55 protein-coding genes are annotated in these 56,316 nt (G+C 71.1%); 18 read left to right on the top strand and 37 right to left on the bottom strand.

What is annotated here, in order from left to right; all coding sequences use genetic code 11:
• Positions 1–102 precede the first annotated feature (102 nt).
• Entirely contained in the window at positions 103–531 is a 429-nt protein-coding gene (locus tag BGO46_RS03775; RefSeq protein ID WP_292673151.1) for a nuclear transport factor 2 family protein, read from the bottom strand.
• Positions 532–934: 403 nt separating this feature from the next.
• On the bottom strand, positions 935–2,836 hold the full coding sequence (gene ilvD, locus BGO46_RS03770) for a dihydroxy-acid dehydratase (protein WP_292673154.1): 1,902 nt from the start codon (positions 2,834–2,836) through the stop codon (positions 935–937).
• 89 nt (positions 2,837–2,925) lie between these two features.
• Here ilvD and BGO46_RS03765 point away from each other — a divergent pair, with 89 nt between their 5' ends.
• A complete protein-coding gene (locus tag BGO46_RS03765; protein ID WP_292673157.1) occupies positions 2,926–3,714 on the top strand; it encodes a helix-turn-helix transcriptional regulator in 789 nt (262 codons plus the stop codon).
• An 88-nt stretch (positions 3,715–3,802) separates the two neighbouring features.
• Positions 3,803–3,934, top strand: a complete 132-nt coding sequence (locus BGO46_RS03760) for a hypothetical protein (RefSeq protein WP_292673160.1) — start codon at positions 3,803–3,805, stop codon at positions 3,932–3,934.
• Positions 3,935–4,199: 265 nt separating this feature from the next.
• Here BGO46_RS03760 and BGO46_RS03755 read toward each other — a convergent pair whose 3' ends face one another.
• From BGO46_RS03755 to BGO46_RS03715, 9 genes are all read right to left on the bottom strand, one after another.
• A complete protein-coding gene (locus BGO46_RS03755) occupies positions 4,200–5,912 on the bottom strand; it encodes a long-chain-fatty-acid--CoA ligase (protein ID WP_292673162.1) in 1,713 nt (570 codons plus the stop codon).
• Positions 5,913–6,030: 118 nt separating this feature from the next.
• Complete coding sequence (locus BGO46_RS03750) at positions 6,031–7,230, bottom strand: MFS transporter (protein WP_292673165.1); 1,200 nt, start codon at positions 7,228–7,230, stop codon at positions 6,031–6,033.
• On the bottom strand, positions 7,223–7,939 hold the full coding sequence (locus BGO46_RS03745) for a substrate-binding domain-containing protein (protein ID WP_292673167.1): 717 nt from the start codon (positions 7,937–7,939) through the stop codon (positions 7,223–7,225). The genes BGO46_RS03750 and BGO46_RS03745 overlap by 8 nt, the downstream gene beginning before the upstream one ends.
• Entirely contained in the window at positions 7,936–8,940 is a 1,005-nt protein-coding gene (locus tag BGO46_RS03740) for an aldo/keto reductase (protein WP_292673169.1), read from the bottom strand. Before BGO46_RS03740 ends, BGO46_RS03745 begins: the two co-directional genes overlap by 4 nt.
• A complete protein-coding gene (locus BGO46_RS03735) occupies positions 8,937–9,890 on the bottom strand; it encodes a Gfo/Idh/MocA family oxidoreductase (protein WP_292673171.1) in 954 nt (317 codons plus the stop codon). Before BGO46_RS03735 ends, BGO46_RS03740 begins: the two co-directional genes overlap by 4 nt.
• A gap of 40 nt (positions 9,891–9,930) precedes the next feature.
• A complete protein-coding gene (locus tag BGO46_RS03730; protein WP_292673173.1) occupies positions 9,931–11,325 on the bottom strand; it encodes a protocatechuate 4,5-dioxygenase subunit alpha/beta in 1,395 nt (464 codons plus the stop codon).
• Positions 11,326–11,327: 2 nt separating this feature from the next.
• Positions 11,328–12,320 (bottom strand): amidohydrolase family protein, encoded by a 993-nt coding sequence (locus tag BGO46_RS03725; protein ID WP_292673176.1) that lies wholly within the window; start codon positions 12,318–12,320, stop codon positions 11,328–11,330.
• 3 nt (positions 12,321–12,323) lie between these two features.
• Complete coding sequence (ligK, locus tag BGO46_RS03720; protein ID WP_292673178.1) at positions 12,324–13,037, bottom strand: 4-carboxy-4-hydroxy-2-oxoadipate aldolase/oxaloacetate decarboxylase; 714 nt, start codon at positions 13,035–13,037, stop codon at positions 12,324–12,326.
• Positions 13,038–13,056: 19 nt separating this feature from the next.
• Complete coding sequence (locus BGO46_RS03715; RefSeq protein WP_292673180.1) at positions 13,057–14,091, bottom strand: amidohydrolase family protein; 1,035 nt, start codon at positions 14,089–14,091, stop codon at positions 13,057–13,059.
• A 104-nt stretch (positions 14,092–14,195) separates the two neighbouring features.
• Here BGO46_RS03715 and BGO46_RS03710 point away from each other — a divergent pair, with 104 nt between their 5' ends.
• Positions 14,196–15,110, top strand: coding sequence for a LysR family transcriptional regulator (locus BGO46_RS03710; RefSeq protein WP_292673182.1), 915 nt, complete (start codon positions 14,196–14,198; stop codon positions 15,108–15,110).
• Positions 15,111–15,169: 59 nt separating this feature from the next.
• On the opposite strand, the gene BGO46_RS03705 is transcribed toward BGO46_RS03710, so the two are convergent.
• The 4 genes from BGO46_RS03705 to BGO46_RS03690 are packed head-to-tail and all read right to left on the bottom strand — an operon-like array spanning position 15,170 to position 18,748.
• Entirely contained in the window at positions 15,170–15,847 is a 678-nt protein-coding gene (locus BGO46_RS03705) for a hypothetical protein (RefSeq protein WP_292673184.1), read from the bottom strand.
• Positions 15,848–15,892: 45 nt separating this feature from the next.
• On the bottom strand, positions 15,893–16,297 hold the full coding sequence (locus tag BGO46_RS03700) for a DUF3054 domain-containing protein (RefSeq protein ID WP_292673186.1): 405 nt from the start codon (positions 16,295–16,297) through the stop codon (positions 15,893–15,895).
• On the bottom strand, positions 16,294–16,749 hold the full coding sequence (locus BGO46_RS03695) for a MarR family winged helix-turn-helix transcriptional regulator (protein WP_292673188.1): 456 nt from the start codon (positions 16,747–16,749) through the stop codon (positions 16,294–16,296). The genes BGO46_RS03700 and BGO46_RS03695 overlap by 4 nt, the downstream gene beginning before the upstream one ends.
• Before the next feature lie 31 nt (positions 16,750–16,780).
• Positions 16,781–18,748 (bottom strand): FAD-dependent monooxygenase, encoded by a 1,968-nt coding sequence (locus BGO46_RS03690; protein ID WP_292673190.1) that lies wholly within the window; start codon positions 18,746–18,748, stop codon positions 16,781–16,783.
• 88 nt (positions 18,749–18,836) lie between these two features.
• Here BGO46_RS03690 and BGO46_RS03685 point away from each other — a divergent pair, with 88 nt between their 5' ends.
• Positions 18,837–19,586, top strand: coding sequence for an IclR family transcriptional regulator (locus BGO46_RS03685; protein WP_292673192.1), 750 nt, complete (start codon positions 18,837–18,839; stop codon positions 19,584–19,586).
• 97 nt (positions 19,587–19,683) lie between these two features.
• Positions 19,684–20,892, top strand: a complete 1,209-nt coding sequence (locus tag BGO46_RS03680) for a 4-hydroxybenzoate 3-monooxygenase (RefSeq protein ID WP_292673196.1) — start codon at positions 19,684–19,686, stop codon at positions 20,890–20,892.
• Between the two features lie 266 nt (positions 20,893–21,158).
• Here BGO46_RS03680 and xylB read toward each other — a convergent pair whose 3' ends face one another.
• Both xylB and xylA read right to left on the bottom strand, forming a co-directional pair.
• Positions 21,159–22,463 carry a xylulokinase gene (gene xylB, locus BGO46_RS03675; protein ID WP_292673199.1) on the bottom strand — a complete coding sequence of 435 codons (1,305 nt, stop codon included), beginning with the start codon at positions 22,461–22,463 and terminating at the stop codon, positions 21,159–21,161.
• A 168-nt stretch (positions 22,464–22,631) separates the two neighbouring features.
• Positions 22,632–23,819 (bottom strand): xylose isomerase, encoded by a 1,188-nt coding sequence (gene xylA, locus BGO46_RS03670; protein WP_292673201.1) that lies wholly within the window; start codon positions 23,817–23,819, stop codon positions 22,632–22,634.
• Between the two features lie 156 nt (positions 23,820–23,975).
• Between xylA and BGO46_RS03665 the strand changes: the two genes are divergently transcribed.
• Positions 23,976–24,980, top strand: a complete 1,005-nt coding sequence (locus BGO46_RS03665; protein ID WP_292673203.1) for a LacI family DNA-binding transcriptional regulator — start codon at positions 23,976–23,978, stop codon at positions 24,978–24,980.
• Positions 24,981–25,046: 66 nt separating this feature from the next.
• Here BGO46_RS03665 and BGO46_RS03660 read toward each other — a convergent pair whose 3' ends face one another.
• From BGO46_RS03660 to BGO46_RS03645, 4 genes are all read right to left on the bottom strand, one after another.
• Positions 25,047–27,467, bottom strand: coding sequence for a glycoside hydrolase family 3 N-terminal domain-containing protein (locus BGO46_RS03660; RefSeq protein ID WP_292673206.1), 2,421 nt, complete (start codon positions 27,465–27,467; stop codon positions 25,047–25,049).
• On the bottom strand, positions 27,464–28,351 hold the full coding sequence (locus BGO46_RS03655) for a carbohydrate ABC transporter permease (RefSeq protein ID WP_292673209.1): 888 nt from the start codon (positions 28,349–28,351) through the stop codon (positions 27,464–27,466). The genes BGO46_RS03660 and BGO46_RS03655 overlap by 4 nt, the downstream gene beginning before the upstream one ends.
• On the bottom strand, positions 28,351–29,310 hold the full coding sequence (locus BGO46_RS03650; protein WP_292673212.1) for a sugar ABC transporter permease: 960 nt from the start codon (positions 29,308–29,310) through the stop codon (positions 28,351–28,353). The genes BGO46_RS03655 and BGO46_RS03650 overlap by 1 nt, the downstream gene beginning before the upstream one ends.
• Positions 29,311–29,388: 78 nt before the next feature.
• Complete coding sequence (locus BGO46_RS03645) at positions 29,389–30,663, bottom strand: extracellular solute-binding protein (RefSeq protein ID WP_292673215.1); 1,275 nt, start codon at positions 30,661–30,663, stop codon at positions 29,389–29,391.
• Between the two features lie 193 nt (positions 30,664–30,856).
• On the opposite strand from BGO46_RS03645, the gene BGO46_RS03640 reads away from it, so the two are divergent.
• The 4 genes from BGO46_RS03640 (at position 30,857) to BGO46_RS03625 (ending at position 34,875) form a co-directional block, all read left to right on the top strand.
• The gene (locus BGO46_RS03640) at positions 30,857–32,026 is read left to right on the top strand and encodes an ROK family transcriptional regulator (protein ID WP_292673218.1); all 1,170 of its coding nucleotides are present in this window, start codon (positions 30,857–30,859) and stop codon (positions 32,024–32,026) included.
• A 1-nt stretch (position 32,027) separates the two neighbouring features.
• Positions 32,028–32,651 carry a sugar O-acetyltransferase gene (locus BGO46_RS03635; protein ID WP_292673220.1) on the top strand — a complete coding sequence of 208 codons (624 nt, stop codon included), beginning with the start codon at positions 32,028–32,030 and terminating at the stop codon, positions 32,649–32,651.
• A gap of 69 nt (positions 32,652–32,720) precedes the next feature.
• A complete protein-coding gene (locus BGO46_RS03630) occupies positions 32,721–33,683 on the top strand; it encodes an acetylxylan esterase (protein WP_292673552.1) in 963 nt (320 codons plus the stop codon).
• A 118-nt stretch (positions 33,684–33,801) separates the two neighbouring features.
• Positions 33,802–34,875, top strand: a complete 1,074-nt coding sequence (locus BGO46_RS03625) for a hypothetical protein (protein ID WP_292673224.1) — start codon at positions 33,802–33,804, stop codon at positions 34,873–34,875.
• A 9-nt stretch (positions 34,876–34,884) separates the two neighbouring features.
• On the opposite strand, the gene BGO46_RS03620 is transcribed toward BGO46_RS03625, so the two are convergent.
• Entirely contained in the window at positions 34,885–35,424 is a 540-nt protein-coding gene (locus tag BGO46_RS03620; RefSeq protein ID WP_292673227.1) for a YaeQ family protein, read from the bottom strand.
• A gap of 126 nt (positions 35,425–35,550) precedes the next feature.
• Here BGO46_RS03620 and BGO46_RS03615 point away from each other — a divergent pair, with 126 nt between their 5' ends.
• On the top strand, positions 35,551–36,159 hold the full coding sequence (locus BGO46_RS03615; protein ID WP_292673230.1) for a TetR/AcrR family transcriptional regulator: 609 nt from the start codon (positions 35,551–35,553) through the stop codon (positions 36,157–36,159).
• Between the two features lie 75 nt (positions 36,160–36,234).
• Here BGO46_RS03615 and BGO46_RS03610 read toward each other — a convergent pair whose 3' ends face one another.
• Together BGO46_RS03610 and BGO46_RS03605 are read right to left on the bottom strand one after the other, a co-directional pair.
• Positions 36,235–37,179: a DnaJ domain-containing protein gene (locus BGO46_RS03610; protein ID WP_292673233.1), complete on the bottom strand. Its 945-nt coding sequence runs from the start codon at positions 37,177–37,179 to the stop codon at positions 36,235–36,237.
• 3 nt (positions 37,180–37,182) lie between these two features.
• Positions 37,183–38,280: an enoyl-CoA hydratase/isomerase family protein gene (locus BGO46_RS03605; RefSeq protein WP_292673236.1), complete on the bottom strand. Its 1,098-nt coding sequence runs from the start codon at positions 38,278–38,280 to the stop codon at positions 37,183–37,185.
• Positions 38,281–38,487: 207 nt separating this feature from the next.
• On the opposite strand from BGO46_RS03605, the gene BGO46_RS03600 reads away from it, so the two are divergent.
• The gene (locus tag BGO46_RS03600; RefSeq protein ID WP_292673241.1) at positions 38,488–39,486 is read left to right on the top strand and encodes an ATP-binding cassette domain-containing protein; all 999 of its coding nucleotides are present in this window, start codon (positions 38,488–38,490) and stop codon (positions 39,484–39,486) included.
• Positions 39,483–40,307, top strand: a complete 825-nt coding sequence (locus tag BGO46_RS03595; protein WP_292673243.1) for an ABC transporter permease — start codon at positions 39,483–39,485, stop codon at positions 40,305–40,307. Before BGO46_RS03600 ends, BGO46_RS03595 begins: the two co-directional genes overlap by 4 nt.
• 76 nt (positions 40,308–40,383) lie before the next feature.
• Here BGO46_RS03595 and BGO46_RS03590 read toward each other — a convergent pair whose 3' ends face one another.
• From BGO46_RS03590 to BGO46_RS03565, 6 genes are all read right to left on the bottom strand, one after another.
• Complete coding sequence (locus tag BGO46_RS03590; protein ID WP_292673246.1) at positions 40,384–40,878, bottom strand: hypothetical protein; 495 nt, start codon at positions 40,876–40,878, stop codon at positions 40,384–40,386.
• 60 nt (positions 40,879–40,938) lie between these two features.
• Entirely contained in the window at positions 40,939–41,742 is an 804-nt protein-coding gene (locus BGO46_RS03585) for a uroporphyrinogen-III synthase (protein ID WP_292673248.1), read from the bottom strand.
• A 220-nt stretch (positions 41,743–41,962) separates the two neighbouring features.
• The gene (locus BGO46_RS03580; protein WP_292673250.1) at positions 41,963–42,235 is read right to left on the bottom strand and encodes a hypothetical protein; all 273 of its coding nucleotides are present in this window, start codon (positions 42,233–42,235) and stop codon (positions 41,963–41,965) included.
• Positions 42,225–42,635, bottom strand: a complete 411-nt coding sequence (locus tag BGO46_RS03575; RefSeq protein WP_292673253.1) for a phage holin family protein — start codon at positions 42,633–42,635, stop codon at positions 42,225–42,227. Before BGO46_RS03575 ends, BGO46_RS03580 begins: the two co-directional genes overlap by 11 nt.
• A 1-nt stretch (position 42,636) precedes the next feature.
• The gene (locus BGO46_RS03570; RefSeq protein WP_292673256.1) at positions 42,637–42,933 is read right to left on the bottom strand and encodes a hypothetical protein; all 297 of its coding nucleotides are present in this window, start codon (positions 42,931–42,933) and stop codon (positions 42,637–42,639) included.
• 108 nt (positions 42,934–43,041) lie between these two features.
• A complete protein-coding gene (locus tag BGO46_RS03565) occupies positions 43,042–44,574 on the bottom strand; it encodes an FAD-dependent oxidoreductase (RefSeq protein WP_292673258.1) in 1,533 nt (510 codons plus the stop codon).
• Positions 44,575–44,750: 176 nt separating this feature from the next.
• Here BGO46_RS03565 and BGO46_RS03560 point away from each other — a divergent pair, with 176 nt between their 5' ends.
• Both BGO46_RS03560 and BGO46_RS03555 read left to right on the top strand, forming a co-directional pair.
• Positions 44,751–45,320, top strand: a complete 570-nt coding sequence (locus BGO46_RS03560; protein WP_292673260.1) for an HhH-GPD-type base excision DNA repair protein — start codon at positions 44,751–44,753, stop codon at positions 45,318–45,320.
• Entirely contained in the window at positions 45,320–45,745 is a 426-nt protein-coding gene (locus BGO46_RS03555; RefSeq protein ID WP_292673262.1) for a DUF1801 domain-containing protein, read from the top strand. Before BGO46_RS03560 ends, BGO46_RS03555 begins: the two co-directional genes overlap by 1 nt.
• Positions 45,746–45,861: 116 nt before the next feature.
• Here the strand turns inward: BGO46_RS03555 and BGO46_RS03550 are convergent, their stop codons facing one another.
• Both BGO46_RS03550 and BGO46_RS03545 read right to left on the bottom strand, forming a co-directional pair.
• Positions 45,862–47,250, bottom strand: a complete 1,389-nt coding sequence (locus tag BGO46_RS03550) for a glycine--tRNA ligase (RefSeq protein WP_292673264.1) — start codon at positions 47,248–47,250, stop codon at positions 45,862–45,864.
• 92 nt (positions 47,251–47,342) lie between these two features.
• Entirely contained in the window at positions 47,343–47,732 is a 390-nt protein-coding gene (locus BGO46_RS03545) for a DUF4870 domain-containing protein (RefSeq protein ID WP_292673266.1), read from the bottom strand.
• Between the two features lie 175 nt (positions 47,733–47,907).
• Between BGO46_RS03545 and BGO46_RS03540 the strand changes: the two genes are divergently transcribed.
• A complete protein-coding gene (locus tag BGO46_RS03540) occupies positions 47,908–49,332 on the top strand; it encodes a flotillin family protein (RefSeq protein WP_292673555.1) in 1,425 nt (474 codons plus the stop codon).
• A gap of 180 nt (positions 49,333–49,512) precedes the next feature.
• On the opposite strand, the gene menC is transcribed toward BGO46_RS03540, so the two are convergent.
• The 5 genes from menC to BGO46_RS03515 form a co-directional block, all read right to left on the bottom strand.
• Entirely contained in the window at positions 49,513–50,646 is a 1,134-nt protein-coding gene (gene menC / locus BGO46_RS03535) for an o-succinylbenzoate synthase (protein WP_292673269.1), read from the bottom strand.
• Between the two features lie 256 nt (positions 50,647–50,902).
• Positions 50,903–51,325 carry an organic hydroperoxide resistance protein gene (locus tag BGO46_RS03530; protein ID WP_292673271.1) on the bottom strand — a complete coding sequence of 141 codons (423 nt, stop codon included), beginning with the start codon at positions 51,323–51,325 and terminating at the stop codon, positions 50,903–50,905.
• 24 nt (positions 51,326–51,349) lie between these two features.
• On the bottom strand, positions 51,350–51,793 hold the full coding sequence (locus tag BGO46_RS03525; protein WP_292673274.1) for a MarR family transcriptional regulator: 444 nt from the start codon (positions 51,791–51,793) through the stop codon (positions 51,350–51,352).
• A gap of 75 nt (positions 51,794–51,868) precedes the next feature.
• Positions 51,869–52,267, bottom strand: coding sequence for a hypothetical protein (locus BGO46_RS03520; protein WP_292673276.1), 399 nt, complete (start codon positions 52,265–52,267; stop codon positions 51,869–51,871).
• A 122-nt stretch (positions 52,268–52,389) separates the two neighbouring features.
• Positions 52,390–53,109, bottom strand: coding sequence for a GNAT family N-acetyltransferase (locus tag BGO46_RS03515; RefSeq protein WP_292673278.1), 720 nt, complete (start codon positions 53,107–53,109; stop codon positions 52,390–52,392).
• Positions 53,110–53,207: 98 nt separating this feature from the next.
• On the opposite strand from BGO46_RS03515, the gene BGO46_RS03510 reads away from it, so the two are divergent.
• A complete protein-coding gene (locus BGO46_RS03510) occupies positions 53,208–54,605 on the top strand; it encodes an MFS transporter (RefSeq protein ID WP_292673557.1) in 1,398 nt (465 codons plus the stop codon).
• A gap of 102 nt (positions 54,606–54,707) precedes the next feature.
• Entirely contained in the window at positions 54,708–56,189 is a 1,482-nt protein-coding gene (locus tag BGO46_RS03505; protein WP_292673280.1) for a peptide MFS transporter, read from the top strand.
• The last annotated feature ends 127 nt before the right edge of the window (positions 56,190–56,316 follow it).

The following is a 56,316-nucleotide window of genomic DNA, read 5'->3' as shown; positions in this document are numbered from 1 at the left end:
TTCGTGCGGGCCTGCGGTTCGGGCGGCGGGTCCGCTAGCGTGCGAGCGGGTGCGCTCGGTCGGGTGCGCTTCGGGCGGGCGGTGCGCTGCGGGCGCTTGCGCTCAGTGCGGGATGCCGAGGTCGCGGCGATTGCCGTCGAGGTCGGTGTGCACGAACGAATTGTAGGCGACCAGGATGTCGCTGAACCGGTCGGTGTCGTCGATCTCGTACATGATGACGCCGTCGAACTCGAACGTCTCGCCCGCGCGTACGGCCCCGAAGAGGGTGTCCGGGGCATCCCGCCTGGCGGTGAACAGCGTATGCATCTGGATCGCCGCGCGCCCATCGTCTGACACGAACCGCGGCACGCTCAGGCGCTCGGTGAAGTGCGGCCAGATGAGGTCGCGGTAGTGGTGCTTCATGCCGTCGACGCCGTCGAACTCGAGCGTGCCATTCTTCATGTGCATGTCGGGTGCGAGGTAGTCATCGAAGGCGGTGTCGTCCTCGGCGTTGAACCGGCGGATGTACTCGCGGAAGCGCGTTTCGAGCATGGAGTCCTCTTCATCGTCGAACGGATGCCTCCACGCTAGGAGCGCCCGCGGGCCGGCAGAAGGCGCCGGCGTCCATGGCTGGCATCGGTGGCGCGGGGTCGCGCGTCGCGCGCGCTGCGAAGTTGGCGCGACACGCGATAACCCAGCCCACATACCCGCGACTTGCGCCAACTTCATGAGCGCAGCCCCACGCGCACCCCAAGAAGTTGGCGCGACGCGCGGGAACCCTGCCCACATACCCGCAGATTGCGCCAACTTCGAGCAGACAGAGGGCAGGATGCCCCAGGGGATGCGCCCAGAATGCCCAGCACGCCCCGGGGCCACACCCTGGGGATACCCCAGAAGATCACCCCAGGTGCTGCCCCCAGGAGCGCCCCAGGTGCTACCCCCAGCCCGCCCACCCTCAGCTGGTGAGCGCAGCCTCCTCGCGCGCGACGCGCGCCATGGCGCGCTCGACGGCGTCGACGTCGCGCACGGCGCCCTTGTCGGCCGACAGCGCCATCGCGGCGTATGCGCGCAGGGCGGGCGAGACGACGCGCTCGCGGTCGCGCGGGCGGTAGCCCCCGGCATCCAGCAGTCGTTCGCGGCGCTCGTCGAGCACCGCGGCATCCACCTCGAGCGAGATCGCGCGGGTCGGGATGTCGATCGAGATGATGTCGCCGTCCTCGACGAGCGCGATGACGCCGCCGGATGCCGCTTCGGGCGACACGTGCCCGATCGACAGGCCCGACGTGCCACCCGAGAAGCGGCCGTCGGTGATGAGCGCGCACTGCTTGCCGAGGCCGCGGCCCTTGAGGAACGACGTCGGGTACAGCATCTCCTGCATGCCCGGGCCGCCCTTCGGGCCCTCGTAGCGGATGACGACGACGTCGCCCGGCTGCACCTTCTTGGCGAGGATCTTCTCGACCGCTTCGTCCTGCGATTCACACACGACGGCGGGGCCGCGGAACGTCCAGATCGACGGGTCGACGCCGGCCGTCTTGACCACCGCGCCGTCGACGGCGATGTTGCCGCGCAGGACGGCAAGACCGCCGTCGGCCGAGTAGGCGTGCTCGGCGTCGCGGATGCAGCCGTCCGTGGCATCCGCATCGAGTTCGAGCCAGCGCTCGGACTGCGAGAACGCCGTCGACGAGCGACGCCCGCCGGGGGCGGCGTGCCACAGGTCCTCAGCCTCGGCGGTCGCCGATCCGCCGCGGATGTCCCAGTCGTCGAGCCACGCGCCCAGTGACGGCGCGTGCACCGAGTGGACACTCTCATCGAGCAGCCCGCCGCGGCGCAGCTCGCCGAGGATCGCGGGGATGCCCCCGGCGCGGTGCACATCCTCCATGTAGTACATGCGGCCGTAGGCCGGGTTGGGTGCGACCTTCGCGAGGCACGGGACGCGGCGCGAGATCGCGTCGATCTCGTCGAGGCCGAACTCGACGCCTGCCTCGTGTGCGGCGGCGAGCAGGTGCAGGATCGTGTTGGTCGAGCCGCCCATCGCGATGTCGAGCGTCATGGCGTTGGCAAAGGCGGACGGCGTCGCGATCGAGCGGGGCAGGACCGACGCGTCGTCCTCGTCGTAGTAGCGGTGCGCGAGCTGCACGGCGAGCGCTCCGGCGTTTTCGTACAGCGCCCGGCGGGCCGTGTGCGTCGCGAGCACCGAGCCGTTGCCGGGCAGCGAGAGTCCGAGGGCCTCCGTGAGGCAGTTCATCGAGTTGGCCGTGAACATGCCCGAGCACGACCCGCACGTGGGGCACGCGTTCTCTTCGATGCGCTGGATATCGGCGTCGGAGATGCCCTCGTTGACGGCATCCGAGATCGCATCCACGAGATCGAGAGTGCGCACCGATCCGTCGGTGAGCACGGCGCGACCGGACTCCATCGGCCCGCCCGAGACGAACACGACGGGGATGTTCAGGCGCAGCGCCGCCATGAGCATACCGGGCGTGATCTTGTCGCAGTTCGAGATGCAGACGAGCGCGTCGGCGCAGTGCGCGTTGACCATGTACTCGACCGAGTCGGCGATGAGGTCTCGGGAGGGCAGCGAGTAGAGCATGCCGCCGTGCCCCATCGCGATGCCGTCGTCGACGGCGATCGTGTTGAACTCGCGGGCGATGCCGCCGGCCGCGTGGATCGCCTCGGAGACGATGCGCCCGACGGGCGCGAGGTGGGTATGGCCGGGGACGAACTCGGTGAAGCTGTTCGCGACGGCGATGAGCGGCTTGCCGAAGTCGGCGGCGTCGACGCCGGCGGCGCGCAGCAGTGCGCGGGCGCCGGCCATGTTGCGGCCGTGGGTGACGGTGCGGGAGCGGAGTGCAGGCATCCTCTCATTTCACGCGCCCGCGCGCGGAAACGGCAGATGGCGTTGATACTGGTATCAGCACTAACACTGAAGCCCGACGAGAGGATGCCGTGGCCACCGACCCCGACCGGCTCCGCCGCGACGAGCTCGCGGCGTTTCTGCGCGCCCGGCGCGCGCGCGTCGATCGTGCGGCGGTCAACATGCCGCCCGCGCCGCGTAGCCGCGTGCCCGGGCTGCGGCGCGAAGAGGTCGCGGCCCTCGCCGGCGTGAGCGTCACGTGGTACACGTGGCTCGAGCAGGCGCGGCCGATCAACCCGTCGCGGTCGGTGCTCGAGGCGATCGCGCGACTGTTCGGACTGTCCGCACCCGAGACGGACTACCTGCTGCGCCTCGGCGGGCACGCCGGCGGGCGGATGCCGGAGGGTGGCGCGACCGCGCTGCCCGAGCAGCTGCGGCATCTGCTCGAATCGCTGCCGGGGCCGGCGTTCCTGCTCGCGGCGGACTGGTCGATCGTCGCGTGGAATGCCGCGTACGCGCGGCTGTACTCGCGGATCTCTTCGCTCGGCGAGGCCGAGCGAAACCTCCTGTGGCTCGTCTTCACCGATCCCGCGCTGCGCGAGCTCATGCCCGACTGGCAGGCGCAGAGTCGCCGCTTCGCGGGCGAGTTCCGCGCGGCCGTGGGCCCGGCGATCGGCACGGCGGGCATGTCCGATCTCGTGGCGCGGCTGTCCGAGGCATCCGCCGACTTCGCGCGGGTGTGGGCCGAGCGCGACGTCGAGACGTTCTCGTCGCGCGAGCGGGTCTTCGACCACCCCACCGACGGCCGCGTCGCGTACGAGGAGCACAAGCTCGTGCCGCTCGACGCCCCGGGGCATCAGCTCGTGCTCTATCTCGCGTAGTCGAAAAAATTCCTGATCAGCAGGAAATGCTTTCCTTCGCGAACTGGGCTATGGTGGTCGGACTCACGCCAGCTTGAAGAAGGGAAGCGTGTTCGTCATGGCAGGGAAAACGCCCCGCGGTGCCACCGCGAAGGAAGCGAAACTCACTCTGAAGGAAAAGCGCGCGGCCAAGCGCGAGACCGCCTCGACGGCGTTCATCAAGCCGCGCAAGGGCCAATAGGCCCGTCTCCGTCGCGGGAGCGGGGCGCGGGGGCACCCCGCTCCCGGGAGTGGGGGGTCGGCGGACTGGCATCCGCCTTCATCCGTCCCAACATGCCGCATCGCGCGCCGCGACGCGACAGTTAGGGACGGATGAACGGGATGCCCCGCCGCGCCCACGCCACTCATCCGTCCCGACACGCGGCAACGCGCGCCGCGACGCGACGAAAAGGGACGGATGAAGCCGCGGGCGCGCGAGGGGTCACCCCTCGGCGCGCGCCAGGCGCTCACCCCTCCGCGGCGCGGGTCGCCTTGCGGTCGGCGATCAGGGTGTCGCGCACCTTGCGGCGCAGCACCTTGCCGATCAGCGAGGTCGGCAGCTCCTCCCACACGAGGTACGAGCTCGGGCGCTTGTACTCGGCGAGCCGCTCGCGGGCGGCGGCGCGGGCGGCATCCTCATCGAAGACCGCACCCTCCTCGAGGACGACGACGGCGGTGACGACCTCCGCGCCTCCGCCGCGCGGGATGCCGACGACGGCGGATGCCGCGACGCCGGGCACCGTCACGATGACCTGCTCGACCTCGCTCGGCGACACGTTGAAGCCGCCGGTGATGATGAGCTCCTTCTTGCGGTCGACCACGGTGACGAAGCCGTCGTCGTCCTGCACGACGAGGTCGCCGGTGCGCAGCCAGCCGCCCTCGAGCAGGGTCGCCGCGGTCTCGTCCGGCCGGTTCCAGTACCCCTGGAACACCTGCGGGCCGTGGATGAGCAGCTCGCCCGTCTCGCCGAGGGCGACCTCGCGCGTCGGCTCGTCGGGGTCGACGACCTTGATGTCGGTGGTCGGGAAGGGGATGCCGATGGCGCCGATGCGCCGGGCATCCGTGAACGGGTTCGCCAGCGCGACGGGGCTCGTCTCGGTCAGCCCGTAGCCCTCGTTGAGCATGCTGCCGGCCTGGTCTTCCCAGCGCTTGACGATCGCCGGGGTCAGCGTCATGGCGCCGGAGATCGCGTAGACGACGCCGGAGAGGTCGAGCTTGCCCTCCTTGGCGACGCGGGCGAGGCGATCGAACATCGGCGGCACGGCCGGCACGAACGTCGGCGGGAACTTCTTCGCCGCCTTCTCGACCAGCTCCGGATCGAACGTCGGGAACAGCACCGCGCACGACCCGGTCTCGACCGAGTAGATCACCGAGAGCAGCACGCCGAAGGAGTGGAACATCGGCAGCAGGCCGTAGATGCGCCCCTCGCCGCGGGTGAAGTCCGGCATCCACGCCGCGCCCTGGCGCGCGTTCGCCCACAGGTTGGCGTGCGTGATCATGGCGCCCTTCGGCGCACCGGTCGTGCCGGAGGTGTACTGCAGCGACGCGAGATCGTCGGGGTTCGGGCGCGGGTGGGATGCCGGCAGCGGCTCGTTCTTCTCGAGCGTCGCGAACGGGATCGTGCCCGGCGCGGGCGCGGTGAGCTTGGCGCGCGACTCGCGGGCCTTCGCGATCGGCAGGCTGAGCGCGAGGCGCATGGTCAGCGGCATGGCATCCGTGACGTTGACCGCGATGATGTCGCGGGGACGGACGCCGTCGGGCAGCTCGCGCAGCACCGGCACGAGCTTGTCCCAGGCGACCACGATGGTCGCGCCGTGGTCGCGGAACTGCACCTCGAGCTCGTCGCGGGTGTAGAGCGGGTTGTGCTCGACGACCACCGCGCCGAGGCGGAGCACCGCGTAGAAGGCGATGACGTGCTGCGGGGCGTTCGGCATGATGAGCGCGACGCGGTCGCCGGCCTTGACGCCGAGCCCGCGCAGTCCGGTCGCGATGCGGGCGACCCGGTCGCCCAGTTCGCGGTACGACACGGTGCGGTCGAAGAAGGCGATCGCCGGGCGGTCGCTCCACTGCGCGACGCGCTCGTCGAGCAGATCGCTGAGTGATCCGGTGACGGGTTCGATGTCGATCGGGGTGCCCGGTGCGTAGAAGCGGTTCCAGGCGCGCGTCTCGTTCAACTCCATGGCACTGAGCCTATGCGGCGGGCGGCGGCGGCGGCATCCCGTTCATCCGTCCCGACACGCGGCAACGCGCGCCGCGAGGCGACCGAAATGGACGGATGAAGAGTATGCCCGAGCGCACTCAGCCGGCCGCGTGCCCCCGGAACCGCCGGGCGACGAGCGCGCCGGGCACGAGGAACAGCAGCACCGCGACCAACTCGACGAGCAGGGGCACGGTCCATCCGGCCGTCGCCTCGTGCAGCGCGCCCAGCAGCAGCGGACCGGTCGCCGCGACCGAGTAGCCGGCGCCCTGCACCATGCCGGAGCGGCCCACCGAGGTGCGCTCGTCGTCGCCGAAGGCGACGAGCATGATGAAGATCATCGTCATGCCGCCGCCCTGGGCCACGCCGCCGATGAGACACCACGCGAGCCACGCGGAGGGCAGGAAGAGGAATCCGAGCGGCACGGTCAGCCAGCCCAGGCCGACGCAGACGACGGCGGTGAGGATCGACCGGCGCAGCGAGATGACCGGCAGCAGCACACCGCCGACGATCCCGCCGAGTTGGAAGAGCGCGGCGACCGCGCCAGCTCCACTGCTGTCGAAGCCCTGGTCGACCAGCAGCGTCGGCAGCCACGCAGAGATCGCATAGAACGCGAACGCCTGCCCGCAGAACGCGGCGGCCAGCAGCCACGATGCGCCCTGCCGAAGCACCTGAACGCGCGGATGCCCCGCAGCGGCCACCGGCGCGGCCGCGCGTGGGGCCACCGAGAACGCCCGGCGCACGCCGCGCAGCGCGGCCCAGCACGCCAGTGCCGCGACGGCGAACACCGACCATGACGCGATCGCCCAGCGCCATCCGACGGCATCCGCCAGCGGCGCCGTGCCGATCGTGACCGCCATCGTGCCGACGTTGAGCGCCGACGTGTAGACGCCGGTCATGGTGTGCGCGCGGCGCGCGTCGAACTCGCGCGCGATGATGATCGGCAGCACGACGTTGCCGATCGTGACGAACGCGCCGAGCACGGCCGTGCCGAGCAGCGCCACGACGATGCCGTCCAGCGAACGCAGCACGCTGCCCGCGACGACACCGATGAGCGTGAGCGTCAGGGCGAGGTCGGGGCCGGTCCGCCGGATGATCGCGATCGCCGCCGGCGAGCAGACGGCGAAGCACAGCACCGGTATCGTGGTCAGCAGCCCGACGACACCGGCACCGACCTGCAGATCGCTGCCGATCTGCTCGGCGACGGGCGCGACGGCGAGGATCGGCCCGCGCAGCATCGTCGCCGACAGGACGATGACGAGGATCAGGAACGGGGCCCGCCCGGCCAGCCGCTCAGCCACGGAGATCGGCGGTGGGGATGCCGAAGCTGTGCCGGCTCTTGATCGGTGCGACCTCGTCTGAGGCCAGGAACTCCAACACGCGCGCGGCGCGCGGCGCATCGGCGGATGCCGTCGCCACGGCCCCCGCGAAGACGGTGTCGATCGCGCAATCGGCGGGCATCGTCCCCAGGATCCGCACGCCGGGCGCACCGACGAGCTCGCTCAACTGCTGGAAACCCAGGTCGACGTCACCGTCGGCGAGCGCGCGCGCCACCGGGACGCCGGGCCTCGCCTGCACAAGTCGGTCGCCGAGCTCGGCGCCCAGTCCCCAGTCCGCGATGAGACGCACGAGCGCCATGCCGCTTGGACCGGTCGAGTAGCCGATGCGCGGTGCCGCGCGCAGCGCGCCGCGCACGCTCGCGGCATCGGCGAAGGCCGTGCCGGCGGGCGGCTCGGCGGGTTCCGCGGTACCGGATGCCACGGCCACGGCGGTCTGCGACAGCACGAGCGGCGTCACGGTCGCGGGGTCGACGCGGCCACCCTCCGCGAGACGACGCAACGCCCCCGCCGCGAGGAACACGAGGTCGACCGGCTCACCCGCCGCGACCCGGGTCTCGGCATCCACTCCCCCGACCGACTCGACGTCGACCGTCGGCAGACCGGCGTCGGCGGCGGCCGTCACGAGATCGGCGAGCAGACGCCGCGTCGCCATCGACGAGATCGCCCTCACGCGGCATCCTCGAACGATTCGGCGTCGACCTCGGCGGCGGATGCCTTTGCGTAGCGCGGGCCCGAGACGGTCGCCGTGTCGATGAGCTCGCCGGCGCGCTCGAGCATCTCGGCATCCACCGAGCGTGAGAGCGTCGCGAAATCCTCGTGCAGGTGCGCGATGCTCGTCGTGCCGGGGATCGGCACGACGTGCTCGCCGCGCGAGAGCAGCCACGCGAGCGCGAGCTGCGCCGGCGTCACGCCGGCGGACGCGGCGAGCGCGCGCCAGGCCGGCAGCAGCGCACGGTTGGCCGGCCAGTGCGCGGACTGGAACCGCGGCATGCCGCGACGGATGTCACGCTCGGCGAACGCCGCCGGGTCATCCACCGCGTCGGAGAGGAACCCGCGCGCGACGGGCGAGAAAGCGACGAGCGCGACGCCCGCGTCGCGGGTCGCCTCGAGCATGCCGAGTTCGGGATTGCGAGTCCACAGCGAGTACTCGTTCTGCACGGCCGCGATGGGGGCGACCTCGAGCGCCTCATGCAGTCGAGCGACCGACACCTCCGACAGTCCGATCGCGCCGATCTTGCCCGCCGCGACCGCCTCGGCGAGCGCGTCGACGCTGTCGGCGATGGGCACCTGCTTGTCCCACCGGTGCAGGTAGTAGAGGTCGATGTGGTCGACGCCGAGCCGTGCGAGCGAGGTATCCACCTGTGCGCGCAGCGTCTCGGGGCGCCCGTCGATGACCTTCACGCCGTCGACGTTGGCCATGCCGCCCTTGCTCGCGAGGATCACCTCATCGCGCCGGCCACGCAGTGCCCGCCCGACGAGCTCTTCGTTGCGGCCGCCGCCGTACAGTGTCGCGGTGTCGAAGTGGGTGATGCCGGCATCGAGCGCCGCGTGCAACAGCGCCAGCCCGTCCGACTCGGACGGCGAAACGCCGTACGCGTGGCTGAGGTTCATGCAGCCGAGCCCCATGCGGGGCAGAGCCACCGGCAGAGCACCGGGCAGAGCACCGGTCACCCGAGCTGCTCCTCGAGTGCGCCGAGCACGCGGTAGCAGTCGATGACCTGGCGCAGCGACGAGTTCGGCTCACGGCCCTCGCGGATCGCGGCGACGAACTCGCGGTCTTGCAGTTCGATGCCGTTCATCGAGACGGCGACGTGCGACACGTCGATCTGCTCGTCCTTGCCGGTGTACAGGTCGTCGTAGCGCGCGAGGTAGGTCGCGGTGTCGCCGATGTAGCGGAAGAACGTGCCGAACGGGCCCTCGTTGTTGAACGACAGCGACAGCGTGCAGATCGCGCCGGTCTCGCTCTTCAGCTGGACCGACATGTCCATCGCGATGCCGAGCACGGGGTGGATCGGCCCCTGGATCGCATTCGCCTGCACGATGCGCCCCGCCTGGTAGGCGAACAGGTCGACCGTGTGCGCGGCGTGGTGCCACAGCAGGTGGTCGGTCCACGACCGCGGCTCGCCCTTCGCGTTGGTGTTCGTGCGGCGGAAGAAGTACGTCTGCACGTCCATCTGCTGCACGGCGAACTCGCCCGCGGCGATGCGACCGTGCACGTACTGGTGCGACGGATTGAATCGCCGCGTGTGCCCCACCATCGCGATGCGGTCGGAAGCCTCGGCCACGGCGAGCGTCGCCTCGGCATCCGCCAGCGAATCGGCCAGCGGAATCTCGACCTGCACGTGCTTGCCCGCCGCGAGCACGGCCTGCGTCTGGCTCGCGTGCAGCCCCGTCGGAGTCGCGAGGATGACGGCGTCCACATCGTCGCGCTCGAGGACGGCGTCCAGCCCTTCGACCGCGTGCGGCACGCCGTACTGCTCGGCGACGGCGCGCGTCGCCTCGGGTTTCGTGCCGCTGACGACCGTCACCTCGGCATCCTCGATGTTCTTCAGGCCATCGAGGTGCTTCATGCCGAAGGCGCCGGCGGCGCCCACGACGGCGACGCGAACTCTGTCGCTCATTCGCTCTTCCTTTCGCGCGGTGGCGGTCGGTATCAGGATGTCAGGCGTTCACGACGGCCGCGGTCGCGGCCGGCTCGGGCGCGAGCGCCTCGTCGACGGATTCGGCGGCTCCGGCGTCGTCGTCGGCGAGTCCGGTGCGGCCGACCGGGTTGGAGATGACGAGGTGGCCGACCGCCGTGTTCGAGGCCGGCACGTGGTAGAACCGGTGGTCGACGTCGGGCGCCTCGCCCTCGAACTGGTCGTCCATCGCGCCGCGTGCGATGAGCCAGTCGACCAGCTCGATGCCCTCGGAGCCCGCCTCGTCGACGTACTCCATGTGCGGCCACTCGGTCAGGCCCAGCGGATCGGCGATGAGGTGATCAAGGAACGCGTTGTCCCACTCCTTGTTGATCAGGCCCGCGCGCGGCCCCTGCAGCTGGTGGCTCATGCCGCCCGTGCCCCAGATCTGCACGTTGAGCTCTTCGCCGTCCCACTTGTCGATCGCGCGGCGCAGCGCCTTGCCGAGCTCGTAGCAGCGACGGCCCGACGGCACCGGATACTGCACGACATTGACGGCGAGCGGGATGACCCGCACCGGCCACTGCTCGACCTCGCCGTACACGAGCGAGAGCGGCACGGTGAGGCCGTGGTCGACGACCATCTCGTTGACCAGGGTCAGGTCGAAGTCGTCCTGGATGATCGACTGCGCGAGGTGCGCGGCGAACTCGGGGTACCCCTTCACGTCGGGCACGGGGCGGGGGCCGTAGCCCTCGTCGGCGACCGGGTAGTGGGCGCCGGTGCCGAGGACGAACGTGGGGATGATCGAGGCGTCGAACGCGGTCGCGTGGTCGTTGTAGACCAGGATCACCACGTCGGGGGTGTTCTCCTTCGCCCACTTGCGGGTCCACTGGTAGCCGTCGAAAACCTTCTTCCAGTACGGCTCCTCGGTCTTGCCGAGGTCCATCGCGGCGCCGATCGCGGGCACGTGCGAGGTGAACAGCGCCGACGTGTACTTCGCCGGGGCATCCTGCCGCATCGTCGTGGCCTTCTCGGTCGACGGCGGCGTCCAGCCGTCGAGATCCTTCAGGCGCACACCCTCGGGCCGGCGGCCGCCACCGAGCATCATGTCGCGGTAGGCGGCCTCGCTCATGCCGGTCATCGAGCCGGCCATCTGCTGGAAGCTCAGGCCGTGGGTCGCGCCGATCTTCGACAGGAAGTAGATGTTGCCGCCCTCGGCGATCATGGTGTTCAGGTCCATGTCGAGCACGGCTTGCCGCTGGATCGGGTTCAGCGGCCACTCGTCGAGGTAGGCCGCCTGGTCGGCGAGGAAGCGCGCGCGGTTCTCGGGCTTCATGAGCGACATCGCGAACTGGTTGAGGTGGTAGCCCTTGCGGGCCTGCTCGGCGTCGTAGATCGTCGTGCCCGGGACGTTCTTGTAGGGCTTGTCGAGTGCCATGATCATGCTCCTTCGGATGAGGACTCGGATGCGTTGTGTGTGTGCTCCTCGGGCCAGTACAGGCGCCGCGGATTGTCGACCAGGAGAGCGTGCTGCAGCTCGGCGGTCGGTGCGATGTGCGGGATGAAATCGACCAGCAGCCCGTCATCGGGCATGTGGTCTTTGAGGTTGGGGTGAGGCCAGTCGGTGCCCCACAGCACGCGATCCGGGAACTCTTCCACGACGCGGCGCGCGAACGGGACGACGTCGGTGTACGCGTTCTGCTCGCCGTCGAGGGCCCGCGGGCCCGTGACGCTGAGCCGCTCGGGGCACGAGACCTTGGTCCATACGTTCGGGTTCTCGCGCAGGAACCGCAGGAACAGGCCGAACTCCGGGCCGTCGGGATCCTTTGTGACGTCGGGGCGGCCCATGTGGTCGACGACGACATCGGTGGGGATGCCCGAGAAGAAGTCGTACAGGTCAGGCAGGTCAGCCGCCTCGAAGTAGATGACGACGTGCCAGCCGAGCGGGGCGATCTTCGCGACGATCTCGTCGAGGGCATCCGTCGGCACGGCATCAACGAGCCGCTTGACGAAGTTGAAGCGGACGCCGCGGACGCCGGCCGCATGCAGCGCCGTGAGCTCTTCATCGGTCACGTCGCGGCGCACCGTCGCGACGCCGCGCGCGCGGCCGCCGGCGCGCTCGAGCGCGTCGACGAGGGCGCGGTTGTCGGCGCCGTGGCACGTCGCCTGCACGACCACGTTGCGCTCGAACCCGAGGTGGTCGCGCAACGCGAACAGCTGATCGGCCGATGCGTCGCACGGGGTGTACTTGCGCTCGGGCGCATACGGGAACTGCGCGCCCGGCCCGAACACGTGGCAGTGCGCGTCGACGGCACCCGCCGGCAGGCGGAACGTCGGCGTCGACGGCCCGTCATACCAGTCCAGCCACCCCGGCGTCTTCTCGAACGCACTGGTCCCCGAGCTTGTCGAGGGGCCGCCCGCTGCGTCACGCATGGCTCACTCCTTCACGTACTCGAGGCCGGCGGCGGCGAGCGGCCCGCGCATGTTGTAGAGGTCGAGGCCAAGCACGCCCTCGCGGAACTTCTGCCGCTTCGACTCCTCGTTCGCCTCGCGGGCGGCGCTCGCGTCGGCGACGGCGCCGACCAGTTCGCGCGGCACGACGACGACGCCGTCGATGTCGGCGACGACGACGTCCCCAGGGTTCACGAGGGCGTTGGCGACGACGACGGGGATGTTCACCGACCCGAGCGTCGCCTTGACCGTCCCCTTCGCGTTGATGGCGCGAGAGAACACCGGGAAGTCCATCTTCTCGAGGTCGGCGACGTCGCGGACGCCGCCGTCGATCACGAGGCCCTTGCAGCCGCGGGCGGCCAGCGAGGTCGCGAGCAGCTCGCCGAAGAAGCCGTCTTCGCTCTCGGTCGTGCACCCCGCGATGAGGACGTCACCCGACTGCACCTGCTCGGCGGCGACGTGGAACATCCAGTTGTCACCCGGCTGCAGCAGCACCGTGACGGCCGGGCCGCACAGCTTCGCGCCCGAATACGCCGGGCGGATGTAGGGGCGCAGCAGGCCCACGCGACCCATCGCCTCGTGGATCGTCGCGACGCCGAACTGCGACAGCCGCGCGACGTCGTCGGGGTCGGGGCGCGGCGTGTTGGTGCGGACGATCCCCAGGTTGTTCAGCCGGGTCGGGGCGGTGGTCTCGGTCATGGCGGGTCCTCTCACGGTCTCAGGCCCAGCGGCCCTGCGCGGCGAACGCGCGGTCGAGGCGGGGGTAGACACGGCGGGCGTTGCCCTCGAAGACGGCGGTGCGCGCGGCATCCGTCAGGTTCGGCGTGGCGTCGACGTAGCGCTTCGTGTCGTCGAAGTAGTGGCCCGTGCGGGGGTCGATGTCGCGGACGGCGCCGATCATCTCGCTCGCGAACAGGATGTTCTCGGTCGGGATGACCTGCGTGAGCAGGTCGATGCCGGGCTGGTGGTACACGCACGTGTCGAAGTAGACGTTGCCGAGCAGGTGCTCTTCGAGCTCGGGCTTGCCGAGGGCCATCGCGAGCCCGCGGAACCGTCCCCAGTGGTACGGAACAGCCCCGCCGCCGTGCGGGATCACGAGCTTCAGATCGGGGAAGTCGCGGAACAGGTCGCCCTTGAGCAGCTGCATGAAGGCCGTCGTGTCGGCACCGAGGTAGTGGTCGCCGGTGGTGTGGAACTGCGGCTTGCACGACGTGGACACGTGGATCATCGCGGGGATCTCGTACTCGACGAGCTTCTCGTAGATCGGGTACCACGACCGGTCGGTGAGCGGCGGTGCGGTCCACAGCCCGCCGGAGGGGTCGGGGTTGAGGTTGACCGTGACGGCGCCGAGCTCTTCGACGGCGCGGGTGAGCTCGCCCAGCGTCGTCGCGGGGTCGACACCCGGCGACTGCGGCAGCATCGCGCCCGGCAGGAACCGGTCGGGGAAGAGCTCGCTGACGCGCGCGCACAGGTCGTTGCAGATGCGCGCCCACGTCGCGCTGACGGCGAAGTCGCCGATGTGATGGGCCATGAAGGATGCCCGGGGGCTGAACACCGTGACGTCACTGCCGCGGTCGTTCATGAGCCGCAACTGGTTCTGCTCGATCGTCTCGCGGATGTCGTCGTCGCTGATCTGCAGCGCAGCCGGATCGGGGGCGTCGCCCTGGCCGTTCGCGAACGCGATCTGCAGGTCGCGCCACGCGCCCAGCTGCGCCGGGGCGGTCGTGTAGTGGCCGTGGATGTCGATGATCACCGCGTGTCGTCCTTGTCACTCGAGAAGCTGATCCCGACTCTAGGTCGGGGGTTGTATATAGTCCAATAGAGGTCAATGCCACTGCCCATCGAGCGGATCTATAGATGCCGATCAGCGATCTGAATCAGTTGCGCACGTTCGTCGTGCTCTACGAGCTGCGCAGCGTGACCGCCGCGGCGGAGTCTCTGCACGTGACGCAGCCGACCGTCAGCTACACGCTGCGGCGCCTGCGCGAGCGGTTCGGCGACGACCTGTTCCGGCGCGAGGGTCACGAGATGGTGCCGACGGGCAAGGCGACGCAGCTGTTCGGCCCGATCCACGACGCGCTGGCTCAGATCGACCAGACGGTCGACGAATCGGATGCCTTCGAGCCGGCATCCTTCACCGGCGCCGTCGCGATGGGGCTCACCTCGATCGGCGAGCAGACGTTCCTGCCGCCGATCATGGCGGCGCTCGAGAACGAGGCGCCGCGGCTGCACCTGCAGGTCGAGCGCCTCGATTCCGACCAGGTCGAGGACGGACTGATCCGCGGCACAGTCGACCTCGCGATGACGGTGTCGATGATCGACAGCCCGCGGCTGTGGCGCACCCACGTGCGTGCGGTCGAGTACGTCGCACTGTCGGCGGCGGCGCATCCGCTGCCCGAGACCGGGCCGGACATGTTCGAGGGGCGGCGGTTCGTGCGGGTGTCGGCGCGCGGCGGGCACATCTTCCCACTGCAGGCGCTGACCGAGCACGGACTCATGCCGCAAGTGGTGCTGACGGTCGAGGAATACGCGACGGTGCCGGCCGTGCTGCAGTCGACCGACCTCGTCGTGCTCATGCCGCGGCACGTCGCCGAGGTGTTCTGCGGCTGGTTCCCCGGGCTGAAGATCGCCGACCTGCCGTGGCCCGGGCAGAGCACGCCAGTGTCGGTGTACAGCCGCCGCGAGGCGAGCCTGTCACCGGCGCAGCGGTGGATCCGCGCGCTCGTGCTCGACTCGGTATCGGCCGGCGAGTACCGGCGCGGTCAGCGGTAGTCCGCGGCGACTTACCGTGAGTTGACTTCGATTTGCGGGTCAATTCACGGTAAGAGGAGTCAGGAGCCCTTGCGATTCCAGCTGGCCTTCGCCGGGGCGAAGGGGCTGCGGATCGGGATCGTCCACGACGAGTGCGGGTGGATGCGCAGCAGCGCCGTCTCGTAGAACGCGCGCGCCTGCTCGGAGAGCGACGGAACGACGGCCTCGCGGTCGAGGTCGTCCTCGGGGCGCGGGCGCAGGGCCTTCCAGACGAGCTGCACTTCCGGTGCGCCGGTCGGGATGCCGTCGAGGTCGAGCACCGCGGCATCCCACGGCAGCGTCAGGCGCGGATCGCGCTTGTAGACCCACGCACGCGGCGCGCCGTCTTCGACGTTGAGCTGCACCGCCCAAGCCCCCGCGGCGTCGTCGCGGATGAGCACGGGCTGGAGGTCGGCGTCGGCCGGCGCCTGCACGAACGGGACGATCGCATCGGTGGCGTCGTCATCATCGTTCGCGCCCGCCGCTGGGGCCCACGCGCTGTACCCGTCGGGCAGGGCGTCGATGAGGGAGGCCAGGTCGGATGCCACGACGCTCACATCGATGTTCGGGCGGGGGCGGATGCCTCGCCCCAGCCACCGGTCGAGGGCGGAACCGCCCGAGAGCCACCAGCGCACCGGCGCGGCGGCCAGCAACTGCGCCACGCCCGCGGCGTCGAGCGGCGCCCAAGCGAGGTCGGCGGCAGTGGCGGGTGCGGTCATGCACCGAGGCTACCGCGCGGGTGCGCGCTCATCGCCCCCGCCCGCTCACTGGCGGCGCAGCCGACCGACGACCCTTGCGATGAGGCGCCAGCCGACGAGGAACACCAGCAGCACGATCGCCGCGACGATCACGAACGCGACCTGTACGCCCTGGCCGCTGGCCGCCCGCAGGATCATGCCGCCCGCGACCGTCACCGCCCACACCGGCAGACCCGTCCGCACGGGCGCGATCGGCGCCCGCCACGCGAGCGCGATGGCCCAGCCGATCACAAGTCCCCCCAGGAACGGCCACGCCGTCGTCCACAGCCCGGCGAGCGCCAGCGCGTCCTCGTCGTGGCTCGCGCGCCCGATCGCAGCGAACACGACGACGAGCACGACATCGACGACACCCGCCAGGACGATCGCCCGCGACGACGAAGAACCTGTGCCGGACGGATGCTGCGTGCTCACTCCTCCACGCTACTCGGCCGCTCGAGCATCGCCTGCAGGCCGTGGAACAGGGCATCCGCCTCGGCGGCGGCGAGGTGCCCCGTGAGCTCGCGCTGCACCTCGACCACCAGCGGCGCGAGGCGCGCGCGCTCCGCGGCGCCGAGTTCGGTCAATCGCACGACGTTGCGGCGCGCGTCTCCCGCCGACCGCTCGCGGGTGATCAGGCCCGCATTCTGCATGCGACGCACGAGGTCGGCGATCGTGGAGCGATCGAGGTCGACCTCGTCGCAGAGCTCGCGCTGGCTGGCCTCGCCGCGCCGCTCGAGCACCAGGAGGATGCTGTACTGCGCACTCGTGATCTCAGCCGACGCGACCCGCGTCCACGTCGCGAGGTGCAACTGCTGGGCCCGCCGGATCAGGTTGCCGACGTGGCGCTGCGGCTCGGAGAGGTCGCCGTCGTTCACGGCATCCATCCTGTCAGCGCCTCGCTCACCCGCCCGACCGTCATGCGACGGCGGGGTCGAGCGTCGGCATGAGGATGCCCCGGAAGAACTCGCCGAGCTCGGCGCGGGCACCGAGCGGCAGCACGTGCGCGACGTACTGATCGGGTCGGACGATCACGATCGCTCCCGCGCGGGCGATGCCACGGCGGGTGAAGATGTCGTCGTCGGGATCAGCCGCCCACGCCTTCTCCCAGTCCTGCAGGCCGAACGGGCCTGAGGTCGGCAGCAGGATCGCCGGGAGCGACGTGACGTCGATGTCGTGGTGCGAGCCGCGGAAGATGCCGTGCACGTCGATCACGGCGTCGGCATCCGCGCCGGCGCCGTCAACATCGGAGGTGCGGGAGGCACCGGATGCCCCGGATGCCCCGCCGGGCGCGAACAGGCGCGCGGGCGACTCCGCGGCATCCGTCCACCACTGCGCGAACGCGCGCAGGCCATCGCCGGTCTCGTCGCCAAACGCGTAGACGCGCCACCGACCGTCTGCGACGTGGGTGTGGCCGAGGTGCATGCCGCGGCCATCGGCGATGCGCCGCACGGGCGCCGCGTGGAAGCGCCGGCCGATCTCGAACCCGGTCGCGAGCTCCTGGTGCTCGCTCGTGCCGGTCAGCCGCGACGGCGAGTACGTCGTCGCGAGGCCGGCCGTGTAGCGACCCTGCCGGGCGAACTCGGCCTGCATGTCGGCCGGGGCGACACCGCCGCGCTCGGGGTGCGCGGGGTCGAGCGCGGGCTGCGCGATGAAGCTCGACCAGTGCCGGTCGAACGCGATGAGGTCGGCGGCGATGCGCTGGCGCTCTTCGGAGTAGGTGCGCAGCAGCGTGGCATCCGAGCGACCCTGCAGTACCGCGGCGAGCTTCCAACCCAGGTTGAAGGCATCCTGCATCGACACGTTCATGCCTTGCCCGGCCTTCGCGCTGTGCGTGTGGCACGCATCGCCCGTGAGGAACAGGCGCGGCACGGCGTTCGGCGCCGCATCCGGGGCGAGGTCGTCGAAGCGGTCGGCGAGGCGCTGGCCGACCTCGTACACGCTCGACCACACGACCGAGCGCACGTCGATCGAGTACGGATGCAGGATCGCGTTCGCGACCTCGGTCAGCTGCTCGGCGGTCGTCGCGCGGACCGCGGTGTCGCCCGCTTCGATCTCGCCGAGGTCGACGTAGCAGCGCACCATGTTGCCGCCCTCGCGCGGGATCATCAGCAGCGTGCCCTTGCCCGCCGACTGCACGACGTTCTTCGTGCGCCAGTCGGGGAAGTGGGTCACCGCGAGCACGTCCATGACGCCCCACGCGTGGTTCGCGGCATCCCCTTCAAGACGGATGCCGAGGGCGCGCCGCACCGCGCTGCGCGCGCCGTCGCAGCCGACGACCGACGACGCGCGGACGGTGAACTCGGTCCCCTCGTCGGGCCCGGCCGTGCGGCGCAGCGTGACGACGAGCGGATGCCGCGGGTCGCTCTCGTCTCGCCGGTACCCGACGAACTCGATGCCGTAGTCGACCTCGAGCCGCGACGACGAGCGCGCGGCGTGCTCGAGCAGGTACTGCTGCATGCGCGCCTGGTTGACGATGACGTGCGGGAACTCGCTGAGGCCGGCGGGGGTGTCCTCGACCCAACCGGTGCGCTCGATGCGCGAGCGGTCGGCGTCGGACGGACCCCAGAACCGCACCTCGCCCACCCAGTACGCCTCGCGCAGCAGGGCGTCGGCGAGCCCGAACGCCTGGAACATCTCGACGGTGCGGCACGCGACGCCGTCGGCGTGGCCGACCTGCAGCGGCCCCTCGCGGCGCTCGATGACGCGCGTCGTGATGTCGGGGAACGCGGCCAGCTGCGCCGTCAGCACGGCGCCTGCGGGGCCGGTGCCGACGACGAGCACGTCGACGACGTCAGGGAAGGCGGCGCCGCGGGCGAGCGCCTCGGGGGCTGCGGGCTGAAGGTCGGGGTCACCGGGACGGTACCCGGCGCGATAGAACTGCACCTGATCTCCTTCGATCGTCCGACATCACCGTCGGATTAGTTGGGGTGCCAACGATTGTAGCCGCCCACGCGCGTGAGAAGGTAGCCCCGTGGCGAACTCACGCTCCGGCGACTCGATGGCGAGCCGCATCGTGCGCGTCCTCGACACGTTCGGGCCCGACCGCACGGTGCAGACCGCGAGCGACATCGCCCGCCGCGCGGGCCTGCCGAGCTCGAGCGCGCACCGGATCGTCGCCGAGCTCGCGGCATCCGGCCTGCTCGAGCGCGACGACGACGGACGCGTGCGCCTCGGCATGCGCCTGTGGGAGCTCGCGCTGCGCGGCTCGACCGCGCTGCGCCTGCGCCAGGCGGCCCTCCCCCACATGGCGCGCGTGCAGGAGCGCATTCGCGAGCACACGCAGCTCGCCGTGCTCGAGCGCGATGAGGCGCTGTTCCTCGAGCGGCTGTCGCACCCGGATGCCGGGGCGAACATCACCCGCATCGCGGGGCGCCTGCCGCTGCACGCCTCCTCCTCCGGGCTCGTCCTGCTGGCCTTCGCCGACCCCGCGGTGCGCGAGCGCGTGCTCGCTGAGCCGCTGCGCGCCGTGTCGCGCGAGACGGTGACGGATGCCGCGGTGCTGCGCGAGCTGCTCGCGGGCATCCGCCGTTCCGGCTTCGTCGTCGCGCCGGGATCTGTCGAGACGGTGTCGACGGGGGTCGCCGTGCCGCTGCGCGATCGGGGCGAAGTCGTCGCGGCGCTGTCGGTCGTACTGCCGCGCGAGGTCGCGCCCGATGCTGCGCTGGCGGCGCTGCGCGATGCGGCCGGGGCGATCGAGGCGGAGCTGCGGGCGCGCAGATAGCTTCCCGTTGAATGGGAATCTTACGCGCCCGCGGCGCGTGCGGGATCACACTTGTCGGCATCCGGGAGTCACCTCCCGCCCGTCGAAGGAGACGCCCATGAGCACCGCTGCCACCACTGCTGCCACTTCTGCCGCCGCCATCCGGACGCAGGTCGCGATCGTCGGAGCCGGGCCCGCGGGGCTCGTCCTGTCGCACCTACTCGCCGACGCCGGGATCGACTCGATCATCATCGACCAGCGCTCGCGCGCCGACATCGAGACGACGATCCGCGCCGGCATCCTGGAACAGGGCACCGTCGATCTGCTGCGCGCGATCGACCCGCACACGCGCGTCGACGAGGTCGGCATGCGGCACGACGGGATCGAGCTGCGGGTGCGCGGCGAGGGGCACCGGATCGACTTTCCGGGGCTCGTTGGGCGCAGCGTCTGGCTCTACCCGCAGCACGAGGTGCTGAAGGATCTGCTCGCGCTGCGGCTGGGCGCGGGGCAGGACATCCGCTTCGGCGTCACCGCCGAGCGCGTCGACGACGCCGCTTCCGCGCGTCCGCGCGTGATCGCGCACACCGCCGACGGTGCCCCGCTCGAGATCGAGGCCGACTTCGTCGTCGGCGCCGACGGGTCGCGGTCGGTCGTGCGGGCGGCGGTGGCCGGGGCATCCGGCGACGGGTACTTCCGCGAGTATCCGTTCGCGTGGTTCGGGATCCTGTGCGAGGCTCCGCCGAGCGCGGACGAGCTCATCTACAGCAACTCCGACAGCGGGTTCGCCCTGATCAGTCAGCGCAGCCCCGAGGTGCAGCGGATGTACTTCCAGTGCGCGCCCGACATCGATGCCGCCGCGATGACGGATGCCGAGATCTGGGACACCCTGCAGGCGCGCGTGCCCGGGACGACGCTGCGCGAGGGGCCGATCTTCCAGCGGGATGTGCTGCGGTTCCGCAGCTTCGTCGCGCGCGAGCTGCGCCACGGGCGCGCGGCGCTCGTCGGCGACGCGGCGCACACCGTGCCACCCACGGGGGCGAAGGGGATGAACCTCGCGATCGCCGACGTGATCGTCCTCGCCCGTGCGCTCGAGGCGCTGCTCGTCGGCGGCGACGAACGGCCGATCGACGGGTATGCCGAGCGGGCCCTCGACCGCATCTGGAAGGCGCAGCACTTCTCGTGGTGGATGACGAGCATGCTGCACACCGCCCCCGACGCGACCGAGTTCGACCGCCACCGCCAGGCCGGCGAGCTGCGCTCCGTCGTCGAGTCCGAGGCCGGGCGCACGTTCCTGGCGGAGGCGTACACGGGGTGGCCGGTGGGGTGAGGCGTGGGTGGGGGCTTGCGCGGCGGGTGGCGCGGGGCGGGCTGCTTGCGCGGCGGGCGGCGGCTGGCCGCCCCGCTCCGCCTTCATCCGTCCCAAGATGCGGCCACCCGCGCCACGAAGCGACAACACGGGACGGATGAGCGCGCTCGCCCACGCGCACCCCGCGCGTCATCCGTCCCAAAGTGCGGCCTCAGCCGCCGCCACCCCGCAACATCGGACGGATGAACGGATGCCCCGCCGGCGCCCCGCCGAGCGGATGCGCCCCGTCAGCCGGCGAGCACGCCGGCGGCCTGCCGGGCGGCGCCGAGCGCGACGTACTCGGCGGGGGGCGGGACGTCGACGGGCACACCCAAGAGGTCGGGGGCGATCCGGCGGACGGCCTCGGACTGCGCACCGCCGCCGACCAGCAGCGCGCGCTCGATCGGCACGCCGAGGTCGCGAATCGCGTCGAGTCCCGCTGCGAGGCCGCGCAGCATGCCCTCGACGGCGGCGCGGGCAAGGTTCTCGCGCGTCGTCGAGGCGAGGGTCATGCCGGTGAGCTCCGCCGTGGCATCCGGCAGGTTCGGCGTGCGCTCTCCCTCGAAGTACGGCAGCAGCGTCAGCCCGCCGGCGCCGGGCGCGGCGGCGAGGGCGAGCTCGCTGAGCTGTGCGTGGTCGACGCCGAGCAGCCGGGCGATCGCGTCGAGCACGCGCGCAGCGTTGAGCGTCGCGACGAGCGGCAGGAAGTGACCGTCGGCCGACGCGAAGCCCGCGACCGTGCCGGTCGCGTCGTGCACCGGGGTCTCGCTGACGGCGAAGACCGTGCCGCTCGTGCCGATCGAGACGACGACATCGCCGACGGCGGCGCCGACGCCGAGCGCGGCACCGGCGTTGTCGCCCGCACCCGCGCCCACGCGGCGACCGTCCGCGTCAGTGACGAACGCGTCGGCGGCGAGCACGCGCGGCAGCGCCGCGCCGTGGCCGAGCGCGGCGACGAGCAGATCGCGGTCGTACGCGCCGGTCTGCGGATTCCAGTAGCCCGTGCCGGAGGCATCCGACCGATCGGTGACGAGCTCATCGAGTACGGGCCCGCGCGCCGAGACGCCGGCCGGACCGAAGCCGCGCAGCCGCCACGTCAGCCAGTCGTGCGGCAGCGCGACTGCCGCGACGCGCGCCGCGTTGTGCGGCTCGGCATCGCGCAGCCAGCGCAGCTTGGTAATTGTGAAGGATGCCACGGGCACGAGCCCCGTGCGCGCCACGAGGGCCTCGGCGCCGAACTCGGCGATGAGGTCGGCCGCGGCCGGTGCCGATCGCGTGTCGTTCCACAGCAGCGCGTCGCGAATGACCGCGCCGTCTGCGTCGAGGGCGACCATGCCGTGCTGCTGCCCGCCGATCGCCCACGCCTCGACGTCGGCGAGCCCCCCGGCATCCGCGATCGCCGCCTGCAGCGCCGTCCACCACGCCTCGGGATCGACCGACGTGCCATCGGGGTGACTCGCACGCCCCTGCCGCACGATCGCGCCGCTCGCCGTGTCGACGATCACGACCTTGCACGACTGCGTCGAGCTGTCGACGCCCATCACGAGTGCCATCTCGGCATCCTCTCTCATCTACCCACCCGCGAGACTGCAGTGTCGCACCGAGACTGCAGCCAGCGCGTGCAGTCTCGGTGCACCACTGAAGTCCCGCGGTCAGGGAAGGCTCGCGGCCGCCGGCGGTCGCGGGGTCGGGCAACCCGCGACGCCGGCGGCCGGGGCGGGTCAGCGGGCGCCGAGCAGGTGCTCGGTCGCGAGCTGCTGCAGGCGCACGAAGCCGAAGCCCTTGCCGCCGAAGTAGGCGTTCGCGTCGAAGTCCTCGAATGCGCTGCGGTCGGCGAGCAGGTCGTCGTACGACTCTCCGGATGCCAGGGTGGGCGTCTTCAGCTCGGCCACGCGGGCGGCGGCGAGCGCCTCCTGCACCTCGGGGTCGGCGCGGAAGGCCGCGGCGCGCTCCTTGAGCAGCAGGTAGGTGCGCATATTGGCCTTGGCCGACTCCCACACGCCGTTCTCGTCCTCGGTGCGCGAGGGCTTGTAGTCGAAGTGACGGGGGCCCTCGTACGCGGGGCCACCGCCCACGCCACCGTTCTCGAGCAGGTCGACGAGGGCGAACGCGTTGTGCAGGTCGCCGTGACCGAACACGAGGTCCTGGTCGTACTTGATGCCGCGCTGGCCGTTGAGGTCGATGTGGAAGAGCTTGCCGTGGTACAGCGCCTGCGCGATGCCGGCGGCGAAGTTCAGGCCCGCCATCTGCTCGTGCCCGACCTCGGGGTTCAGACCCACCAGCTCGGGGTGCGCGAGCGTCTCGATGAAGGCGAGGGCGTGGCCGACGGTCGGCAGCAGGATGTCGCCGCGCGGCTCGTTGGGCTTGGGCTCGATCGCGAAGCGGATGTCGTAGCCCTTGTCGATGACGTACTGGCTCATCAGGTCGACGGCCTCGCGGTAGCGCTCGAGCGCTGCACGCACGTCCTTCGCCGAGTCGTACTCGGCACCCTCGCGGCCACCCCACATGACGAACGTCTGCGCGCCGAGTTCGACACCGAGCTCGAGCTGACGCATCGCCTTGCGCAGCGCGAAGCGGCGCACGTCGCGGTCGTTCGAGGTGAAGCCACCGTCCTTGAACACCGGCGCCGAGAACAGGTTCGTCGTGACCATCGGCACCTTCAGGCCGGTCGCCTCCAACGCGCCCTTGAGCCGGTCGATCTGGTTCTGGCGCTCGGCGTCGGTCGATCCGAACGCGAACAGGTCGTCGTCGTGGAACGTCAGGCCATACGCACCGAGTTCGGCGAGCTTCTCGACGGCGTGCACGACGTCGAGCGCGGGGCGGGTCGGGCCGCCGAACGGGTCGGTGCCGTTGTAGCCGATGGTCCAGAGGCCGAAGGTGAACTTGTCGGCGGGCGTGGGGGTGGACATGGTGCTCCTTTGCGCAGCATCCGGAATTGTTGTTAGACACAACCTATACCGAAGGGATGCCCCGCGTCCACCCCCGAGCACGCAGATCGACCGATCTGGTTCGCAACTCCCGACCAGATCATCGAAAGATGTCAGAATCGCGGTGAAGGAGACTGCATGACCGAGCCCCGCGTCACCCTGGCCGAGATCGCCGCCGAGGCGGGCGTCTCGCTCGCGACGATGTCGAAGGTGCTCAACGGTCGCACCGACGTCTCACCCGCGACCCGCACGCGACTCGAGGCCGAGCTCAAGCGCCACGGCTACACCAAGCGCAGCGCCGGCCGGCGCAGTGAGACCATCGAGCTGGTCTTCCACGAGCTCGAGTCGAGCTGGTCGATGGAGGTCATCGCGGGGGTCGAAGAGGTCGCGCACGCGGCAGGGCTGTCGGTACTGCTGACGGTCAGCGGCGACCGCCACGCCCCGGCGGACGACTGGATCGACGGCGTGCTGCGCCGTCGCCCGCTGGGCGTCGTGCTCGTCTTCTCGGATCTCGCGTCCCCGCATCGCGACAAGCTCCGCTCGCGCGGGGTGCCGTTCGCGATCGTCGATCCCGCCGGTGACCCGGCCCCCGACGTGCCCTCGGTGGGTTCGGCGAACTGGTCGGGTGGGCTGCTGGCCACCCGCCACCTCATCGAGCTCGGACACACCCGCATCGCCGCGATCACGGGCCCCGAAGACATGATGTGCTCCCTCGCCCGCGTCGACGGCTACAGGTCGGCGATGAATGCCGCCGCACTGCCCGTCGACCCGGACTGGGTGCGCTTCGGCGACTTCCACCCGGCCGGTGGTCAGAACCACGCGCGCGAGCTGCTGTCTCGGCCCGACCGGCCGACCGCCGTCTTCGCCGGCAGCGACCTGCAGGCGCTCGGGGTCATCGCCGCCGCCACCGAGGCGGGGCTCAGCGTTCCGCGCGATCTGTCGGTCGTCGGCTACGACGACATCGCGCTCGCCCGGTGGCTGAGCCCGCAGTTGACGACCGTGCATCAGCCGCTGCGGCGGATGGGTGAGGAGGCCACCCGCATCGTGTTGCGCCTCGCCGAAGGCGAGTCGGTCGACACGCTGCGCATGGACCTGGCCACCCACCTCGTCGTCCGTGGCAGCACGGCGCCGCCGGCCGCCTGAGGCGCCGGGCGGACCGACCCGCCGCCCAACCCGGCCGCCTAAGCCGGCGGTCGCGCGACCACCCGCTCACACCCGAGTCAGCGTCACCTCCGGCACCAAGGCCCGGGTGTGGTCGACGACGCGCGTCGGCCCCGTCACGCGAACCGTGACTGCCGAGGCGAGATCCGCCGACGAGCGACCGGCACTGAGCGCGATCTGGCCGGCATCCACGATGCGCTCGAGCGTGCGCCCCGTGTACGCGAACAAGTCCGCACTCACCCGGAACCGCACTTCGCACGCGGCGCCCGCCGGCAGCGCGACGCGCGCGTAGCCGATGAGTCGCTGCACCGGGCGCGGGGTCTGCGCGACCGGGTCGTGCAGGTACAGCTGCACAATCTCGACGCCGTCGCGGTCGCTGTCGTTGGTCACACGCAGCGACACCTCGACGGTGCCGTCGGTCGTCATCGCGCCGGCCGAGGCCGTCAGCTCCGACCAGGTGAACGACGAGTACGAGAGCCCGTGCCCGAACGCGAACGCGCTCGACGGATCGATGTTCGAGACCTCGGTGCGGCGCGCGAGCGGCGGCGCGAGGTACGTCGACGGCTGCGACCCGAGCGTGCGCGGCACGCTCACCGGCAGCCGCCCACTCGGGTTCACGCGGCCGCTCAGTACGCCCGCGATCGCCGACGCGCCCTCCTCACCGAGGAAGAAGCCCTCGATGATCCCGGATGCCTCGTCCGCCGCCCGGCCCAGCGCGTAGGGCCGTCCGGCCAGCAGCACCAGGACGACCGGCACACCGGCATCCAGCATCACGTCGACGAGCTCCTGCTGCGCACCGGGCAGAGCCAGCGACTCGGCATCGCAACCCTCACCGCTCGTGCCGCGGCCGAACAGACCGGCCCGATCGCCGAGCGCGAGTACGACGATGTCGGACTCCTGTGCGAGCGCGACGGCCGCGGGCAGGCCGTCGCGCTCGCCGCCGTCGACCGTCGTGCCGGTTGCGTGCACGACCTCAGCGTCGGGGAACTCCGTCCGCACGGCATCCAGCAGAGTCGAGATGCCGATGCCGAGGTCGACCCCGGGATGCTGCGAGACGACGTGCGTCGGGAACGAGTAGCAGCCGAGCATCGCGTAGGGGTCGTCTGCGTTCGGGCCGATCAGCGCGATCCGCCGCGGCCTCGCAGCCGGCGTCGCCCCGCCGCCACCGGCACCGCCACCCTCGCCACCAAGCGGCAGCGTCCCGTCGTTGCGGACGAGGACGATGGCCCGCTCGGCGAGGCGCTGCGCGAGCGCGCGGTTCTCGGCCGGGTCGAGGTCGACGCGGCCGCGCACCGCCTCGGGGTCGGACAGATCGAGCCCTGCGAGTGCCTCCGGCACGGGCGACCAGTCGTCGTCGAGCAGGCCGAGCTGCTGTTTCTGTCGCAGCACGCGGCGCAGCGCGGCATCCACCAGGGCTTCGTCGATGACGCCGTCGGCGACGGCGCGGCGCAGCGGTTCGCCGAACGTCTTCACCGTCGGCAGCTCGACGTCGATGCCGGCCGCGAGCGCCTGGCCCGCGGCATCCGCCCACGAGTCGGCGACGCCGTGCACCAGTTTCAGGAACGCGATCGAGAAGTAGTCGGCGACGACCGTCCCCTCGAAACCCCACTCCTCGCGCAGTAGGTCGGTCAGAAGGCTCTTGTCGGCAGCCGTCGGCACGCCGTCGAGGTCGGTGTACGCGTTCATGACGCTGCGCACGCCCGACTCGCGCACGGCCATCTCGAACGGCGGCAGGACGACATCGTTCAGCTCGCGCGGGCCGATCGACACGGGCGCGAGGTTGCGCCCCGCCTTCGACGCCGAGTAGCCCGCGAAGTGCTTGAGTGTCGCGACGACGCCGGCCGACTCGACGCCCTGGACGTAGGCGGTCGCGATCGTCCCGACCAGCAGCGGGTCTTCGCCGATCGTCTCCTCGACGCGACCCCAGCGGGCGTCGCGCACGACGTCGAGCACCGGCGCGAGTCCCTGGTGCACACCGACGCGGCGCAGGTCGGTGCCGATGCGGTGACCCATCTCGGCCACGAGGTCGGGATCGAAGGTCGCGCCCCACGACAGCGGCACGGGGTAGGCGGTGGCGCCCCACGCGGCGAAGCCCGCGAGGCATTCCTCGTGCGCGAGGGCGGGGATGCCGTGCCGGGACGCCGACCGGATCCGCTCCTGCGTCCGCGCGAGCGAGAGCGCCGCGGTCGCGGCATCGACCGGTCGCGTGCCGAACGGCCGCGTGAGCTGCCCGAGGCCCAACGGCAGCAGCGCGTCGAGATCAACGACCTCCTCGAGGTCGTGCTGGTGCGGCGCGACGTCTCCGCCGGCATCCGATGCCCCGACCCACACGCCGTACAGCTGCGCGATCTTCTCCTCGAGCGTCATCGCGCCCACGAGCGCGTCGACCCGAGCCTCGGCCTGCGCCCCGTCCTGTGCCGCAACCTGGGTCGCGGTCCGCGCCGACGAGGCGAGTTCGATGCCGGTCATCCCTTCACCGCCCCGGTCAGACCGCCGACGATGCGCTTCTCAGCGAGCAGGAAGAACGCCAGCGCGGGCAGCATCGACAGCGACGTGTACGCGAGCACGGCGCCGGTGTCGGCGGAGTACTGCGTCGAGAACTGCTGCACGCCCAGCGGCAGGGTCCACAGCTCTTGGGGCATCCCGCCGGCCGCCATGATCAGCAGCGGCAGCAGATACGCGTTCCACGAGCCGATGAAGGCGAGCACGCCGACGGTGACCAGCCCCGGCATCGACAGCGGCAGCAGGATGCGCCAGAAGAAGCCGACGCGCGTCGTGCCGTCGATCGCGGATGCCTCTTCGAGCTCTTGCGGGATCGCCCGCAGGAACGGCACGAGGATGATGATCGTCGTCGGCAGCGCGAAGGCGACCTGGGGGATGATCAGGCCGAGGAACGAGCCCTGCAGTCCGAGATCGCGCAGCAGTATCGACAGCGGCAGCGCCGCCACCGTCACGGGGAACATGAGGCCGGCCGCGAACAGCGCGTACAGTGCCTGGCGCCCGCGGAAGACATACTTGGCGAGCACGAAGGCGGCCATGACGCCGAGGACGACGGCGCCCAGCGTCGTGCCGAGGCCCACGATCGACGACGAGAACACCGAGCCCCAGAACCGCGGCGACGACAGCACCGTCAGATAGTTCTGGAAGTACCACGGGTCGGGGAAGCCCGCGGGGTTGGCGTTGAGATCGGGCGTCGAGCGGAATCCGCTGATCCACACGTACAGCACCGGGACGATCGAGACGACGACCAGCAGGACCGCGATCAGATAGACCCACGGTTGCGACCACGAGAAGCGGCGTGAGGGGCGGACGCGCGTGCGCCCGCCGGTGACGATGGTGACCGTGTCGAACATCAGCGAACTCCGCTGGTCGTGGCGCCGGCGAGGTCGCGGCGCATGGCGAGACGCTGGTAGGTGAGGGCCACCACGAGCGAGATGACGAAGAGGATGACCGCGATCGCGCTGCCGTAGCCGGGTGCTCCCTGGCCGTTCTGCAGCATGTACACCGCCATCGTGTTGGTCGCACCGATCGGGCCGCCGCGGGTCGTGACCCAGACCATGTCGAACAGCTGCAGCGAGCCGATGATCGACAGGAACGCCCAGATGCGGATCGTCGGCCCGAGCAGCGGCAGAGTGATGTGCCACTGGATCTGCCACCAGTTCGCGCCGTCGATCGCGGCTGCCTCGTGCAGTTCCTCCGGCACGCCCTGCAGCCCGGCGAGCATGAGCAGGATCGCGAAGCCCAGGTACTTCCAGGTGAGGATGCCGAACATGGCGGCCAGCGCGATGTCGGGGTTGGCTAGCCACGGCTGCGCCAGGTCGCCGAGCCCGATCGCCTCGAGCAGGGCGTTCACGCCGCCGCGCGGCGAGAGCAGGAGCTTCCAGGACAGACCAGCGATGACCTCGGCGAGCACGTACGGCACGAAGATTGCCGCACGGATGAAGCTGCGCCCCCGCAGCTTGCGGTTCAGCAGCAGCGCGACGGCGATCGCGAGCGGCCCCTGCACGAGCAGCGAGGCGATGAGGATCGTGAAGTTGTTGCCGATCGCGCCCAGGAACTCGGGGTCGGTGAGCGCGCGCACGTAGTTGTCGAACCCGACGAACCGCTCGAGCGGCGTCAGACCGTTCCAGTTGAAGAGGCTGTACACCGCCGCGAGCGCGACGGGCAGGATCACGAACGTCACGAAGACGATCAGCGCGGGGCCGACGAACAACCCGATCTCGAGCCACTTTCGGGCATCTGCGCGGCGGCGCGGCGGGCGGACGGCGGGCGCCGCGACAGGCGCGACGAGCTGAGCGGTGGGGGCGGTCATGCGTGGGTTCCTCAGGTTGGGGGCCTTCCCGGCCGTCGGGGCGCGCGGCGCCCGCTCGACGGCCGGGAAGGCCGGGACTCACTGCGCGGCGGCAGTGTCCTCGAGTGCCGTGACGATGTCGGCCGGGGTCCCGGCTCCGCCGAACAGAGCCACGATGGCGTTGTTCAGCGGGTTGCCGAACGCCGGGCCGAGGTCGCTGTCGAGCCACAGCTGCACGTAGTCCGCCGCGGCGAGCGCGTCCGAGCTCGCCTTGAGGTTCGCGTCGGTGAGCTCTGCCGCTGCCGCGGGGTTGGTGGGCACGCCCGCACCGCTGGCGGCAAAGCGCTTCTGCACGTCTTCGCTGAGCAGGTACTCGACCAGCTCGACCGCCTCATCGGGCGCGTCCTTGTACACACCCCATCCGTCGCCGCCGCCCATGACGACCGCGTCCGAGCCGGTCGACGGGAACGGGTACCACCCGAGCCACTCGGGCACCGTCTGGTCGGGCGTCAGCGAACCGATCACACCGGCATCCCACGGACCCATGAACTCGGATGCCGCGTTGCCGTTGGCCACGAGCCCTGCCGAGCTGTCGGCGCCGGTCTGCGCGGGCGTCGCGAGGAACCCGTCGTTGAAGGGCTCGGTCGCGAGGAAGTCCTCCAGCTGATCGCCGGCCTCGAGCCAGCAGGGGTCGCTGAAGTCGAGCGCCGGGATCGCCGTCTGCAGCACGTCCTGTCCGCACGCGCCGATCGCGAACTGGTACCACCAGTGCCCGGCCGGCCAGCCGTCTCCGGCGCCGACCGCGAACGGCGTGTAGCCCGCGGCCTTGAGCTTGCCGACGGCATCCTTCAGTTCGTCGTAGGTCGACGGCAGCGTCGTGATGCCGGCATCGGCGTACTGGTCCTTGTTGTACCAGATGCCGGTCGCGCCGAAGGTGAAGGGCAGACCGTACTGCTTGCCTTCGTACTTCCACGGGTTGACGGTGGCGCCGAGCGCGTCGATCGTGTCGGTGAGGCCGCTGAGGTCCTTGAGGTGACCGGCTGCCGCCTGCGCGCGCACTTCGCCGCCGGGCCACACCTGGAAGACATCCGGCGCATCGCCGGAGGTGAGGGCGTTGGGAATGAGGGTGCGCTGCAGGTCTTCGTTCTGGTAGCCGGTGACCTCGACCGTGACGCCCGGGTGGGCCTGCTCGAACTCGGCCGCGATGTCTTCGTAGAGCCCCTTGAGCGGGTCGGAGGTCGCGTTGTGCCACCACGTGATCATGATGGCGTCACCGCTCGCGTCGCTCGATGACGGCGACGACGTGCCCGTGCATCCCGCGAGGGTGGCGATCGCCAGCCCCGCGGCGGCAAGTCCTGCCGACAGCCGCCTCATGCTGTGTCTGTTCATCATTGAACCTCTCTCGTCTCTGAGTTTCGAAAGTTTCGGATGGTGCACCGAAAGTGATCGGAATATCGCAAGGATAGGGGGCATCCAATTCGTGGTCAAGCCCAACAAATAGAACCTCGGATGCCGTGAATATCGGCCACCGAACAACAAACCCGCCCTACACCCCTACAGTGGACGAATGAGAGACGCAGCCGGAGTGCGACAGACCAACCTCGCGCGGCTGCTGCAGATCGTGCACCGCGACGGCCCGCGCTCTCGCGCCGAGCTGACCGAGATCACCGGCCTGAACCGCTCGACGATCGCCGACCTCACCGGCGAGCTGGTCGACTCGGGCCTCGCCGTCGAACGGGCACCCGACCCCGTCGGTCGCGTCGGTCGCCCCTCGCCCATCGTCGCCGTCGATCCGCGTGTGGTCGCGATCGCGGTGAACCCCGAAGTGGATGCCCTCACGATGGCCGCGGTCGGTCTCGACCAGGGCATCCCGGCACGCATCCGCATCGACGTGCCCGACCTGCTCACGCCCGAGCAGACGGCGCAGATGGTCGCCACGCAGATCGCGGCGTGGCGCAGCGGCGAGCTCGCGAAGCACCGCATCGTCGCGATCGGGGCGGCCGTTCCGGGTCTCGTGCGCGCGGCGGACGGGCTGGTGCGCGACGCGCCGCACCTGCAGTGGCGTGACGTCGCCCTGCGCGACCTTCTCGCCGAGGCGACCCGACTACCGGTGGTGATCGGCAACGATGCAACCTTCGGTGTCACGGCTGAGCACCTGTTCGGCGCAGCGCGCGGCGTGACCGACGTCGTCTACCTCAACGGCGGCGCGAGCGGCATCGGCGGCGGGCTCATCGTGAACGGCCTGCCCGTGTCGGGCGCGGGCGGTTATGCGGGCGAGTTCGGCCAGAACCGCCCGCGCATCGCGCTCGACGCCGACCGGCGCGCGGAAGAGGGCGTGCTCGAAGACGAAGTCAGCCGCAACCGGCTGCTCGAGGTCGTCGGCATCGCCGGCGCCGACGAGCCGACGCTCGCGCAGGCTCTCGCCCGCAGTGACCGCGCCGAGGTCGCCGCCGAGGTCGCGCGGCAGCGGCGTGTGCTCGCGACCGCGCTCGCCAACGCCGTCAACGTGCTCAATCCGCACGTCGTCGTGCTGGGCGGGTTCCTCGCGACGCTCGCCGGCGAGGATCTGGACGCCCTGGCATCCGCCGTGCGCGCACAGGCGATGCACGCCGCGGGCGAAGACCTCGCGATCCACCCCGCCGCGCTCGGCGAGGACCGCCTCATGATCGGCGCGGCCGAGGCGGCATTCGCCGACCTGCTGCGCGACCCCGCGGGCTACGCCCCGGCCGAGCGGTAATATGTTTGGTGTGACGACAAATAGCGAACCCGCGGAGCGCCTCGCCCGACTGATCGAGGAGCACGACGACGTGCGCGCCCTGTTCGCCGAGGAGTGGATCCGCTACCGCACCTCGACGGTCCTGCCCGAACTCACGCGGGAGGCGCAGTCGACGTGCGCGCGCATCAACCGCATCTTCTTCGATGACCCCGCCGAGGCGCTGCGTCTGTTCCACGAGCTTGTGCCGGGAGCGGGCTCGGGCATCGACTTCCGTCCGCCGCTGAACCTCGACTACGGCGTCGGCCTGACGATCGGCGACCGCACCTTCATCAACAAGGACTTCCTCATCGTCGGCGGCGGGTACGTCACGATCGGCGTCGACTGCCTGATCGGTCCGCGCTGCAGCATCTACACGCCCCACCATGCGGAAGGCGTCGACCGGCGCCGCGCCGGGTGGGAGCGGGCTCGGCCCGTCACGATCGGCGACAACGTCTGGCTCGGCGGCTCGGTGACGATCACGCCGGGGGTCACGATCGGCGATGACGCGATCATCGGAGCGGGATCCGTCGTGACGCGCGACATTCCTGCCAGAGTCGTTGCGGCGGGCAACCCGTGCCGCCCTCTGCGGCCAATCGCCGCCGACTGATCCCGACGAACCACCCCCGCGTGCCGCGCCACCGCCGCCCGCGCCGAAGGAGCGACATCGCACATGGCCCTGCAGTACACCGACCTGACCCTGGAGGAACTGCGCGCCTACGCGCCCGAACTGCCCGAGCCCGACGGTCTCGATGAGTTCTGGGATGCCACGCTCAGCGCCGCGCGCCAGGCCGGCGGCGAAGCCGAGCTGACGCCGGCGGGCGGGCCGATCCGCACGGTCATCGTCGAAGACCTCACCTTCCCCGGGTTCGCCGGCGATCCTGTGCGCGGCTGGGTGCTGCGCCCCGCAGACGGGCGGCCGGCACCGGCCGTCGTGGAGTTCATCGGCTACGGCGGCGGCCGCGGGATCCCGGGCGAGCGCCTGGGCTGGTCGGCGGCCGGCTACGTCCACGTCATCATGGACACGCGCGGCCAGGGCAGCAGCTGGAGCCTCGGCGCCACCGCCGACCCGCACGGCAGCGGCCCGGCCGTGCCGGGGTTCATGACCCGCGGCATCCTCGACCCGGCGACGTACTACTACCGGCGCGTGTACACCGACGCGGTGCGCCTCATCGATGCCGTCGCCGAGATGCCGTTCGTCGACGCGGCGCGCATCGCCGTCACCGGCGGCAGCCAGGGCGGCGGCATCGCGCTGGCCGCAGCCGCGCTGTCTGACCAGGTCGCGGCGGCCATGCCGGACGTCCCGTTCCTGTGCGACTTCCCGCGTGCGATCCGGCGCAGCCCCGAGGCGCCGTTCACCGAGATCGCGCGCTTCTTGTCGTCGCACCGTGATGAGGTGGATGCCGTGCACCGCACGCTGTCCTACTTCGACGGCGCGGTGCTCGCGCGCCGCATCACCGCTCCCGCGTACCTGTCGGTCGCCCTGATGGACGAGATCGTGCTGCCGTCGACGGTCTTCGCCGCGTACAACGCGCTCGGCTCGGCGGACCGGTCGATCGAGGTGTACGAGTTCAACGGCCACGAGGGCGGCAGCATCCGCCAGTGGGTGCGGCAGACGGAGTGGCTCGCCGAGCGGTTCTGACCCGGCGGTTCACGCTCGGCGCGTGCTGACCTGGCGGTACTGCTCTGGCGGTCCTGACCGGGTTTTCCCGGCGCGACGGCGCTCGCACGGGGCATCCCGCCCCGTAGCGTCGGCGACGGTGGACCCCTTCTACGACCCGTCGCGCAGCTACGACGACAACGACGCGGACGGCCCCTTCGGCGCGTTCGCGGCACCGCCGACCGCGCCGGCAGACGGCGACCGCAGCGCACCGCGCCACCGCTTCCTCGGGCTGCCCGTGCGCGAGCCGTTCGGGATCCCCGCCGGGCCGCTGGTGAACGCGCGCTTCTGCGCCGCCGCGTTCGCGCACGGATTCGACCTGTGCGTCTACAAGACGGTGCGCACGCGCGCGCACCCCGCGCACCCGCTGCCCAACATCGTGCCCGTGCACGTCGACGGTGATCTGACGCTCGAAGCGGCGCGGCATCCCGTGCGCGCGGGCGGAGCGTTCGCCCACCCGCTGTCGATCAGCAACTCGTTCGGTGTGCCCTCGCGCGACCCCGACCGGTGGCAGCCTGACATGGCCGCCGCGGTGCGCGCGGCGGGCCCGGGCCAGGTGCTGATCGGGGCGTTCCAGGCCACTCGCGGAGCGGGCGATCTCGTCGCCGACCACGTCCGCGCGGCGCGTCTGGTCGCCGAGACGGGCGCGCCCGTGCTCGAGCTCAACCTGTCGTGCCCGAATGAAGGGGCATCCGATCTGCTGTGCTTCGATGCGGAGCTCGTCCGACGCATCGTCTTCGCGATCACGGATGCCGTGGACCTGCCCCTGCTCATCAAGATCGCGCACTTCGCCGAGGACGCCGCGCTGCGACGGCTCGTCGCGATGACCGGGCGGCTCGTCGCGGGCTACGCCGCGATCAACACGATCCCCGCGACGCTCGTCGATGACGCGGGCCGGCCGGCGCTGCCCGGTCGCACGACCAGCGGAGTGTGCGGGGCGGGCATCCGCTGGGCCGGGCTCGACATGACGCGGCGCCTCACGCGCCTGCGCGACGAGCTGAGTCTCGACTACGCCATCGTCGGAGTGGGCGGCGTCGCGAGCGCGGACGACTACCGCGCGTACCGCGATGCGGGGGCGGATGCCGTGATGAGCGCGACCGGGGCGATGTGGAACCCCGGCCTCGCGGCCGAAGTGCGGGCGGGCGCGGCGGGCTCTGCCGGGTCTGCGGGGTGACGCCCCCGGTCAGACGATCGCGCGCTCGTGCACGGCCGAAGTGAGGTTCGTCCCGTTGACGTCGAGGTAGAGCTGCCCCTCGGTCACCGACAGGGTGACGGTGTTGCGGCGCTCGATCGCGGCGGCTGCGGCATCGATGAAGCCCGGGTCGAAGCTGCGCAGGACGATTCGCTCGGCGTCGTGGATCTTCTTGCCCGCCCACTGCGGCAGCAGTCGCGCGGGGTCACGGTGCGTGTAGATGACGACACGGCCGGTGAGCTTGCTGCCGTAGTGCAGTCGCTCGGCATCCGGCGCCCCGACCTCGATCCAGGCGGTCTGTCGGCCCGTCGCGTCGCGGATCAGCACGGCCGGCTCGTTCGTGGCCGCGATGCCCTCGCTGAACGCGATGCCCGCGGCGTACTCGAGGCAGTACGCGAGCAGCCGCGTCATCATGAACGCGGGCGTCTCAGACGGATGCTGCGCCAACCGCAGCGTGAGGTCGTCGTACACGCCGCGGTCGAGATCCGCGAGCTGCACGTCGAAGGTGTGCATCACCACGCCGATCGCCATGCCTCGAGCCTACGCGGCCGCGCACGTGGCGCCTGCCGCCTTCGGCCCGCCCGCCGCCGGACCTGGTGGCGGGCCCGGCGCGTTCGACCCGACGCTTCGGCGAGGCCCGGTGAGTAGGCTCGAGGGATGACCCTCCCCGAGCAGCCCGCGCGACCGCGCGGCAGCTACGCCAAGGGAGTCGCGCGGCGGCAAGAGATCCTCGACCGCGCGATCGAGGTCTTCGCCCAGCGCGGCGGCACCCGCACGAGCCTGCGCGCGATCGCGCAAGAGGTCGGCGTCACCCACGCGGCGCTCACGCACTACTTCGGCTCGCTCGAAGAGCTGCTCGTCGCGGTCTACGACGAGTCCAGCCGCCGCCCGGGCGACAACGAGTACACACCGGGCGAGGTGACCCCCGCCGAGATGATGCGCCGCTCGGCCGAAGAGAACCGCGCGATCCCCGGCATGGTGCAGCTCTATTCGACGCTCAACGCGACGGCCATCGACGGCAACCACCCCGCCGCGCAGGCGTACGTGACCGAGCGGTTCGCCGACCTGCGCGCGCGCCTGGCCGCGCAGGTGCGCGAGCAGCAGGCATCCGGCACCCTGCGCGCCGACGTCGATGCCGACCTCGCTGCCGCCCTGGTCATCGCGGCATCCGACGGCCTGCAGATCCAGTGGCTGCTCGACCCCGAGGTCGATCACGCGGCGGCGCTGCGGCTGCTCGACCGCCTGCTGTCCACGCCCGAGTCCTGAACCCGCTGGCCCAGGCAGGCGGATGCCCGGCACCCAACCGTCAGGCGAACCGCACGACCTGCTGCAGTCGCGCCGTCAGACGAACCGCACGACCTGCTGCAGTCGCGTGCGGATGTCGAACAGCTCGTTGCCGCCGATGTCGCGCGCGCCCGTGATCCCACGGCGCAGCACGGTCGCCAGCGCCGAGCGCGCGACGACCGCAACGGGCAGGCCGCACACCTTGCCGATCTCGTCGATCGCCGTGGCGACATCGTCGTCGGGCAGCACGACGATCACACCGCTGAACTTCACGCGCGCCGCGCGCGCGATCGCGCGGGCACCGGCCACGACGTCGGCGATCGGCGAACCCGTGACGCCATCGCCGATCAGCTCGCCGCGGCGCAGCCGCACGGGGCCGCCGAAGTCTTCGCTCAACAGCGCGTAGAGCCCGCTCGGCCCCAGCACGATGTGATCCACCTTGAGCTCGGGGTCGCGCGGATCGGCCGCGACGTCGTGCCACACGGTGTACCCCATGCCCAGCTCGCCGACGATGCGCGCGGTCGCCTCTTCGGCGAGCGCGTCGGCGAGCATCCGTTTGAGCTCGCGCGGTGCGCCGCGCACGAGCGCGGGGTCGTAAGGATCGGGCAACTCCGTCCCCCGCCCCGCCCACTCGCGGATCAGCGTCAGATAGCGCTCGCGCCGCCAACCCCCGGGCTGTCCGAACGAGCGGGCGCGCGGCCGCGTGTCGGCGGGGCGGCGCGGCGGACGCCACCCGCCGCCACCGTCGCCGTCTGCTGACGGCGCGTACGAGGGAGCCTCGTCGCCGAAGCCGTGCCCGCGGTCGTACGCGGTGCGCGCGGCGGCGGTGCCGACAAGCTCCCAGGCGCGCTGCACCTGCACGAACAGCGCGGCATCACCACCCGTGTCGGGGTGGGTCTGGCGCAAGCGCAGGCGGTACGCCTTGCGGAGGTCGTCGTCGGAGGCATCCGGCGTCGACCCCAGCACCTCATAGGCCGACGCCGACAGCGGCGAATCGAACACCGATCAGCTCCACAGCGGGGTCGGCGGAACCCACGCGAGCGCCTCGGCGGCGATGCCGGGCGCGACAGCGTCGAGCGTCGCCGGCTGCCAGGCCGGAGTGCGGTCCTTGTCGACGAGCTGGGCGCGGATGCCCTCGACAAGGTCAGGCTGCGTGTGCGCGAACCACAGGACGAGTCCGTACTCCTGCGCGAGTGCGGCGCGCAGGTCGGGCAGCGCGCGCGCCGCGCGCACGGCCGCGAGGGTCACGGTCAGCCCCGTCGGCGCGAGCTGCTCGAGCGTGTCGGCCGTCGCGGATGCCTCCGGCTCGGGCCGCGCGCGCAGCCGCGCGATGATGTCCGGCACGGTGTCGGCCGCGAACGCGTCGTCGATCCACGGGCGCGCGGCCTCGAGGGCGGACGGCCCGGGGGTCTCGTCGAACAGCAGCACGAGCTCGGCGGGCGTGCCCGGGTCGGCGCGCGTGCGCAGCGCGTCGCGCAGGTCGTCGAGGCGCTCGCTGGGGACGAGCGCGTCGGCGAAGCCGGCGTAGAGGGCGTCCGCGGCATCCATCGTGGCGCCGGTGAGCGCGAGGTACTCGCCCGTGCGGCCGGGAGCGTGCGCGAGCAGCCACGACCCGCCGACGTCGGGCGTGAAGCCGATGCGGGTCTCGGGCATCGCGAGACGCGAGCGCTCGGTGACGATGCGCACCGACGCGTGACCGGCCAGGCCGATGCCCCCGCCCATCGTGACCCCGTCGGCAAGCGCGACGATCGGCTTCGGGTACTCGGAGATCAGGGCGTTCAACGCGTACTCGGCGCGGAAGAACGCGCTCGTCTCGCCCGGCCGGCCCTCGACGATCTGCGCGCGCAGGCCCAGAACGTCACCACCCGCGCAGAGCCCGCGCTCGCCCGCGCCGTCGAGCAGGACGATCGCGACGTCGGGGTCGTGCGCCCAGGCATCCAGCGCCGCGGTCAGCAGCGTGATCATCTCGAGGTCGAGCGCGTTGATGGCCCGCGGCCGGTTGAGGGTCAGGTGCCCGACGCCGTCGCCGCTACGTGCCAGGACGGTCGGCGCGGCGTCCGTCGGTGCGGGGGTGGGGGTGTCAGCGGTCGCGTGCTCGGTCACCCGGCCCACGTTACCCGCGGTGGCTGGGCGGACGCCGCCGCAACAACTCAGGAAAAACCCCGCCCGCCCCGTGCGGCACCCCCGGAATCACGCGGTGCGCGCGGCCGCAACCGCGCAGATCTCCTGAGTTATTGCGGCGCAATGCGGGATACGGCGGGCCTGATCGGCCAGGATGGAGGTACCGCCACCGCCGACGAGAGGCCCACCATGCCCGAAGGACATGTCCTCGAGTTCACCGACGTGACCAAGCGCTTCGGCCCTGTCAGCGCGGTCGACGGTCTCACCGCGCGCGTCGAGCCGGGCACCGTGACGGGATTCCTCGGTCCCAACGGCGCCGGAAAGACCACGAGCCTGCGCATTCTGCTGGGGCTGGTGCGCCCCACGTCGGGCCACGCGACGATCGGCGGCAAGCGCTACGCCGAGCTCGAGCGTCCGCTGCAGACGGTCGGTGCCGCGCTCGAAGCCTCGAGCTTCCACCCCGGCCGCACCGCCGCGAACCACCTCAAGGTCTACGCCCAGGCCGCCGGGCTGCCGACCACGCGCATCGACGACGTCCTCGGCCTCGTCGGCCTCGCCGATGTCGCGGGGCGCAAGGCGGGCGGCTTCTCGATGGGCATGCGGCAGCGCCTGGGGCTGGCCTACACTCTGCTCGGCGACCCGGGCGTGCTCGTCCTCGACGAGCCGGCGAACGGACTCGACCCCGAGGGCATCAAGTGGCTGCGCGGGTTCCTGCGCGAGCTCGCCCGCGAAGGCCGCACCGTGCTCGTCTCGTCGCACATGCTCGCCGAAGTGCAGCAAACCGTCTCGTCGCTGTTGATCATCTCGCGCGGCCGCCTCGTCTATCAGGGCGACATGGCGGGACTCACCCAGCCCGACGACTACTCCACGATCATCGATGCTCCCGACCGCGGGGCACTCATGGCGGCGCTGGATGCCGCGGGCATCGCCTACACCCCGCTGCGCACGGGTTTCACGGTGCGCGACTCCAACCCGACCGAGCTCGGCGCGATCGCCGCGACCGCGGGCATCGCCCTCTCGAACCTGCAGCGCAAGGGTCCCGCGCTCGAAGAGGTCTTCCTCGACCTGGTCAACGGCACGCGCGTGCACGCGTCGGTGACGGATGCCCCGGTTGCCGAGGCCGCAGCCGAACCACCCGCACCGACCGCCGACGAACCCGCAGCCGACGACGAGGAGGCACCGCGATGAGCCTCATGAACTCCAGCCGCTCCGAGCTGACGAAGCAGTTCACCACGTCGATCTGGTGGATCCTCGCGATCGTCCTCTTCGTCTACGTCGGCATGACCGCCGGCGGCCTGGCCGCGACCTTCGGCGCGCTCGCCACGGGCGCGCTCGACTCGAGCGCCGCCAACGGGCCGGTACTGCCCGCTGAGGTGCTGCCGCCGGTGATCTACAGCCTCGCGACGGCGGTCGGCTACGTGTTCCCGCTGCTGATCGGCACACTCCTGGTGACCGGAGAGTTCCGCCACAAGACCCTCACCCCCACGTTCCTCGCGACCCCGCGCCGCGGCGTCGCACTCGCAGGCAAGATCGTCGCGGGCGTCGTGATGGGCGCGCTCTACGCGGCGATCGCGATCGTCGCCGCCGTCGGACCGGGCGCGGGACTGCTCGCCGCGTTCGGCGTCGACGCGCAGTTCGGCCAGAGCGACACGTGGGCGCTGATCGGACGCATGGCGCTCGCGTTCGTCCTGTGGGCGCTCATCGGCATCGGCATCGGCACGCTCGTGCGCAACCAGATCGCCGCCGTCGTCGGCGTGCTCGCCTTCACGCAGTTCGTCGAGCCGATCCTGCGCGCCGTCGGCGCGTTCGTCGACGGCGTCTCGGGAGTCACGGAGTACCTGCCCGGAGCCGCATCCGACGCCCTCGTCGGTGCGAGCATCTTCACGAGCATCGGCACCGATGCCGACCTGGGGCTGGGCTGGTGGGCCGGCGGGCTGCTGCTGCTCGGTTACGCCGCCGTGTTCCTGCTGCTCGGCTGGCTGTTCAGCTGGCGCCGCGACGTCAGCTGACGCCCGCCGACTCTCGCGCAGCGGGCCAACGCCCGCACAGCGGGCCCGCGCACATCCCCTCGACGCCGCGGACCCCTCAGGCGGTCGCCGGTTTCGGCGCGCGCGCCGGCCGCCGCTTCGGCGTCGAGGGCTTCGACGCCGGTGCGGCCGCACCCGTGGCATCCGCCGTCTCTTCGCCCGCCGCGGCGACGATGTCGGTCACGGCTGTCGGTGCGTCGTCGGCCTCGAGGCGCAGCGCCTGCACGAGGGCGACGCCGTGGCTGGTGGTCAGCACGAGTCGCGCGAACTCGCACGTCTCGTCGAGGTCGACGACGACGGCCGGATGCCTGCGGCGCACGACCACGAAGTCCGCGCCTCCTGCCGAGCGCCAGGTGCCCATCGCGACGGTGCCGCGCAGCAGCGTGCCGGGGCTCGGCACTCCGCGCAGCCACGTCCACGCGTCGTCGGTGAGCTGGACTTTTCGGATGCCGCTGCGTTCGATGCGCACCGAGTCGGAGCGGCGCGAGAGCGTCCGCTCGATCGGAGACAGCACGATCTCCAGCTGCGTCGAGTCGAGCAGCAGAGTCACCATGCGATTCAGTCTGCCAGCGTCAGGGTGTGCGAATGCTCACAGAGCCGCAACGATCCGGTCTCAGAGCGCGAATTCGTCGGACGCGTGCGGCAGCGGGAACAGCTGCACGGCGGCGATCACACCGTCGACCGTCTGCTCGCGTGCCACGGCACTGACGCCGAGGCCGAGCTTGCGGGCATCCTTTGCCGTGCGTGGTCCGATCGCGGCGATGACGGTGGATGCCGGGATCTCGGGGAACTGCAGGCGCACCTGCTCGGCGACCGAGCCGCTCGTGACGAGGATCGCGTTGATGCGCCCCGACTCGACGTCGTGCGCGATGCGCTCGGTGACGGGCACGCCGACCGTGCGGTAGGCGACGACGCTGCGCACGTCGTGCCCGGCTTCGGAGAGCCGGCGGGTGAGCACGGGCTTGGCGATCTCGCTGCGCAGCGTCAGGATGCGCCGTGGCTCGGGTTCGAGGTCGATCAGCTGCGCGGCCATGCCGGCAGCGGAATTGTCCTCGTCGGGCACGAGATCGACGCGGTAGCCGACGGCGCTCAGCGCTGCCGCCGTGGTCTCACCGACGGCCGCGACGCGCGTCGTCGCGGGGATCTGCGCGCGATACGCGTACAGCACGTCCACGGTCGTCGCACTCGTCAGGGTGACCCAGTCGAACGCCCCCGCGGCGAGGTCGGCGAGCGCGGCCTCGAGCGTGTCCTGGTCGGTCGACGGCGCAAAGTTGATCAGCGGTGCGATCACGGGGACGGCGCCTTGCGCCCGCAGGGTCGCGGCGACCGAGTCGCCCCACGGACCGCCGCGCGGCACGAGCACACGCCACCCCTTGAGGGGCTTGGCTGCCGTGGCAGGCTGCAGGTCTGGATTCATGCTCGACTCTCGTGATGCTCCATCGGACACACACAGTCGCGCATCCGACCTTGTCGGGCCCGGGCTGTGTCACTGCTGTGTTCGGGTCGCAGGGCCGGCAGTATCCGCGTCATCGCCACTGCCTTGGTACATGAGCATACCCCCGGCCGCGCGGGACGGCACGGCCCGCAGACCGCGCCAGTATTACGACCTCGTCTCGTTCCGGACGAGATCGGATGCCTCAGCGCGTGTACAGCCGGACGAGACCCCAGACGGTCACGCCGATCGCGACGGCGGCGCCGACCGCGGCCGCGGCGGCTGCGGTGGGGTTGCGCCGTGCGAAGCTGCGCGCCGTGGTCACCGCGTCGTCGGTGGCCCGAGCGACGCGCTTGGGGACGTTCGACTTCTCCTCGATCGCGGCCAGCGCGGCCTTCAGTTCGGCGCGCGCCTTCTCGACCGGATCGGTGATCCCCAGCGACACGGCGGTGCGGGGGACGGGAAGCTCAATACTCATCTGCGATGTCCTTCACGATGCGGGCATCCACGGCGATCGACTGCACGGGATTCTGCTGCCGCGTGAGTTTCCGGAAACGCTGGATGCCGAGGAATGCCGCGACTGCGGCGATCACGAGGAGGACGATCACGACGATCAGCGCCGACAACCACGCCGGCATCCACGATGCCAGTCCGATGATCGTGAACGCGCCCAGCGCCGGAATCGTCCAGAACAGGACGAACAGCGCGACGAGGAACCACACCCCGCCCATGCCCGCCTGCTTGCCGGCGGTCGTGACCCACTTCTTGGCGGAGTCGACCTCGGCGACGACGAGGTTGCGCACCAGCTCGGGGACCTCGCCGAGCAGCGTCAGCAGGCTGTCGTCGGCGCGGTCGCGGAATCCGCGAGGGGTCGTCATCTCAGTCGTCCACAGCCTTCTTGGCGGCGTCGATCGTGGCGTCGAGCTTCTGCCCGGGAGTGCCGCTCTTCGTCGCGGCCTTGGTCACCTTCACGGCGCCGTCCCACAGCGCCGTCGGCACGGCGAGGGCGGCGGACTTGCCGAGCTCCTTGGCCTTGTCAACCTGCTTCTGCACGGGAGCGGTGTTCCACACCTTCAGGAAGCCGGTCCGGATCTGCTCGTAGCGCTCGCGCCCCGCGCGTGCGCCCAGGACGTACCCCGCGGCGAGTCCCACGACGATGCCGATCTTGCCTCTCATGGAGCTCCTCACGGTCGAACCGGGTGGTGGTGTGAATCCAGGGTAACGCTGTATTCCGTTTCCGGCATCCACTCCCCTTGCTCGCGGGTACGCCGCGCGCCACCCCGCTCAGCTCGGGGTCGAAGGGTCGCTCGGTCCCCACAGCACGCTGCTGCGCAGCCGGTCGACCTCTGCCGTGGCATCCGTCACGACCCGCGCGAGCCCGCTGCCCGCGATCCATGCACCGACGACGGCGAGGCCCGGCCGGGCGGCGACCGCGGCGCGCACGTCGGCGACGCGCTGCGCGTGGCCGAGCGCGGATGCCGGTTCGGTGACCGCGACGCGCCGATGCGCCACGGCACGCGGGTCAGGTAGCGGGATGCCGAGGAGTTCCGAGGCTCCGGCACGGGCAGCGGCCGTGACCGACTCGGGATCGGCACCGGCCGTAGCCTCGAGCGTGACGCGCAGGACGTGGCGGCCGGGGCCGGCGGCCTCGGCGAGCCAGGCCGCCTCAGCCGTGGGCTGGGCGACGGCGACGACGCGGGGCGTGCCGGTGCCGGGCGCGGCGGCGGCTGCGCCCGTGGTGGGCACGGGGTAGACCGCGCGGCCGCGGGGCGCGGCATCCAGCTGCGGCGCGTCGACGACGAGCGTGACGACATCGCGCTCGGTCACCCGGCCGGGCGCGGTGGCGACGGCGACACTGCGCAGCAGGGCGGATGCCGGCGAGGCATCCGTCGCGACGATCACGATGTCGGCGTGGAGTTCTGGCGCGGCATCCGCACCGGCATCCATCAGCGCAGACTCGCCGGCGTCGGGCTCGTCGGCGGCAGGCTCAAGCTCGACAGCCCACTCGTCTGCACTCCGGGCGAGGCCGATCACGCGGACGCCGGTGCGCAGCTCGGCGCCGAGGTCGGTCAGGCGCGCGACGAGTGCGTCGACGAGCTGGCCCATGCCACGGCGCAGAGTCGCGCGGGTGGGTGCCGCGTCCGACTCGGGCAGCAGCTGCGCGACGGCGCCGGCGAGCGACCCGGCGCGAGTGAGCGCCGCACTCAGACCCGGGGCCGCGACGTCGACATCGACCTCATCGGGACCGATGCCGTACAGCCCGCGCGTCACCGGAGCGACGAGCCGGTCGACGACGCGGTCGCCCATGCGCGTGCGGACGAGGTTGCCGAGACTGCGCTCGTGTCCGATCGTGAGCGGCGGGCGCAGCCGGTCGAGGTAGGCGCGCCACACGCCGCTCCACCCGATGATGCGGCGCACGTCGTCAGCCCACGTGTTCGCGGGGATGCCGAGCACAGTGTCCGCCGGCAGCGGCGCGGCCGCGCCTCCGGCGAGCGGCGCGATCCACACCGGCCGCGGGCGCAGGGGTTCGACGGCGGCGCTGAGGTGGAGCTCGTCGAGCAGGGCCGCCAGGGCCGGGGAGCCGAGGGCGAAGGCATCCGCCACGACGTCGACCGGCAGGTCGTCGAGCGTGAGCGTCTCCACACACCCGCCGAGTTGCTCGGCGGCATCGAGCACCGTGACGTTGGCGCCGATCTTCGCCCACTCGAGGGCTGCGACGAGCCCCGCGATGCCCCCGCCGACCACGACGACGCGCGTGCGGCTCGCGCGCAGGAAGGCATCGGGCGAACCGGAGTCGGGCGCGGTGTCCTGCGGCATCCTCCCATCCTCGCACCCGCGGGGTGTGCGCGACGGCGCGGGGTGCGGGGCGTTCATCCGTCCCAAGTTGTCGCTCCACGCGCCCACGGGCGACCCTTCGGGACGGATGAACGCGCGCTCGCGCCACGAGGCATCCCCCGCTTGCGCCCACCACTGGGAGTGCGACGATGGATGCCATGGCCCTGCACATCACCGGAGACACCGCCGCCGACGACCTGCTGACCGACAGCCCGCTCGCACTGCTGGTCGGCATGCTGCTCGACCAGCAGATCGCGATGGAGACGGCGTTCACCGGTCCGCTGAAGATCGAGCAGCGCACGGGGTCGCTGGATGCCGCGACGCTCGCCGGCTACGACCCCGAAGCCCTGACCGCGGTGTTCAAGGAGACCCCCGCGGTGCATCGCTACCCGGGATCGATGGCCGGCCGCGTGCAGTCGCTGTGCCAGGCGCTCGTCGATGAATGGGGCGGCGACGCTTCCGCGCTGTGGACCCGCGACGACCCCGACGGCGCTACGGTGCTGAAGCGCCTGAAGGCGCTGCCGGGCTTCGGCGAGCAGAAGGCGAAGATCTTCCTGGCGCTGCTGGGCAAGCAGTACGGCTTCACAGGAGCGGGCTGGCGCGAGGCATCCGCCCCGTACGGCGACGAGGGGTCGTTCCGCTCCGTCGCCGACATCGTCTCTCCGGAATCGCTCGCGAAGGTCCGCGAGCACAAGAAGGCGATGAAGGCTGCCGCGAAGGGCGCCTGATGGACACCACAGGTGTCTCGGTCGCGGCATTCGTCGCGGGTGTCGCGCCGGCGAAGCGGCGCCGCGACGCCGACACGCTCATCGCCCTGATGCGCGACATCTCGGGCCGCGAACCCGAGATGTGGACGTCCGGGATCATCGGGTTCGGGCGCTGCCATTACCGCTACTCGACGGGAACCGAGGGCGACATGCCGCTGCTCGCCTTCGCCCCGCGCAAGCCCGCATCGACCGTCTACCTCGACGAGATCGCGGCGCACACGGATGCGCTGGCGGCCCTCGGCCCGCACACCTCGAGCGTCTCGTGCCTCTACCTCAAGGACCTCGAGCTCGTGGATATGGGCGTGCTTCGGGGCATCCTGCAGTCTTGCTTCGACGCGACCATCGCGGGTGGTCCTCCCGGCGCGGAGATCACCATCACGGGTTGAGCACCAACCATGTCCCAAAAAGTGCTGGTCACCGGGTGCGAAACCAGCGTTTATTGGGACATGGTCTGCAGTAAGTGGGACATGGATGCCCGGGCGACAGGCGCCCCGCCGTCAGCTCACGCGCCGCGCAGGTGCTCGCCCAGGTACGCGACGAGGCCGTCGAGCGGGATGCGCTCCTGCGCCATGGTGTCGCGGTCACGCACGGTCACGGCGTCGTCGTCGAGCGAGTCGAAGTCGACCGTGACGCAGAACGGCGTGCCGATCTCGTCCTGGCGGCGGTAGCGGCGACCGATCGCGCCGGCGTCGTCGAAGTCGATGTTCCAGCCCTGCGCGCGCAGCGTGTCGGCGACCTGACGCGCGAGCGGCGACAGGTTCTCGTTGCGCGACAGCGGCAGCACCGCGACCTTGACCGGCGCGAGGCGCGGATCGAGCTTGAGCACCGTGCGGGTGTCGGTGCCGCCCTTGGCGTTGGGCACCTCCTCCTCACGGTAGCTGTCGACGAGGAACGCCATCATCGAGCGCGTCAGACCGAACGAGGGCTCGATGACATACGGCACGTACTTCTCGCCGGATGCCTGGTCGAAGTAGGTCAGCGACTGACCGGATGCCTCGATGTGCGACGACAGGTCGAAGTCGGTGCGGTTGGCGACGCCCATGAGCTCGCCCCACTCCTTGCCCGGGAAGCCGAAGCGGTACTCGAAGTCGATCGTGCCGGCCGAGTAGTGCGCGCGCTCGTCTTCGGGAACGTCGAACTGGCGCATGTTCTCGGGGTCGATGCCGAGGTCGAGGAACCAGTCCCAGCACGCGGCGACCCAGTGCTCGAACCACTCCTGTGCTTCGGCGGGCGGCGTGAAGAACTCGATCTCCATCTGCTCGAACTCGCGCGTACGGAAGATGAAGTTACCCGGCGTGATCTCGTTGCGGAACGCCTTGCCGACCTGGCCGATGCCGAACGGCGGCTTCTTGCGGCTCGCGGTGAGCACGTTCGCGAAGTTCACGAAGATGCCCTGCGCCGTCTCGGGGCGCAGGAAGTGCAGGCCGCTCTCGTCGTCGACGACGCCGAGGTAGGTCTTCACGAGGCCCGAGAACGACTTCGGCTCGGTGTACTGGCCCTTCGTGCCGCAGTTCGGGCACGGGATGTCGGCGAGGCCGTTCTCAGCCTTGCGGCCCTTGCGCGCCTCGAAGTCCTCGATGAGGTTGTCGGCTCGGAATCGCTTGTGGCACTGCAGGCACTCGACGAGCGGGTCGGTGAAGGTCGCGACGTGACCGGATGCCTCCCACACGCGCTTGGGCAGGATCACCGACGAGTCGAGGCCCACCATGTCGCCGCGACCGCGCACGAAGGTCTGCCACCACTGCCGACGGATGTTCTCCTTGAGCTCGGTGCCGAGGGGGCCGTAGTCCCACGCGGAACGCGACCCACCGTAGATCTCGCCGGCCTGGAAGACGAACCCACGGTGACGGGCGAGGGCGATGACTTTGTCGAGACGAGACTGCTCGGCCACAGGTGGCTCCAAATGGTCGTGAACGCGCGATGTGCGCAGAAAAGAGAAGACGGATGCCGCGCGCGGCGGCATCCGTCAAGTCTAGTCGTCGGTCAGCTGACGAACTTGATGGTCATTGGGTAGGTGTACCACTGGCCCTGGTTGGCCTTGATCGCGGCGATGATCGAGAAAATGAGCGTCACGATCGAGATCGCGATCGTCAGCAGCACGCCGACGAAGACGAGCCAGAGGATGCCCGCCACGATCTGCGCGATGAGCATCGTGATCTGGAAGTTGAGTGCCGTCGCGGTGTGCGCGCGCACGAATGGTCCGCGGTCCTTCAGCACGAGGTAGCCGATGAGGGCGGGCACGAAGGAGAAGAAGATGCCGCCGACGTGGACGAGAGTGGCCCACAGCTTCTCGTCGGAAGGGTTGAGCGGCTGCGCGGCGGGGACTCCGTCCTGCGGCGAGTACGGCGGCTGGTTGGGGGGAGGCGTCGTCATGACTTCAGCCTAGGGGTCGCGGCCGCCTCGCCGCAGGGGGTTTTCCAGAGATTCGGGCGCGGATTCCCCCGCGCGAGGGAAGCGGCCGCAGGCATCCACCCGATACGGTCGAAGGACATCGACGTATGGAAAGTGAGTCGCCCTCTTGGACATCTTCGCCGCCGGAAGCGCCCTGGTGATCATCGCGATCGCCGCCGTCGCCGCCATCATCCTGCTCGTGTTCATCCTGATCATGGTGCGGGCCTGGTACAAGGTCGCCAAGGCCGACCAGGCGCTCGTCGTCGTCGGCAAGAGCCAGAAGGGCGCCGATGGCGCCTCGTCGCGCATCTCGGTCATCACCGGCGGCGGTGCGCTCGTGAACCCGCTGACCCAGCGCGCCGAGATGATCTCGCTGCGCGCACGGCAGATCAAGATGGAGCCGACGGCACAGGCATCCAACGGTGTCACGGTCAACGTGTCGGGAGTCGCGCTCGTGAAGATCGGGTCGGACCCCGAGTTCGTACGCCGCGCCGCGGAGCGTTTCCTCAGCCAGGACGGCGCGATCGAGCAGTTCACCACCGAACAACTCGAGGGTGCCCTGCGCGGCGTCGTCGCGACGCTGACCGTCGAGCAGCTCATGAAGGACCGCCAGAAGCTGAGCGACCAGATCGCCGAGGGCATCAAGAGCGACCTGCTCGCGCAGGGGCTGATCCTGGACTCGTTCCAGATCCAGGGCATCACCGACAAGAACGGCTACGTCGACGCGCTCGGCGCGACCGAGGTCGAGCGCGTGCGCCGCGAGGCCGACGTGGCCCGCATCAACGCGGCACGTGAGGTGCGGGCCCGCCAGATCGCCACCGACGAGCAGAACCTCGTCGAGCAGACGGCGTTCGACAAGAACGCCGCCGCCGCACAGGCCGAGGTCGGTCGAGCCCGCGCCGAAGCAGAGCAGGCCGAGGCCCTCGCCCGCGCCGAGCGCGAGCAGGCGGTTCTGGTCCAGGGCGCCGAGAACAAGCAGGCGCAGCTCGACGCCGACATCAAGAAGGTCGCCGACGCCGACCTGTACCAGCGTCAGCGTGCCGCAGATGCCGCGGCCTACGCCGAGATCAAGGCCGCCGAGGCGCGCGCCGAGATCGCCGCGCAGGAAGCCGAGGCGACGCGCCTGCGCGCACAGGCCGAGGCCGACGCCGTGCGCCTCGTGGGTGAGGCCCGGGCATCCGCGATCGAGGCCGAGGCTGAGGCCCTGTCGCACAACCAAGAGGCACTGCTCGCGCAGCGCGCGCTCGAGGCCCTCGTGCCGATGATGACGGAGTTCGCCCGCGGCTTCGACAAGGTGGGTTCGATCACGGTGCTGGGCGGCGAAGGGGCATCCAGCCACATCGCGGCCGAGTCGGCGTCGAGCCTGCGCGCGAGCTTCGACGCGATCGAGGCCGCGACCGGAATCGACCTGCGTCAGGTGATCCAGGGTCAGGCCACCGGGCGCGGCATCGCACAGGGCCTGGCCGAAGACGCTGCCCCCGCGCGCCGCGCGCGGGCGGCTGCCCTCGCGGCCGAGACCGACGCTCCGGCGGCCGCCGCTCCGGCCGAGGCCGCGACCGCTGAAGCCGCGCCGGCCGAGTAGGGCGTCACGCTCGCGGCGTCGCGACCCCCGGGTTCGCGACCCGGGGGTCGCGACCGACCACGGCGCATAACTCAGGCAGAATCGCCCGAAAACGCCCCGGCGGGCGCCCGGGAGGCCGATCTGCCTGAGTTATGCGTCGGCTCGCGCCGTCACCGGCGCAGCAGCGTCAGCCTTGCGCCATCACCGGCGCAGCAGCACGCGCTCGACCGTCGCGTCGTCGAGGGCGACGGGGTCGATCTCTACCCCGATCCCGGCCCCGGTCGGCACGCGCACGTGGCCGTCGTCGAGCACGATCGGCTCGGCCACGATGTCGCGCGTGTAGAAGCGGCCCGACGCCGAGACGTCGCCCGGCAGCGTGAACCCCGGCAGCGCGGCGAGCGCGGCGTTGGCCGCGCGGCCGATGCCGGTCTCGAGCATTCCGCCGCACCACACCGGCGTGCCCGCCGCGCGGCAGCGGTCGTGGATCCGCACCGCCTCGAGGTAGCCGCCCACGCGCCCCGCTTTGATGTTGATGACGGATGCCGCGCGCAGCGCGAGCGCGTCGGCGGCGGCCTTGTCCGAGACGATCGACTCGTCGAGGCACACGGGCGTGCGCAGGCGCGCCGCGAGCGTCGCATGGTCGACGATGTCGTCTTCCTGCAGCGGCTGCTCGATCAGCAGCAGGTCGAACCGGTCGAGCTCAGCAAGGATGTCAGCGTCGGCGAGCGTGTAGGCCGAGTTGGCGTCGACCTGCAGCGGGATCGCTCCGAAGGCATCCCGCACCGCCGCCGTGTCGGCGATGTCGCGGCCGGGCTTGATCTTGATCTTGATGCGCACGTAGCCCTCGTCGAGGTAGCCGCCGACGGTCTCGACCAGGGCCTCGGGCGAGCGCTGGATGCCGACGCTCACCCCGCTCGGCACGCGATCGACCGTTGCGCCGAGGTACTCCCCCAGCGGCCGTCCCTCGGCACGGAGGGCGGCGTCGAGCACCGCGAGCTCGAGCCCCGCCTTGACCATCCGATGTCCGATGAACGGCTCGAGGAGGCCGGCGACCTGCTCGGGGGCGAACGTCCCGGCATCCAGCAGCGCCGGCACGAGGTAGCGCTGCGCGACGTCCCACGCGCCCTGCGTGTACTCGCTCGAGTACAGCGGCGCCTGCTGCGTGACGATCTCACCCCAGCCGTCGCCGCCAGCGGTCTGCGCCCGCACGACGATGACCTCGCGCACCGTTTCGGTGCCGAACGACGTCGTGAACGGCGAGACGAGCGGCAGGTGCAGCACCCGCAATTCGACGGCTTCGAGGGCGATGGGGGCGGCGGGTCGGGCGATCGGCATGCGGTCAGGCTACGCCCGGCCGGCGGTCGCCCGGCGACTCAGCGCCCCGCGGGCCAGCGCCCCGCGCACGGCGCCCAGGGCCCAGCGCCCAGCACCCGGCGCCCAAAAGCCGGCTGTATTGTGCGTTGGGCACCGCCCGGGCGCCCCAGGCGACAAGTGAGCCTGCTTTTCGACCGCCCGACCGAACGGCGCCGCCCACCGGAGCCCGGCGCCGCCGCCCGCGGCCCGGCGCCACGCGCCGCCGCCCGCCCGCGGGTCAGTCGTCGACGGCGGTGACCGTGACGTCGATGTTGCCGCGCGTCGCGTTCGAGTACGGGCACACCTGGTGGGCGGCGTCGGCGAGCTGCTGCGCGACGACGGGGTCGACCTCGGGGATGTTGACCTCGAGTTGCACCGACAGGCCGAACCCGCCCTGGCCGTTCGGGCCGAGGTTCACGCGCGAGCCGACGCTGGATCCGTCGATCGCGACCTTCTGGGCGCGCGCGACCGACTGCAGGGCGCTGTGGAAGCAGGCCGCGTAGCCGGCGGCGAACAGCAGCTCCGGGTTCGGGGCGCCACCCGCACCGCCCAGCTCCTTCGGCACGCGCACGTCGGTGTCGAGGATGCCGTCGGTCGTGCGCACGTGGCCGTTGCGGCCACCGCCGGTTGCGAGGGCTTCGGCCGTGTAGAGGATGTCCATGGGTTTCCTTTCGTGGAGGTCTGTTCAGCCGGCAGTGCGGAGCTCGCCGGCAAGGGTGCGCATGCTCTCAGTGATGGCCGCGAGCTGGCGAACGAGCGCGCCGAGGTCGCCGCCCTGCTGGAAGGCGGGCACGAGGCATCCGACCGCGTCCATGACGTCGGCGTGGGTCGCGCGGCCCGCGTCGGTCAGCGAGACGCGCACGACGCGCTCGTCGGCGTCGTCACGCTGGCGCTGCACGAGCCCGCGGGTCTCGAGGCGGCGCAGCATCGGCGAGAGCGTGCCCGAGTCGAGGCCCAGGTCGTCGCCGAGCGACGACACTGTGCGCTCCCCCGTCGCGAGCACGACGAGCGCGAGGTACTGCGGGTAGGTGAGCTTCCACGGGCGCAGCACTTCGCGGTATGCCTGCGTGGTCGCGTGCGACGCGGTGTACATCGCGAAGCAGACGAAGTCGTCGAGCGGCGTGGTCATGCACTAATAATTGCACGCAATTGAATTGTGCACAACGTATCTCAGCCAGCAGGGAGACTCACCCCGAGCGGCCTCTCAGAACACCCGCGGGTCGGGATCGTCCGCACGCGGCGGCCGCAGCCGGGCGGGCAACGGCCACGGCAGCTCGAACCGCTCCATCGGCCGGTTGATGTCGCCGTAGTCGTCGGTCTTCACGACGATCCGCGCCGGCGTGACCTCGACCAGGCGCACGCGCAGCGGGCGCTGGCCCTCGCGCTCGAGCATCCACGGTTCGGCGAGAAACCCCAGGCCGCGGCCTTCGAGTGCGGCCTCGGCCGCCAACCAGTCGACGGATGCCACGACCTCACGCCCCAGCACATCGACGGCGCTCCAGGTGTCGCCGGCCGGGTGGATCCATCCGACGGCCTCACCGTCGTCGCGCCTGTGCACCGTCCAGTCGGGCGGCACGCCCTGAGCCCCGCTCTCCGCGTTCACAATTCAGTCAATCCGACGCGCGCGCGGGCGGAAACGGCGGGAATCGGGCCATCCGCGACTGCAGAGACTGAATTACGAACACGCGACGCGCCCAACACCGCAAGCACCGACCGCGCCCGCACTCACACCGCCCGCACGAACAGGTAGCCGCGCTCGTCGAACCCGCCGACGCGGAAGCCGTCGGCGAGCAGTCCGCCGAACGCGTCGCGCACGCGGTAGCGCCAGTCCAGGGCCTCGGCCGGATCTTCGCGGCGTAGCGCCTCGATGTCGTGCGGCACGGCGACGGCTGTGACGACGTCTTCTTCGCGTGGGGCGGATGCCGGTGCCGCGAGCGCCCACGACACCATGAGCCGGTCGGACTCGTCGCCGCGATTGACGCCGTCATCCATCGCCCCGTACTGGTCGACGAGGTACTCGGTCACGCGCGCGCCGAGCGTGCGCAGGTTGAAGTGCGCGTTGCGCGCGACGAGCGGGTCGAACGTCCAGGTGATGTGCCCCACCGACCGCGCGAACGCCCACTGCCGCTGGTGCTCCTTCAGCAGCCGGCCGAGACCCTGCGAGCGATAGCCGTCGAGGATCCCGGTGATGTGCGAGTGCATCGACCGTTCGGCAGGAGCGGCGAAGAAAGCGACGGATGCCCCGATCATCCGGTCGCCGTCGTAGAGGCCGACGGCGTAGTTGCCCGAGTGCGCGAGCGCGCGCAGCAGGTTCGGTGGCATCCCGGTGCGGTCGCCGCCCCACACCTCACCGAGCACCGCGGACGCCCCGAACACCTGCTCGACCGTGTCGAGCACGCGGATCTCGATTCCAGCCGGCACGGCGAGGTCGTCGATTTCGAACATGGCATCACGGTACTCCCGCGCCGCCCCGACCACCTCTGGCAACCGGTAGCCTTACTGCGATGCATTCAGATGAGGACGATCGACGGCGCCTGACCCGGATGCCTCGGCAGGGCGCGATCGTCGCGGTTCTCGCGGTCGCGGGACTGGCATCCTCGTTCATGTTCACGCTCGTCGTGCCGATCCAGGCGAAGCTGCCCGAACTGCTGGGCGCGAGCCGCGAAGACACCGCGTGGGTCGTGACCGCGACGCTGCTGGCGGCGGCCGTCATGACGCCGATCGCCGGGCGCCTCGGCGACATGTACGGCAAGCGCCGCATCGTGCTGGTGCTCGTCGCGACCCTCATCGTCGGGTCGGTCATCGCCGCGCTGTCGACGGGCCTGGTCTGGCTCGTCGTCGGACGCGCCCTGCAGGGCGCCGTGACGGGCGTGATCCCGCTCGGCATCTCGATCCTGCGCGACGTGCTGCACGAAGATCGCGTCGACTCCGCGATCGCCCTGATCAGTGCCACGCTCGGCGTCGGCGGCGCGCTGGGCCTGCCCATCAGTGCTCTCGCGACCGAGTACGCCGACTGGCACACCCTGTTCTGGATGGCCGCCGCGCTCGGCGTCATCGTGTTCGTCCTCGTGCTGTGGATCGTTCCCGTCAGCGTCCTGCGCACGGCGGGGCGCTTCGACTATGCGGGCGCGGCCGGGCTCGCGATCGGTCTCACGGGCATCCTGCTCGCGATCTCGCGCGGCGATCAGTGGGGATGGCTGTCTGCCCCGGTGCTCGCGTGCGGGCTCGGCGGCGCGGGCATCCTGCTGGTGTGGGGCTGGTACGAGCTGCGCGTCGCCGAGCCGCTGCTCGACCTGCGTGTCGCGGCGCGCCGGCCCGTGCTGCTGACGAACCTCGCCTCGATCGCGATGGGCTTCTCGCTGTTCTCTTCGAACGTGTCGTACCCGCAGCTGCTCGAGCTGCCGCCGCCCGCGGGCTTCGGGCTGACGCTGCTGGCCGCGAGCCTCGTGATCATGCCGTCGGGCCTCGTGATGATGGTGCTCTCGCCGTACTCGGGCCGTCTCGCGGGCACCGTCGGGCCGCGCCGCCTGCTCGTGCTCGGCGCGATCGCGCTCATCGCCGCGTACGGGTTCAGCCTCGTGCTCGCGAGCGAGGTGTGGCACATCCTGGTCGCGAACGTGCTGATCGGCGTCGGCATCGGGTTCGGCTACGCGGCCATGCCGATGCTCATCATGCGGTCGGTGCCGCAGAGCGAGACGGGCGCCTCGAACGGCCTGAACGCCCTGTTCCGCTCGCTCGGCACGAGCGCTGCCGCCGCTGTCGTGGCCGCCGTGCTGGCGAGCATGTCGACCGTGCAAGGCGGCGTGCAGGTGCCGACCGCGGCCGCTTTCCAGGCGACGTTCGCCCTGGGCATCGGCGCGGCCGTGATCGCCCTCGTGATGGCGGCGTTCATCCCGGCGGGCCGCGACCCGCGCGAGACGCATCCTTCACTCCCGGAGTGACGTCGCGCGGTCCAGGTGGCGCGCACGACCAGCTCAGCTCTCGCGAGCTATGCCGCAGCGCCACCTGCACGGCGCGGGGTCGCCTGCGCTAGCGTGACCAGCATGAGCGACGCGCGCGACGACGCCACCACCGCGACCACCGCCAGCGACCACGACACCCGCTTCTTCGGGCAGCCGTGGGCCCTCGCCCACGTGTTCGGCGTCGAGATGTGGGAGCGGTTCAGCTTCTACGGCATGCAGGGCATCCTGCTCATCTACATGTACTACTCCGCCGCGCAGGGCGGGCTCGGCATCGACGAGGGCGTCGCGACCGGCATCGTCGGCGCGTATGGCGGGGCGGTGTACCTGTCGACGATCCTCGGCGCGTGGATCGCCGACCGCATCCTCGGATCAGAGCGCGTGCTCTTCCTCAGCGCGTGGGTCATCATGGCGGGCCACCTCGCGCTCGCGCTGGTGCCCGGGGTTCTGGGGCTCGGCACCGGTCTCGTCCTGATCGCCGTCGGATCGGGCGGGCTCAAGGCCAACGCGACGTCGGTCGTCGGCACCCTGTACAGCCCAGAAGACGTGCGACGGGATGCCGGTTTCTCACTCTTCTACCTCGGCATCAACCTCGGCGCGTTCTTCGGCCCCATCCTCACCGGCCTCATGCAGTCGACCCTCGGCTTCCACTGGGGCTTCGGGCTGGCCGCCGTGGGCATGGCCGCGGGACTGTTGCAGTACTCGTTCGGGCGCAAGTCCCTGCCCGCCGCCGCCCGCTCCGTACCGAACCCTCTGCCGCGCAGCCGGTTCCCGCTGCTGTGGGCGGTCGCTGCGGCAGGCATCCTGCTCATCGTCATCGGTGTGCTGACGGGGATCATCCGCGCCGACAACCTCGCCACGATCGTCATCGTCGTCACGGTGCTCGCGGCGATCGCCTACTTCGCGGTCATCCTCTCGTCGCGTCACATCGACGCGGTCGAGCGGTCGCGCGTGTTCGGGTTCATCCCACTGTTCGTCGTGAGTGTCGGGTTCTGGTCGCTGTTCCAGCAGCAGTTCACGGTGCTGACGATCTACTCCGACAAGCAGCTGGACCGCACCCTGTTCGGGTGGGAGATGCCCGTCTCGTGGGTGCAGTCGATCAACCCGATCTTCATCATCGTGTTCTCGGGCGTCTTCGCGGCGCTGTGGACCAAGCTCGGCAAGCGCCAGCCGTCGACGCCGGTGAAGTTCGGACTGGCGGCGATCGCGATGGGTGCGTCGTTCCTGCTGTTCCTGCCGTGGGCGAACGGCGGCGCGAACTCGACGCCGCTGATGGCGATCGTGCTGATCCTGTTCGGCTTCACGATCGCCGAGCTGCTGCTGTCGCCCGTGGGGCTGTCGGTCGCGACGAAGCTCGCACCGCACCGGTTCATGACGCAGATGGTCGCGCTGTTCTTCCTGTCGGTCGCGCTCGGCACGGCGATCGCCGGCTGGCTCGCGCAGTTCTACGACCCCGACGACCAGGTGCCCTACTTCACGACGATCGGCGGGGTCGCGATCGTGATGGGCGTCGCGCTGCTGCTCGCGGTGCGGCCCGTGCTGAAGCTGATGCGCGGCGTGCGGTAGGGGGCATCCGCCGCCTGCTCACTTACACAACTGCAAGGGATCGTGCGCGACACGCCGCCGGCCGCGCGCGCTGCCCGGCGTGTCGCCCGCACGGCCTTGCAGTTGGGTACGGGCGGCCGGTGAGTGG

It is taken from the genome of Microbacterium sp. 70-16 (genome assembly GCF_001898315.1).
In the GTDB taxonomy this organism is placed as follows: Bacteria; Actinomycetota; Actinomycetes; order Actinomycetales; family Microbacteriaceae; genus Microbacterium.
Note: the sequence above shows the minus strand (reverse complement) of the source record. Positions and strands in the feature narration are given on the sequence as shown.

Bases quoted from the DNA above. Each gene is read 5' to 3' on its own strand.
- BGO46_RS03705 (WP_292673184.1), bottom strand. From the start codon at position 15,847: ATGACCGCACCCGCCACTGCCGCCGACCTCGCTTGGGCGCCGCTCGAC.
- BGO46_RS03665 (WP_292673203.1), top strand. From the start codon at position 23,976: ATGACCGAGCCCCGCGTCACCCTGGCCGAGATCGCCGCCGAGGCGGGC.
- BGO46_RS03655 (WP_292673209.1), bottom strand. From the start codon at position 28,351: ATGTTCGACACGGTCACCATCGTCACCGGCGGGCGCACGCGCGTCCGC.
- BGO46_RS03575 (WP_292673253.1), bottom strand. From the start codon at position 42,635: ATGACGACCCCTCGCGGATTCCGCGACCGCGCCGACGACAGCCTGCTG.
- BGO46_RS03615 (WP_292673230.1), top strand. From the start codon at position 35,551: ATGACCCTCCCCGAGCAGCCCGCGCGACCGCGCGGCAGCTACGCCAAG.
- BGO46_RS03600 (WP_292673241.1), top strand. From the start codon at position 38,488: ATGCCCGAAGGACATGTCCTCGAGTTCACCGACGTGACCAAGCGCTTC.
- BGO46_RS03680 (WP_292673196.1), top strand. From the start codon at position 19,684: ATGAGCACCGCTGCCACCACTGCTGCCACTTCTGCCGCCGCCATCCGG.
- BGO46_RS03580 (WP_292673250.1), bottom strand. From the start codon at position 42,235: ATGAGTATTGAGCTTCCCGTCCCCCGCACCGCCGTGTCGCTGGGGATC.
- BGO46_RS03695 (WP_292673188.1), bottom strand. From the start codon at position 16,749: ATGGATGCCGTGAACGACGGCGACCTCTCCGAGCCGCAGCGCCACGTC.
- BGO46_RS03555 (WP_292673262.1), top strand. From the start codon at position 45,320: ATGGACACCACAGGTGTCTCGGTCGCGGCATTCGTCGCGGGTGTCGCG.
- BGO46_RS03590 (WP_292673246.1), bottom strand. From the start codon at position 40,878: ATGGTGACTCTGCTGCTCGACTCGACGCAGCTGGAGATCGTGCTGTCT.
- menC (WP_292673269.1), bottom strand. From the start codon at position 50,646: ATGCCGATCGCCCGACCCGCCGCCCCCATCGCCCTCGAAGCCGTCGAA.
- xylA (WP_292673201.1), bottom strand. From the start codon at position 23,819: ATGTCCACCCCCACGCCCGCCGACAAGTTCACCTTCGGCCTCTGGACC.
- BGO46_RS03560 (WP_292673260.1), top strand. From the start codon at position 44,751: ATGGCCCTGCACATCACCGGAGACACCGCCGCCGACGACCTGCTGACC.
- BGO46_RS03640 (WP_292673218.1), top strand. From the start codon at position 30,857: ATGAGAGACGCAGCCGGAGTGCGACAGACCAACCTCGCGCGGCTGCTG.
- BGO46_RS03515 (WP_292673278.1), bottom strand. From the start codon at position 53,109: ATGTTCGAAATCGACGACCTCGCCGTGCCGGCTGGAATCGAGATCCGC.
- BGO46_RS03725 (WP_292673176.1), bottom strand. From the start codon at position 12,320: ATGCGTGACGCAGCGGGCGGCCCCTCGACAAGCTCGGGGACCAGTGCG.
- BGO46_RS03510 (WP_292673557.1), top strand. From the start codon at position 53,208: ATGCCTCGGCAGGGCGCGATCGTCGCGGTTCTCGCGGTCGCGGGACTG.
- BGO46_RS03775 (WP_292673151.1), bottom strand. From the start codon at position 531: ATGCTCGAAACGCGCTTCCGCGAGTACATCCGCCGGTTCAACGCCGAG.
- BGO46_RS03505 (WP_292673280.1), top strand. From the start codon at position 54,708: ATGAGCGACGCGCGCGACGACGCCACCACCGCGACCACCGCCAGCGAC.
- BGO46_RS03525 (WP_292673274.1), bottom strand. From the start codon at position 51,793: ATGACCACGCCGCTCGACGACTTCGTCTGCTTCGCGATGTACACCGCG.
- BGO46_RS03635 (WP_292673220.1), top strand. From the start codon at position 32,028: ATGTTTGGTGTGACGACAAATAGCGAACCCGCGGAGCGCCTCGCCCGA.
- BGO46_RS03650 (WP_292673212.1), bottom strand. From the start codon at position 29,310: ATGACCGCCCCCACCGCTCAGCTCGTCGCGCCTGTCGCGGCGCCCGCC.
- BGO46_RS03710 (WP_292673182.1), top strand. From the start codon at position 14,196: ATGCCGATCAGCGATCTGAATCAGTTGCGCACGTTCGTCGTGCTCTAC.
- BGO46_RS03545 (WP_292673266.1), bottom strand. From the start codon at position 47,732: ATGACGACGCCTCCCCCCAACCAGCCGCCGTACTCGCCGCAGGACGGA.
- BGO46_RS03645 (WP_292673215.1), bottom strand. From the start codon at position 30,663: ATGAGGCGGCTGTCGGCAGGACTTGCCGCCGCGGGGCTGGCGATCGCC.
- BGO46_RS03530 (WP_292673271.1), bottom strand. From the start codon at position 51,325: ATGGACATCCTCTACACGGCCGAAGCCCTCGCAACCGGCGGTGGCCGC.
- BGO46_RS03595 (WP_292673243.1), top strand. From the start codon at position 39,483: ATGAGCCTCATGAACTCCAGCCGCTCCGAGCTGACGAAGCAGTTCACC.
- BGO46_RS03660 (WP_292673206.1), bottom strand. From the start codon at position 27,467: ATGACCGGCATCGAACTCGCCTCGTCGGCGCGGACCGCGACCCAGGTT.
- BGO46_RS03585 (WP_292673248.1), bottom strand. From the start codon at position 41,742: ATGAATCCAGACCTGCAGCCTGCCACGGCAGCCAAGCCCCTCAAGGGG.
- xylB (WP_292673199.1), bottom strand. From the start codon at position 22,463: ATGGCACTCGTGATGGGCGTCGACAGCTCGACGCAGTCGTGCAAGGTC.
- BGO46_RS03755 (WP_292673162.1), bottom strand. From the start codon at position 5,912: ATGGAGTTGAACGAGACGCGCGCCTGGAACCGCTTCTACGCACCGGGC.
- BGO46_RS03620 (WP_292673227.1), bottom strand. From the start codon at position 35,424: ATGGCGATCGGCGTGGTGATGCACACCTTCGACGTGCAGCTCGCGGAT.
- BGO46_RS03735 (WP_292673171.1), bottom strand. From the start codon at position 9,890: ATGAGCGACAGAGTTCGCGTCGCCGTCGTGGGCGCCGCCGGCGCCTTC.
- BGO46_RS03565 (WP_292673258.1), bottom strand. From the start codon at position 44,574: ATGCCGCAGGACACCGCGCCCGACTCCGGTTCGCCCGATGCCTTCCTG.
- BGO46_RS03730 (WP_292673173.1), bottom strand. From the start codon at position 11,325: ATGGCACTCGACAAGCCCTACAAGAACGTCCCGGGCACGACGATCTAC.
- ligK (WP_292673178.1), bottom strand. From the start codon at position 13,037: ATGACCGAGACCACCGCCCCGACCCGGCTGAACAACCTGGGGATCGTC.
- BGO46_RS03570 (WP_292673256.1), bottom strand. From the start codon at position 42,933: ATGAGAGGCAAGATCGGCATCGTCGTGGGACTCGCCGCGGGGTACGTC.
- ilvD (WP_292673154.1), bottom strand. From the start codon at position 2,836: ATGCCTGCACTCCGCTCCCGCACCGTCACCCACGGCCGCAACATGGCC.